47 protein-coding genes, 1 tRNA gene and 10 pseudogenes (2 of these 58 cut by a window edge) are annotated in these 57671 nt (G+C 63.4%); 32 read left to right on the forward strand and 26 right to left on the reverse strand.

Annotated features, from left to right (window positions below):
- The 3 genes in view from pstB to phoB are tightly spaced (at most 22 nt apart) and all read left to right on the forward strand, a layout consistent with a single transcriptional unit that may run on beyond the window.
- A protein-coding gene (gene pstB / locus BF95_RS02635) for a phosphate ABC transporter ATP-binding protein PstB (protein ID WP_051519819.1) crosses the window boundary here: on the forward strand, positions 1–515 show its 3' portion. The gene continues 232 nt to the left of window position 1, outside the view; the window shows 515 of its 747 coding nt (coding positions 233–747); the start codon falls outside the window, past its left edge; it ends in the stop codon at positions 513–515.
- Positions 516–537: 22 nt separating this feature from the next.
- Complete coding sequence (phoU, locus tag BF95_RS02640) at positions 538–1236, forward strand: phosphate signaling complex protein PhoU (protein WP_043149173.1); 699 nt, start codon at positions 538–540, stop codon at positions 1234–1236.
- Positions 1237–1238: 2 nt separating this feature from the next.
- Positions 1239–1940 carry a phosphate regulon transcriptional regulator PhoB gene (phoB, locus tag BF95_RS02645; protein WP_037477010.1) on the forward strand — a complete coding sequence of 234 codons (702 nt, stop codon included), beginning with the start codon at positions 1239–1241 and terminating at the stop codon, positions 1938–1940.
- Positions 1941–2002: 62 nt separating this feature from the next.
- Here phoB and def read toward each other — a convergent pair whose 3' ends face one another.
- From def to recR, 4 genes and pseudogenes are all read right to left on the reverse strand, one after another.
- Positions 2003–2533, reverse strand: a complete 531-nt coding sequence (gene def, locus BF95_RS02650) for a peptide deformylase (protein ID WP_043149174.1) — start codon at positions 2531–2533, stop codon at positions 2003–2005.
- A 57-nt stretch (positions 2534–2590) separates the two neighbouring features.
- Entirely contained in the window at positions 2591–3049 is a 459-nt protein-coding gene (locus tag BF95_RS02655; RefSeq protein ID WP_043149175.1) for a VOC family protein, read from the reverse strand.
- A 161-nt stretch (positions 3050–3210) separates the two neighbouring features.
- Positions 3211–3522, reverse strand: a complete 312-nt coding sequence (locus tag BF95_RS02660; protein ID WP_443018321.1) for a hypothetical protein — start codon at positions 3520–3522, stop codon at positions 3211–3213.
- A gap of 74 nt (positions 3523–3596) precedes the next feature.
- A pseudogene (recR, locus tag BF95_RS02665) lies at positions 3597–4192 on the reverse strand (recombination mediator RecR).
- 53 nt (positions 4193–4245) lie between these two features.
- Here recR and fmt point away from each other — a divergent pair.
- Both fmt and truA read left to right on the forward strand, forming a co-directional pair.
- Positions 4246–5154 (forward strand): methionyl-tRNA formyltransferase, encoded by a 909-nt coding sequence (fmt, locus tag BF95_RS02670; protein ID WP_043149178.1) that lies wholly within the window; start codon positions 4246–4248, stop codon positions 5152–5154.
- Positions 5155–5167: 13 nt separating this feature from the next.
- A complete protein-coding gene (gene truA / locus BF95_RS02675; RefSeq protein WP_043149271.1) occupies positions 5168–5929 on the forward strand; it encodes a tRNA pseudouridine(38-40) synthase TruA in 762 nt (253 codons plus the stop codon).
- Here truA and BF95_RS02680 read toward each other — a convergent pair.
- Both BF95_RS02680 and BF95_RS02685 read right to left on the reverse strand, forming a co-directional pair.
- A complete protein-coding gene (locus tag BF95_RS02680; RefSeq protein ID WP_081764014.1) occupies positions 5859–6848 on the reverse strand; it encodes a GGDEF domain-containing protein in 990 nt (329 codons plus the stop codon). The two genes, truA and BF95_RS02680, sit on opposite strands and share 71 nt — an antisense overlap.
- 62 nt (positions 6849–6910) lie before the next feature.
- Positions 6911–7630 carry a queuosine precursor transporter gene (locus BF95_RS02685; RefSeq protein WP_043149274.1) on the reverse strand — a complete coding sequence of 240 codons (720 nt, stop codon included), beginning with the start codon at positions 7628–7630 and terminating at the stop codon, positions 6911–6913.
- A gap of 68 nt (positions 7631–7698) precedes the next feature.
- On the opposite strand from BF95_RS02685, the gene BF95_RS02690 reads away from it, so the two are divergent.
- A tRNA-Arg gene (locus tag BF95_RS02690) sits at positions 7699–7775 on the forward strand.
- Between the two features lie 53 nt (positions 7776–7828).
- On the opposite strand, the gene fsa is transcribed toward BF95_RS02690, so the two are convergent.
- Positions 7829–8482: a fructose-6-phosphate aldolase gene (fsa, locus tag BF95_RS02695; RefSeq protein ID WP_037480038.1), complete on the reverse strand. Its 654-nt coding sequence runs from the start codon at positions 8480–8482 to the stop codon at positions 7829–7831.
- 141 nt (positions 8483–8623) lie between these two features.
- On the opposite strand from fsa, the gene BF95_RS02700 reads away from it, so the two are divergent.
- Genes BF95_RS02700 through BF95_RS26055 form a run of 3 tightly spaced genes read left to right on the forward strand, consistent with a single transcriptional unit; the run spans position 8624 to position 11691 of the window.
- Complete coding sequence (locus BF95_RS02700) at positions 8624–9274, forward strand: DUF2490 domain-containing protein (protein WP_043149182.1); 651 nt, start codon at positions 8624–8626, stop codon at positions 9272–9274.
- 45 nt (positions 9275–9319) lie between these two features.
- Entirely contained in the window at positions 9320–11488 is a 2169-nt protein-coding gene (locus tag BF95_RS02705) for a primosomal protein N' (protein ID WP_043149183.1), read from the forward strand.
- The gene (locus BF95_RS26055; RefSeq protein ID WP_081764015.1) at positions 11488–11691 is read left to right on the forward strand and encodes a DUF1289 domain-containing protein; all 204 of its coding nucleotides are present in this window, start codon (positions 11488–11490) and stop codon (positions 11689–11691) included. Before BF95_RS02705 ends, BF95_RS26055 begins: the two co-directional genes overlap by 1 nt.
- Here the strand turns inward: BF95_RS26055 and BF95_RS02710 are convergent.
- Together BF95_RS02710 and ada are read right to left on the reverse strand one after the other, a co-directional pair.
- Positions 11612–13111, reverse strand: coding sequence for a DUF1570 domain-containing protein (locus tag BF95_RS02710; protein ID WP_235209527.1), 1500 nt, complete (start codon positions 13109–13111; stop codon positions 11612–11614). The two genes, BF95_RS26055 and BF95_RS02710, sit on opposite strands and share 80 nt — an antisense overlap.
- An 84-nt stretch (positions 13112–13195) precedes the next feature.
- Entirely contained in the window at positions 13196–14248 is a 1053-nt protein-coding gene (gene ada, locus BF95_RS02715; RefSeq protein ID WP_043149276.1) for a bifunctional DNA-binding transcriptional regulator/O6-methylguanine-DNA methyltransferase Ada, read from the reverse strand.
- Between the two features lie 110 nt (positions 14249–14358).
- Here ada and BF95_RS02720 point away from each other — a divergent pair.
- The 11 genes and pseudogenes from BF95_RS02720 (at position 14359) to BF95_RS02765 (ending at position 24850) form a co-directional block, all read left to right on the forward strand.
- Positions 14359–15907: pseudogene (locus tag BF95_RS02720) on the forward strand (S1C family serine protease).
- A 200-nt stretch (positions 15908–16107) separates the two neighbouring features.
- Positions 16108–16662 (forward strand): F0F1 ATP synthase subunit delta, encoded by a 555-nt coding sequence (locus tag BF95_RS02725; RefSeq protein ID WP_043149185.1) that lies wholly within the window; start codon positions 16108–16110, stop codon positions 16660–16662.
- A 2-nt stretch (positions 16663–16664) separates the two neighbouring features.
- Positions 16665–18193: pseudogene (gene atpA / locus BF95_RS02730) on the forward strand (F0F1 ATP synthase subunit alpha).
- Complete coding sequence (locus BF95_RS02735) at positions 18193–18486, forward strand: putative quinol monooxygenase (protein ID WP_043149187.1); 294 nt, start codon at positions 18193–18195, stop codon at positions 18484–18486. The pseudogene atpA and the gene BF95_RS02735 overlap by 1 nt, the downstream one beginning before the upstream one ends.
- Before the next feature lies 1 nt (position 18487).
- On the forward strand, positions 18488–18820 hold the full coding sequence (locus BF95_RS30915) for a F0F1 ATP synthase subunit gamma (RefSeq protein ID WP_443018322.1): 333 nt from the start codon (positions 18488–18490) through the stop codon (positions 18818–18820).
- 53 nt (positions 18821–18873) lie between these two features.
- Positions 18874–19371, forward strand: coding sequence for a F0F1 ATP synthase subunit gamma (locus BF95_RS30920; RefSeq protein WP_443018323.1), 498 nt, complete (start codon positions 18874–18876; stop codon positions 19369–19371).
- Positions 19372–19395: 24 nt separating this feature from the next.
- Positions 19396–20840 (forward strand): annotated as a pseudogene (gene atpD / locus BF95_RS02745) (F0F1 ATP synthase subunit beta).
- 177 nt (positions 20841–21017) lie between these two features.
- Entirely contained in the window at positions 21018–21272 is a 255-nt protein-coding gene (locus BF95_RS02750) for an ATP synthase F1 subunit epsilon (RefSeq protein WP_037477469.1), read from the forward strand.
- Positions 21273–21483: 211 nt separating this feature from the next.
- Positions 21484–23006 (forward strand): annotated as a pseudogene (locus tag BF95_RS02755) (CpaF family protein).
- A 94-nt stretch (positions 23007–23100) separates the two neighbouring features.
- A complete protein-coding gene (locus tag BF95_RS02760; RefSeq protein ID WP_043149189.1) occupies positions 23101–23913 on the forward strand; it encodes a class I SAM-dependent methyltransferase in 813 nt (270 codons plus the stop codon).
- 88 nt (positions 23914–24001) lie between these two features.
- A complete protein-coding gene (locus tag BF95_RS02765) occupies positions 24002–24850 on the forward strand; it encodes a DMT family transporter (protein WP_268747138.1) in 849 nt (282 codons plus the stop codon).
- Positions 24851–24857: 7 nt separating this feature from the next.
- On the opposite strand, the gene BF95_RS02770 is transcribed toward BF95_RS02765, so the two are convergent.
- A complete protein-coding gene (locus BF95_RS02770) occupies positions 24858–25289 on the reverse strand; it encodes an OsmC family protein (protein WP_043149193.1) in 432 nt (143 codons plus the stop codon).
- An 87-nt stretch (positions 25290–25376) separates the two neighbouring features.
- Between BF95_RS02770 and BF95_RS02775 the strand changes: the two genes are divergently transcribed.
- The 8 genes and pseudogenes from BF95_RS02775 (at position 25377) to BF95_RS02810 (ending at position 32168) form a co-directional block, all read left to right on the forward strand.
- Entirely contained in the window at positions 25377–25742 is a 366-nt protein-coding gene (locus BF95_RS02775) for a PRC-barrel domain-containing protein (RefSeq protein ID WP_043149195.1), read from the forward strand.
- A 156-nt stretch (positions 25743–25898) separates the two neighbouring features.
- Complete coding sequence (gene panB / locus BF95_RS02780) at positions 25899–26771, forward strand: 3-methyl-2-oxobutanoate hydroxymethyltransferase (RefSeq protein WP_043149196.1); 873 nt, start codon at positions 25899–25901, stop codon at positions 26769–26771.
- A gap of 78 nt (positions 26772–26849) precedes the next feature.
- The gene (locus BF95_RS02785; RefSeq protein ID WP_043149198.1) at positions 26850–27548 is read left to right on the forward strand and encodes a tetratricopeptide repeat protein; all 699 of its coding nucleotides are present in this window, start codon (positions 26850–26852) and stop codon (positions 27546–27548) included.
- A gap of 6 nt (positions 27549–27554) precedes the next feature.
- A pseudogene (locus BF95_RS02790) lies at positions 27555–28909 on the forward strand (outer membrane protein assembly factor BamB family protein).
- Between the two features lie 121 nt (positions 28910–29030).
- The gene (gene der / locus BF95_RS02795; RefSeq protein ID WP_037480361.1) at positions 29031–30398 is read left to right on the forward strand and encodes a ribosome biogenesis GTPase Der; all 1368 of its coding nucleotides are present in this window, start codon (positions 29031–29033) and stop codon (positions 30396–30398) included.
- Positions 30385–30600, forward strand: coding sequence for a sulfurtransferase TusA family protein (locus tag BF95_RS02800; RefSeq protein ID WP_043149200.1), 216 nt, complete (start codon positions 30385–30387; stop codon positions 30598–30600). The genes der and BF95_RS02800 overlap by 14 nt, the downstream gene beginning before the upstream one ends.
- 73 nt (positions 30601–30673) lie before the next feature.
- Positions 30674–31114 carry an Hpt domain-containing protein gene (locus tag BF95_RS02805; RefSeq protein ID WP_043149201.1) on the forward strand — a complete coding sequence of 147 codons (441 nt, stop codon included), beginning with the start codon at positions 30674–30676 and terminating at the stop codon, positions 31112–31114.
- A gap of 61 nt (positions 31115–31175) precedes the next feature.
- Positions 31176–32168: an LLM class flavin-dependent oxidoreductase gene (locus tag BF95_RS02810; protein ID WP_043149202.1), complete on the forward strand. Its 993-nt coding sequence runs from the start codon at positions 31176–31178 to the stop codon at positions 32166–32168.
- On the opposite strand, the gene BF95_RS02815 is transcribed toward BF95_RS02810, so the two are convergent.
- On the reverse strand, positions 32163–33236 hold the full coding sequence (locus BF95_RS02815; RefSeq protein WP_043149204.1) for an acyltransferase family protein: 1074 nt from the start codon (positions 33234–33236) through the stop codon (positions 32163–32165). The two genes, BF95_RS02810 and BF95_RS02815, sit on opposite strands and share 6 nt — an antisense overlap.
- A gap of 223 nt (positions 33237–33459) precedes the next feature.
- Here BF95_RS02815 and BF95_RS02820 point away from each other — a divergent pair, with 223 nt between their 5' ends.
- Positions 33460–35115, forward strand: a complete 1656-nt coding sequence (locus BF95_RS02820) for an ATP-binding protein (protein WP_043149205.1) — start codon at positions 33460–33462, stop codon at positions 35113–35115.
- Here BF95_RS02820 and BF95_RS02825 read toward each other — a convergent pair whose 3' ends face one another.
- The 9 genes and pseudogenes from BF95_RS02825 to BF95_RS02865 form a co-directional block, all read right to left on the reverse strand.
- The gene (locus BF95_RS02825) at positions 35116–36567 is read right to left on the reverse strand and encodes an MATE family efflux transporter (protein WP_043149207.1); all 1452 of its coding nucleotides are present in this window, start codon (positions 36565–36567) and stop codon (positions 35116–35118) included.
- 145 nt (positions 36568–36712) lie between these two features.
- Positions 36713–37996 (reverse strand): annotated as a pseudogene (locus BF95_RS02830) (class I tRNA ligase family protein); the annotation flags it as partial.
- 144 nt (positions 37997–38140) lie between these two features.
- Positions 38141–38892 (reverse strand): annotated as a pseudogene (locus BF95_RS02835) (SufD family Fe-S cluster assembly protein).
- Positions 38893–38940: 48 nt separating this feature from the next.
- Positions 38941–39735: a Fe-S cluster assembly ATPase SufC gene (gene sufC / locus BF95_RS02840; protein ID WP_235209528.1), complete on the reverse strand. Its 795-nt coding sequence runs from the start codon at positions 39733–39735 to the stop codon at positions 38941–38943.
- Between the two features lie 3 nt (positions 39736–39738).
- A complete protein-coding gene (locus BF95_RS02845; RefSeq protein WP_037476824.1) occupies positions 39739–40194 on the reverse strand; it encodes a hypothetical protein in 456 nt (151 codons plus the stop codon).
- A gap of 25 nt (positions 40195–40219) precedes the next feature.
- Positions 40220–40597, reverse strand: a complete 378-nt coding sequence (locus BF95_RS02850) for an endonuclease domain-containing protein (protein WP_235209529.1) — start codon at positions 40595–40597, stop codon at positions 40220–40222.
- A gap of 97 nt (positions 40598–40694) precedes the next feature.
- Positions 40695–42179 (reverse strand): Fe-S cluster assembly protein SufB, encoded by a 1485-nt coding sequence (gene sufB, locus BF95_RS02855; RefSeq protein ID WP_043149210.1) that lies wholly within the window; start codon positions 42177–42179, stop codon positions 40695–40697.
- A complete protein-coding gene (locus BF95_RS02860; RefSeq protein ID WP_043149212.1) occupies positions 42176–42586 on the reverse strand; it encodes an RrF2 family transcriptional regulator in 411 nt (136 codons plus the stop codon). The genes sufB and BF95_RS02860 overlap by 4 nt, the downstream gene beginning before the upstream one ends.
- Positions 42587–42668: 82 nt before the next feature.
- Complete coding sequence (locus tag BF95_RS02865; protein WP_043149217.1) at positions 42669–43613, reverse strand: helix-turn-helix domain-containing protein; 945 nt, start codon at positions 43611–43613, stop codon at positions 42669–42671.
- A gap of 350 nt (positions 43614–43963) precedes the next feature.
- Here BF95_RS02865 and BF95_RS02870 point away from each other — a divergent pair.
- Positions 43964–45015, forward strand: a pseudogene (locus BF95_RS02870) (quinone-dependent dihydroorotate dehydrogenase).
- A 58-nt stretch (positions 45016–45073) separates the two neighbouring features.
- Positions 45074–46772 (forward strand): annotated as a pseudogene (ggt, locus tag BF95_RS02875) (gamma-glutamyltransferase).
- Positions 46773–46994: 222 nt separating this feature from the next.
- On the opposite strand, the gene BF95_RS02880 reads toward ggt, so the two are convergent.
- From BF95_RS02880 to acs, 3 genes are all read right to left on the reverse strand, one after another.
- A complete protein-coding gene (locus tag BF95_RS02880) occupies positions 46995–49640 on the reverse strand; it encodes a M1 family metallopeptidase (RefSeq protein ID WP_043149219.1) in 2646 nt (881 codons plus the stop codon).
- A 153-nt stretch (positions 49641–49793) separates the two neighbouring features.
- The gene (locus BF95_RS02885) at positions 49794–50306 is read right to left on the reverse strand and encodes a cytochrome b (protein ID WP_043149220.1); all 513 of its coding nucleotides are present in this window, start codon (positions 50304–50306) and stop codon (positions 49794–49796) included.
- 22 nt (positions 50307–50328) lie between these two features.
- Complete coding sequence (gene acs, locus BF95_RS02890) at positions 50329–52272, reverse strand: acetate--CoA ligase (RefSeq protein WP_043149221.1); 1944 nt, start codon at positions 52270–52272, stop codon at positions 50329–50331.
- A gap of 184 nt (positions 52273–52456) precedes the next feature.
- Between acs and BF95_RS02895 the strand changes: the two genes are divergently transcribed.
- The gene (locus tag BF95_RS02895; protein WP_043149222.1) at positions 52457–53128 is read left to right on the forward strand and encodes a glutathione S-transferase family protein; all 672 of its coding nucleotides are present in this window, start codon (positions 52457–52459) and stop codon (positions 53126–53128) included.
- Here BF95_RS02895 and BF95_RS02900 read toward each other — a convergent pair.
- The 3 genes from BF95_RS02900 to BF95_RS02910 form a co-directional block, all read right to left on the reverse strand.
- On the reverse strand, positions 53125–55953 hold the full coding sequence (locus BF95_RS02900) for a class I SAM-dependent DNA methyltransferase (RefSeq protein ID WP_043149223.1): 2829 nt from the start codon (positions 55951–55953) through the stop codon (positions 53125–53127). The two genes, BF95_RS02895 and BF95_RS02900, sit on opposite strands and share 4 nt — an antisense overlap.
- A 158-nt stretch (positions 55954–56111) precedes the next feature.
- Complete coding sequence (locus BF95_RS02905) at positions 56112–57107, reverse strand: GGDEF domain-containing protein (RefSeq protein WP_043149225.1); 996 nt, start codon at positions 57105–57107, stop codon at positions 56112–56114.
- Positions 57108–57314: 207 nt separating this feature from the next.
- Positions 57315–57671, reverse strand: partial view of an alpha/beta hydrolase family protein gene (locus tag BF95_RS02910; protein WP_043149227.1) — the end only. It continues 1593 nt past the right edge of the window; 357 of the gene's 1950 nt are visible here — the last part of the coding sequence; the start codon falls outside the window, past its right edge; its stop codon occupies positions 57315–57317.

The following is a 57671-nucleotide window of genomic DNA, read 5'->3' on the forward strand; positions in this document are numbered from 1 at the left end:
AGTTGCGCGCGCGGGTGGGGATGGTGTTCCAGAAGCCCAACCCGTTCCCCAAGTCGATTTACGAGAATATCGCCTATGGGCCGCGCATCCACGGCCTGGCCGCGTCGAAGGCGGATATGGACGTGGTGGTCGAAAAATCGCTGCGTCGTGCGGGCCTGTGGGAAGAGGTCAAGGATCGGCTGCACGACAGCGGCACCGCACTGTCGGGCGGCCAGCAGCAGCGGCTGTGCATTGGCCGCGCGATCGCGGTCGAGCCCGAAGTCATCCTGATGGACGAGCCCTGTTCAGCGCTCGACCCGATCGCGACCGCCAAGATCGAGGAACTGATCCACGAACTGCGCGGCCGCTATGCGATCGTCATCGTTACCCACAATATGCAGCAGGCCGCGCGCGTATCGCAGCGGACGGCCTTCTTCCATCTGGGTGAGCTGGTGGAATATGGGGTGACGTCGGACATCTTCACCAATCCGCGCCAGGAGCGGACCAAAGATTATATCACCGGTCGTTACGGCTGATCGGCGCGGAGAGAGACAAGACATGGCAGAACATACGATCAAGGCGTTTGACGACGACATCGACAGGCTGCGCGGCCTGATCTCCGAAATGGGTGGTCGCGCCGAGGCCGCAATCGAAAATGCGATGTTGGCGCTGCAGCGGCAGGATCTGGCGCTGGCGGCCGAGGTGGTTCAGGGCGACAAGCGCATCGACGCGATCGAGGCGGAGGTCGAGAAGCTGGTGATCGAGGTCATCGCGCTGCGCGCGCCGATGGCCAACGACCTGCGCGACGTGATCGCCGCGCTCAAGATCGTCAGCGTGATCGAGCGGATCGGCGACTATGCCAAGAATATCGCCAAGCGTGTGCCGTTGATCGACACCAACAAGCGGTTGTTGGAGCCGATGTCGCTGCTCCCCTCCATGGGGCAGGTCGCGGCCGAGATGGTGCATGATGTGCTCAACGCTTATGCCGCGCGTGATCCCGACCTGGCCCAGGCCGTGGTCGATCGCGACGCGGTGGTCGATGATTTCTACAACAGCGTGTTTCGCACGCTGGTGACCTTCATGGTCGAAAACCCCAAGACGATCAGCGAATGTGCGCAATTGCTGTTCGTCGCCAAGCATATCGAGCGGATCGGCGATCACGCCACCAACGTCGCCGAGATGGTCTATTATGCCGCGACCGGCCAGACCATGCCGGAGCGGGAACGCGGCGGCACTGACGCCCAGGCGGAGATCTGACCATGGCACGGGCCAAAATGCTGCTGGTGGAAGATGACGCGGCGCTGGCCGAATTGCTCATCTGGCATTTCAAGCGCGAGGATTTCGACGTCGCCCATACGGTCGATGGCGAGGAAGCCTTGCTGATGGCGCAGGAGAATGTGCCAGACATCGTGTTGCTCGACTGGATGGTCGAAAGCCTGTCGGGGATCGAGGTCTGCCGTCGACTGCGGCGGATGACCGGCACCGCCAATGTGCCGATCATCATGCTGACCGCGCGCGGTGAGGAAGAGGATCGCGTCCGTGGCCTGGAAACCGGGGCGGACGATTATGTGACCAAGCCCTTTTCGCCCCGCGAACTGGTGGCGCGGGTCGGCGCGGTGCTGCGCCGGGTGCGTCCGGCGCTGGCGGGTGAGACGCTGACCTTCGCCGATGTCGAGATGGACACGGTGGGGCATAAGGTGCGGCGCGGCGGACAGGTGATCCCGCTGGGGCCGACCGAATTCCGGCTGCTCAAGCATTTCCTGGAGCATCCGGGCTGGGTCTTCTCGCGTGAGCGGCTGCTCGACAGCGTGTGGGGGCAGGATAGCGATATCGAGCTGCGCACGGTCGATGTGCATATCCGCCGCTTGCGCAAGGCGATCAATGCCGATGGCGTCTATACCGACATCATCCGCACGGTGCGGTCGGCGGGCTATGCGCTGGATACCGACGGCGTAGCATGAAACATCAGGACGCCCTGGCCAGCGTGGCCGGGGCGTCCCATTGTCTGGGATCAGGGTCTGGATCAGGCCGCGCGGCGGGCCTTGGTCAGCTTCTTGAGCAGCATGTCGCGCTTCATGCGCGAAAGATGGTCGATGAAGAGCACGCCCTCCAGATGGTCCATCTCATGCTGAAGGCAGGTGGCGAGCAGCCCTTCGAGCTGTTCCTCATGGATGCGGCCATCACGATCCATCCAGCTGGCGCGGATCGTGGCGGGACGCTCCACCTCGGCATATTGCTCGGGGACCGACAGGCAGCCCTCATTATAAACTGACAGATCCTGTGATTCGCGCAGGATTTCCGGGTTGATGAAGACCATCGGCCGTTTGACCGGCAGCGCATCCTCCGCATCCGATTCGGGTTCCTGCAGGTCCATGACCAGCACCCGCTTGGGCACACCGACCTGGATCGCGGCGAGCCCGATGCCGGGCGCATCGTACATCGTTTCGAACATATCGTCGATCAGCCGTTGCAGATCGTCATCGATCGCCTCGACTGGGGTGGAAATGGTACGCAGGCGCGGATCGGGCGCCTCAAGGATTGGAAGTATGGCCATGGTGACAAAATAGCGGAATGGCGCGGAATTTCAAGCCGGGCGGCGAGACGACGACGGCTATTCGCCCAGCCATTCATCGATCGCGGGCTTGAGCGCATTGGAGATCAGTTCGACCAGCAGCGCGCCGTCGGGCGAAGCGAGATAGGCGATGAGGCCATAGCCCTCCTCTGGCGCGGCATTGGCGGCGCGCACGGTCCAGCCCAGATCGACCAGCCGTGCGGTTTCGGCGGGCAGGTCATCGACCCAGACGCCGATATGACGGGCCGTTTCGGCGCTGGCGGGGTCATAGAAAGGCCCCTGTCCCTGCACCAGTTCGATGTGGATCGGGCCGCCCAGCGAGTAGGTGGCGCGCACGCGGAGGTCGCGCAGGCCGTCTTCCGGCGTCCAAAAAGGCAGCGGGTCGAAATCGCGGACGGGTGCGAAGGTAAGCCCGAGCGCCGCGCCATAGTCCGCGACCGCGCGGTCGATATCGGCAACGGCAATGCCCTTATGATGGGTGCGGGTCAGGTCGATCATCGGGGCATCCTTCCTATGGTTCTCTGGGTCGGTCTAGCGGAAACGGTGGGCTGGGACAGCTAGCGGCTTTCGCAGGGGGGCCGAACAGGAAGGCAGACCCTCACCCAACCCTCTCCCGTGAAAAACGGGAGAGGGCTAAGAGGGCAGAGCGCCTCACTCCTTTAATTACCTTCCGCGTCGACGGTGAACACCATGGGTTTGCCGCGGGAGGTGGGTTCCCAGCCGGCTTCCAGCGCGGCGCGGATGCCGCGGGCGATGATGGCGTCGTTGATCTGGAGACGGCCACGTTGCAGGCCTTTCAGCAGGCGCTTGGGCGGCGGAAATTCGAGGAGCGCGCCGCGTTGCGTGTCTTTCTGCTGCAAGGCGATGGCCATGCCTTTCCACCCGTCAATGTCGCTCCATTGGGGTTCGCGGCGGAGTTCCCATTCATAGGTTTCGCCATCGACGTCGATGATACCGGCAAGGTTGTGCATATTTTGCATGGCCTGCGCATAGCAGGACTGGCGGGATAGGCCAGCTATTGCGGTGAGACTTGCGCGGTTGCCCCCTACCCCACCGGCCTTCTGGCGCGGAGTGCCTGGCGAGCGTGCCTTCGTCGAGATAGTCGAGTTCGCCGCCGACGGGCACGCCATGGGCCAGTTGGGTCAGCCGAATGGGGAAGCGTTCGAGCCGTTCGGCGAGATAATGGGCGGTCGTCTGGCCTTCGAGCGTGGCGTTCATGGCGAGAACGACCTCGTCCACCCCGCCCTGTTCCAGCCGGGTGACCAGCGCGTCGATGGTCAAGTCCTCCGGCCGGATGCCTTCGAGCGCGGACAGCCGCCCGCCCAGCACATGGAAGCGGCCGGGGAAAAGCCGCGACTTATCGAGCGCCCATAGATCCGCAACATCCTCCACCACGCAGAGCGCGCGTGGATCGCGGCGCGCATCCTTGCAGATGCCGCAGGGATCGACCGTGTCGACATTGCCGCAGACATGGCAGGTGACGAGCCGCTCGTTCACCGCCTCCAGCGCGCGCAATAGCGGGGCCATCGCCACCTCGCGCTTCTTGATGAGGTGCAGCACCGCGCGGCGCGCCGAGCGCGGCCCAAGGCCGGGCAGGCGGGAGAGCGCCTGGGTCAACGCTTCGATTTCGGGAGAGGCCATGCTGTGAGATAAGGGGTTGCAACCCGTCCCGACAAGAGCTTTGAGCAATTGCTATGCGTATCATTTATATGGGCACTCCCGAATTCGCGGTTCCCGCACTCGACGCGCTGATGGCGGCGGGGCATCAGATCATGGCGGTCTATAGCCAGCCGCCCCGCCCCGCCGGACGCGGCAAGGCATTGCGGCCCTCCCCCGTCCACCAACGGGCCGAAGCGCTCGGGATAGAGGTGCGGACGCCCGTGTCGCTGAAAGACCCGGAGGTGCAGGCCGCCTTTGTGGCGCTCGACGCCGATGTCGCGGTGGTGGCGGCCTATGGCTTGATCCTGCCGCGCGCGATTCTCGCTGCGCCAAGCCACGGCTGCATGAATATCCATGCGTCGCTGTTGCCGCGCTGGCGCGGGGCAGCACCGATTCAGCGGGCGGTATTGGCGGGCGACAATGTCACCGGCGTCACCATCATGGATATGGAAGCGGGTCTCGACACCGGGCCGATGCGGGCCAAATATGTGACGCCCGTGGAGGGCAAGACGGCAGGCGCACTGACCGACGAACTGGCAGTGGGGGGCGCGGCGCTGATGGTGGAGGTGCTGGACGACATCACGCTGCACCCGGCCATGGCGCAACCGGACGAAGGCGTGACCTATGCCGCCAAGATCGACAAGGCCGAAGCGCGGATCGATTTCACGCGCTCGGCGATTCAGGTCGAGCGACAAGTTCGCGCCTTCAATCCCTTCCCCGGCGCCTTTTTCGAATATGGCGGGGAGCGGTTCCGCATATTGGCGGCGCATGTCGAGCATGAGGATGGTGCAGCGGGCGCGATGCTGGACGATGCGCTGCTGATCGGCTGCGGCCATGGCGCGATCCGCCCGACGCTGATCCAGCGCGCGGGCAAGGCGGCGATGACGCCGGACGACTTGCTGCGCGGGTTCGACATGCCGACGGGGAGCCGGGTGGATGGATGACCCGGAGACGGGCCTGACCCGCTTCGCGTTCACGGTCGAATTTGACGGGCGGCCCTTCATGGGGTGGCAGCGGCAGAGCCATGGGCCAAGCGTGCAGCAGGCAATCGAAGATGCCATTCATGCGATGACCGGGGAGCAGGTGGCGGTGCATGCCGCCGGACGAACCGACGCGGGCGTTCACGGGCTGGCGATGCGGGCGCATGCCGATGTGGCCAAGACGATCACCCCGTTCCGGCTGATGGAGGGGATCAACGCGCTGATGCGGCCGCATCCGGTGGCGATATTGGCGTGCGAGGTCGTGCCCAATGATTGGCATGCGCGCTTTGCCTGCCTTGGTCGATCCTATGTCTATCGCATCGTCAATCGCCGCGCGCCGCTGACGGTCGAACGGGGGCTGGCCTGGCAAGTAGCGCAGCCGCTGGACGCCGACGCAATGCAGGCGGCGGCGCAGTTGCTGGTGGGGCTGCATGATTTCACGACGTTTCGGTCGGCCCATTGCCAGTCGGCCAGCCCGGTCAAGACGCTCGACCGGCTTCATGTGGAGCGGGACGGCGAGCGCGTCGCCATTCATGCGAGCGCGCGCTCCTTCCTGCATCATCAGGTGCGGTCGATGGTCGGGTGCCTAGCGCTGGTGGGCCTGGGACGCTGGTCTGCGGATGATCTGCGCGCGGCGCTCGATGCGAAGGACCGCGCCGCGCTGGGGCTCAACGCGCCGCCCGACGGGCTTTATTTCGTGGCGGCACACTATCCGGGCCGGGAAGATCGCCGACCCTAAGCTGATTGCGGCCGCCGCGCTTGGCTGCAAGCATGGCCGTGTCGGCACAGTCGATCAGCGCTTCAAGGTCATGCGCCCCGCTCGCGGTCACCAGCCCGAACGAGCCGCTGATCCCGCCGCAGCGCGCAGTCAGAGCATGGCGCAATGCATCGCCCAGCGCTGCCGCTGTCGGCGCATCGCGCATGGGCAGCAGGAGCAGAAATTCGTCGCCACCCACCCGCGCGACGGCATCGATGGCACCTGTATGATCCATCAGCAGCCGCGCCACGTCGGCAAGGCAAGCGTCGCCCGCCGCATGGCCGCGGCTGTCGTTCAATTGCTTGAACCCGTCGAGATCGAGGAAGATGAGGCTGACCGGCTGACCGGTGTGCGCGGCATCAGCCAGAATGGCGTCAGCGCGGTTCGCCAGCCCCCGCCGGTTGAGCAGGCCGGTCAGCGGATCATGCACGGCTTCGAAACTGGCACGGCGCAGGTCGGACAGATCCTCGATCACTGCGACGAACAGTTCGGGCTGCCCCGCTGCGTCGCGCACCATCGACACGGTCAGGTTGACCCAGACGATACCGCCATCCGCGCGGATGTAGCGTTTTTCCAGGGTGTAACGCGGTATCTCGCCGGCATGGAGACGCGCCAGCAACGCTTCGTCGGTATCGAGATCGTCGGGATGGGTGATCCGCTGGAAACCGACCTGCAATAGCGTATCGGCATCATGCCCGCTGATTTCGCAGAATCGGGGGTTCACCAGCAGAAAGTGGCCATCCAGGCCCGCATGGGCGATGCCCACCGGCGCATGGTGAAAGGTCGCCTCGAACCGGCGCTGCGCCAGCGCCAGTTCGGCGACGAGATGGTCGTAAGAAATGGAGGCGACGCCTCCTTCGATGTTCGATTGGTCGAAATGCCGATGCGACTGCCTGCTCATGCCCCCTCATGCGACCGGGAGGGTAAACAGGGTCTTATCTCATGGTCGCGGGGTGAAAGAAATCAGAGCCGGGTGCGGAACGGGGTGAAGTTGGTGCCTGCGTCGTAAACGTCCAGCCCTTCGCGCCGCTTGAGCGCGTTGACGACGATGTAGGTGACGGGGGTGAGCAACGCTTCCCAGCCGACCTTCATCGCCCAGTTGGTGACCATGACGGTCAGCACCTGCGCATCGGTCCAGTTTCCGTAGAAGGCGAGCGGGTAGAAGAGCAGGCTGTCCACCCCCTGCCCCACGATGGTCGAGCCGATCGTGCGCATCCACAGATGCTTGCCCTGGGTCAGCAGCTTCATGCGGGCGAGGACGAAGCTGTTGGCGAGTTCCCCTGCCCAGAAGGCCGTGAGCGAAGCGAAGACGATGCGCCAGGTGCTGCCGAACACGGCTTCATAGGCTTCCTGCCCCGCCCAGCCTTCGGCCGGGGGCAGCACGACCACGACCCAGCTCATCAAGGCCATGAACAGCATCGCGGCAAAGCCCGCCCAGACGCAGCGGCGCGCGCGGGCATAGCCATAGACTTCGGTCAGCACGTCGCCGATCACATAGCCGAGCGGGAAGAAGAGGATACCAGCGCCAAAGGTGACGCCGCCCAGCGTCGATAATTTGGCTGCGCCGATCAGGTTGGAAAGCAGCAGGATCGCGACGAAGGCCGCCATCACGAAATCATAATAGCGTAGCGGCCGCGCACCCAGCGCGCCTGCATCGACCCTTTGAACCGCCCCGTCGCTCATCACGCCCTGCATATCGCACAGTCGGGTGATTGCAAGCTGTCCCCAGCGTCGCTATCGAGCCTGCCCAAGGCCCCGTAGCTCAACTGGATAGAGCACCCGCCTTCTAAGCGGGATGTTGCGTGTTCGAGTCACGCCGGGGTCACCATCCACCCAACAGCGGCGCTGGCGGGACAGCCTGAGCCATCCCGCCTTTGCAGATTACAGGATGGACTGGCCAGTCTTGGCCCAGTCCGCAGCGAAGCCTTCGAGCCCCTTGTCGGTCAGCACATGCTTGGACAGCATGCGGATGACGGCGGGCGGCGCGGTCATGACGTCGGCGCCGATCCGGGCGCTTTCCAGCACATGGATGGGGTGGCGGACGCTGGCGACCAGAATTTCGGTGTCGAAACCATAATTGTCGTAGATCAGGCGAATGTCCTGGATCAGCGCCATGCCGTCGAAGCCATTATCGTCATGGCGGCCGACGAAGGGCGAGATGAAGGATGCGCCGGCCTTCGCCGCGAGCAAAGCCTGATTGGCGGAGAAGCAGAGCGTGACGTTGACGAGCGTACCCTCGTCGGTCAGCGCCTTGCAGGTCTTGAGGCCATCGATGGTCAGCGGCACCTTGATGCAGACATTGTCGGCGATCTTGCGCAGAACTTCGGCCTCTTTCATCATCGTCTCATGGTCGAGCGCGACGACTTCGGCGGAGACGGGGCCGTCGACCAGGCCGCAAATTTCCTCGACCACTTCGAGGAAGGCGCGGCCCGACTTGTGGATCAACGACGGGTTGGTGGTCACGCCGTCGAGCAGGCCAGTGGCGGCGAGATCGCGAATGTCGGCGGTGTCGGCGGTGTCGACGAAGAATTTCATGGGTCTAGCGCTCCGGGGATGAATGAGTCGGTCCCCTTTAGCCGCTGGCCGCCGGTTTCGCCATCGTCGGCGGCGCAGGGCGGCAATTGCAACAAAGCGGCAACATGCATAAGGCGCGGACACCCCGCCAAAGGATATGCCATGATGCTGTGCCGACTGATCATTGCCGTGTCGGTGCTGGCCATGCCCCTGCCCGTTCATGCGGCGACAGAAGAAAGCCAGGCGTGGTTGACCGAGATGGTGACGATCAAGGCGGGGCCGGCGGACATCATCACGATCGATTCGAGCCAGCGCGCGCGGTCGGACGGCCGAAGCGGCGGCGAGCAGTTTCTCAGCCGCATCGCCATCGACCACCGTATCGCCCCGGCCGTGCAACTGGGCGGGGGCTTTGCCTATCTCAAGAGCGAGGCGGACGAAGAGCTACGATTGTTCCAGCAAGTGACGCTGACCAAGGGCATCTGGCAGAGCCGCACCCGGATGGAACAGCGTTTCTTCGACACGGTCGACGCGCCAGTGTGGCGGCTGCGCCAGCGGCTGCAGGCGAGCGTTCCGATCGATGCGGCCAAGCAATGGACGATGGTTGCTGCGACCGAAATCTTCTTCCACCTCAATCGCGGACGGCCCAACGACAAGACCGGCCTGGCGACGATGCGCCACCAAATCGGCCTGCGCCATCCGATCGCCAAGGGGGTCGATGCGCAGCTTCTATACATGCGGCAGCAGAGTTTTCGGGATGGACGGCCCGATGTCGTATCGCATGTGCCGTGGCTGACGCTGAGCTGGCGCATCTGACGCGCGGCATTTGCGTGGCGGGCGGGAGGGGCTAAGGACGGTCTTATGTCCCGCGCCCGTGTCCTCCTGCTCAATGCCGCCCTGGGGCCGCTCGACTATCGCGTGCCGCATGGGATGAGCGTGAAACCCGGCAGCATCGTCGTCGCGCCGCTGGGGCCGCGCCAGCTGGTGGGCGTGGTGTGGGAGGAGGAGAGCTTTCCCGATGTGGAGAGCGTGGGCGACAACCGACTGCGCAACTTGCTTGAACTGGTCGATGCGCCGCCCCTGCCCGCGCCACTGCGCCGCCTGATCGAATGGACGGCGGATTATTATCTCAGCCCTCCCGCCGCCGTGCTGCGGATGGCGCTGGCGTCGATGGCGGCGCTGGAGGGGACGCGTACCGTCATCGAATATAAGGCGACCGGGACGGTGCCCGAACGAATGACCGAGCAGCGCGCACAAGCGCTGGAGCGGATCGGCGAGCGGCAAGGGCTGGTGCGCGAACTGGCGATGATCGGCGGGGTCAGCGATGCGGTGATCCGTGGTCTCATCAAACAGGATGTGTTCGAGCCGGTCGAGGTGAGCGTCGATACGCCCTTCCCCCTGCCCGATCCCGATCATGCGCCGCCGGCCTTGTCGGACGCTCAAAAGACGGCGGCGACCACCATGGCCGATGCGGTGCGGGCGCAGGATTTTGCCCCCTTCCTGCTCGATGGGGTCACCGGGTCGGGCAAGACCGAGGTGTATTTCGAGGCGATCGCGGCGGCCATGCGCGCGGGGCGGCAGGTATTGGTGCTGCTGCCCGAAATTGCGCTGACCGAGCCGTTTCTGGAGCGGTTCGAAAAGCGGTTCGGCACGGTGCCGGTGAATTGGCATAGCGGGCTGCGCCAGACCGAGCGGCGGCGGGCGTGGCGGGCCATTGCGGCGGGCGAAGCGCAGGTGGTGGTGGGGGCGCGGTCGGCGCTGTTCCTGCCCTATCCCAACCTTGGCCTCATCGTCGTCGATGAAGCGCATGAGGCCAGCTTCAAGCAGGAGGATGGCGTCCATTATCATGCGCGTGACGTGGCGGTGATGCGCGGCCTCATTGAGAAATTCCCCGTCATCCTGGCGTCCGCCACCCCCGCGATCGAGACGCGGCATCAGGTGGAACTGGGCCGCTATGTCGAGATCAAATTGCCGTCGCGCTATGGCGGGGCGGAGATGCCGCATATCGAAGGCGTCAACCTGCTGACCGATCCGCCCGAACGCGGGCGCTGGATCGCGCCGCCGCTGGTCAAGGCGATCGACGAGACGATGGCAAAGGGCGAGCAGAGCTTGCTGTTCCTCAACCGGCGCGGCTATGCGCCGCTAACGCTGTGCCGCCATTGCGGCTATCGCTTCCAATGCCCCAATTGCACCGCCTGGATGGTCGAGCATCGGCTGTCGCATCGGCTGGCCTGCCATCATTGCGGCCATGTCGTGCCCGCGCCGCGCTTCTGCCCGGACTGCAAAGAGGAGGACAGCCTGGTCGCCTGCGGGCCGGGGGTCGAGCGAATCGCGGACGAGGTGAAGGCGCTGTGGCCGCTGGCGCGGATTGCCATCGCCACGTCGGACACGCTGTTTTCACCGGCCAAGGCGGCGGATTTCGTCAAGTCGGTGGAGGCGGGCGACATCGACATCATCGTCGGCACGCAGTTGGTCACCAAAGGCTATCATTTTCCGAACCTGACGCTGGTGGGGGTGATCGACGCCGATCTGGGGCTGGAGGGGGGCGACCTGCGCGCGGCCGAACGGACCTTCCAGCAGATCGTCCAGGTCGCCGGGCGCGCGGGGCGTGGGGCCAAGCCGGGGCGGGTGTTCATCCAGACGCGGATGCCCGGCAGCGAGGTCATTCAGGCGCTGATCGATGGCGACACCGAGCGATTCTATGCGGTGGAAACCGAGCATCGGCGGCGGGCCAACGCCCCGCCCTTCGGCCGCTTTGCCGCGATCATCATTTCGAGCGAGGATGCGGACGAGGCCGCGCAGGTGGCCCGGCTGATCGGCAAATCCGCGCCAGTGATCGACGGGATGCGAGTCTATGGCCCGGCCCCGCCTCCGCTGTCGGTCTTGCGCGGGCGGCATCGGCACCGGTTGCTGATCCACGCCACGCGGCAAGTGGATATCCAATCCGCGATCCGCGAATGGCTGAGTAACATTGTGTGGAAATCAGGGACGCGGGTGGCGGTGGACGTCGACCCCTATAGTTTCATGTGATGGAGACACCCTGCCGTAATTTGTGCGCGCTCGATGCCGCGCGCACGACCTGCACCGGTTGCGGGCGGACGATCGACGAGATCGTCCATTGGCGCAGCCTGACCGACGCGCAGCGCGCCGCCGTTATGATGCGGGTGCAGGACTTTGCGCCTTCGCCGCGCCCTTCGGCATTTTCGCCGCCTGCGCGTCGAACTGAGCCTTGAGCCGGATCGCACTGTCGCGCATTCCCGAACCATGGGGCGAGTAAGCGATCGGGTCGAGCAGGGTCGAGGCAGCGGCAAAGTCACCGCGAATCGCCATGGCATTGGCGAAATTGAAGCGGTAATTGGGGTTTTGCGGTAACAGGCTGAAGGCTTTGTAGAGACCATCATAGCCCAGGTCAGGCATTTTGCCGCCCCGCATCGCATGATAGCGATAGAAGAGCGCCAGCGGGACCGGGTCTTCTGTATCGGCGCGGTTGGCGCGGACGATCGATGTCAGCGCGGCCTTCCAGTCCTCCGGCTTGTCGCTATCGTTCGCGCGTTCCAACAGCACTTCCGCTCGGACGGCATAGCCGCGCGAGGATTGCGGATCGACGGCGATGGCACGGTCGGCAGCGGCGAGCGCGGCGTCCTTATCCTCGGCCTTCCATTCCGCTTCGGCCAATAAAGCCAGCGCATAGGCGTTGTCGGGATATTGGGCGGCGATGGTGCGGATGGCGGCGACGATGTCGGGCAGGTCTTCGGTCTTGGGGCGATGGGTGAGCCGCAGTTCCTCCTCCATCAACGCGGCCTGAGCCGGATCGACGGGATCGAGCGTGATCGCCCCGATCGCCAATTCCTTGGGCGTCAGCACGCTGATAAAATGCTTCTTCCGCATATAGGCCTTCACGTCCTTTTCCAGACCCTCCAGCCCACCTTCGAAATAGTCGGCCACGTCCATGTCCGGCGCGCCTTCTGCGACGCCCGTAAGATAGCGCCTTATTTCGTCTGCGCGGTTCGATTTATGCTGGAAATAATAATGGGTGAGCAGCCAGGCCGTGCCATAATAGCGGTCGCCATCGCGCTGGCTCAAACCCTTGGTGTCGCGCGCCAGCAGATCTTTGAGCGGATAGGGTTGGCCCAGCACCAATCCCGGCACCCGCGCCATTGGAATATGGCCGAACTGAATTGACCCGTCCTTCGGAAATTTCACGACCGAGAAAAATTCGGCGAACCCCTCCACGAACCAGGCCGGGTAAGCCGCCGGGAAATGATGGAGCATGAAATGATGGGCATATTCATGGAAAAGAATTTCCTCCGCCCCGATACCGAACTGACCGTTCTTGGCTTCACGGGAGAGGAAGGCATAGGCATTGCGGTTGGACGTGGTGTAAAAGCCCTTCAGATTGCGATTGTCCGCGAGATCCTGCACCTTGCGATCGTTGGACAATAGATAGACTTTGACCGTGCTGCCCTGCTGGGCGTCCGTCACATTATAGAGGCGGCGCAACAGAAAATCGAACTTCTCCAGCCGCTCGGCAAAGTCATGCAGCGTCCTGTCCTTGCCCTCGCTATAAACAGTGAAATGGTCGGTCCTGGCCTGCCACCAGTTCGCCTGTGCGACGCCGGGCAGCGCGAGCATCAGCGCAGCCAGGGCTTTCATCCAGAATCGCATCAAACCCCCCATATCCAAACCCGTCGCCAGAGTGGCCGAGCGATATGACGTTGGAAAGACCCAATCAATCCGCTACTCGCCCTTTTCGCGGGCAAGCAGCGCCTGCTTGCGATCCAGCCCCCAGGCATAGCCGCCCGGCGTCCCGTCGCTGCGCAGGACGCGGTGGCAGGGGATGAGGACTGCCAGAACATTGTCGCCACAGGCGCTGCCCGCCGCGCGGACGGCTTGGGGGCGACCGATCGAGGCCGCGACCTCGCTATAGCTGCGCGTTTCGCCCGGCGGGATGGCGCGCAGGGCCGCCCAGACGGCCTGCTGAAAAGCGGTGCCGCACACGTCGATCGGCAAATCGGGGGTTTCGCCGGCATGATCGACCAGCGCCACGACGGCCTGCGCCAATTGGTCGAGCGCCGCGTCGGCAGGCTGAAGATCGGCGTTGGGGAAGCGCGCGCGCAGTTCCGGCTCGCCCTCGCCGAAGCTGATACGGCACAGGCCACGCGCGGTCGCCGCGACCAAAAGCGGCCCCAGGCTGCTGTCGATCGTGCGCCAGCGGACAAGCGCCCCGCGCCCGCCATCCTTCCAGGCGCTGGGCGTCATGCCCAGATGGCGGTCGGCGTCGGCATAGGCGCGGCTGGGCGCATTATAGCCCGCCGCATAGATGGCGCTCGTCACGCTGCCGGGCACGTCCAGCGCAGCCTTCAATCGGTCGGCGCGCAGGGCGCGAGCATAGGCGGCGGGGGTGAGGCCCGTCTCGCGCTTGAACAGGCGGTGGAAATGATGCGGGGCATAGCCGACATGGGCGGCGATCGCATCCAGCCGGGGGGCGTCCTCCGCCGCCTCGATCAATGCCCGCGCCGCCGCGACGGCGATTCGGTCGCGGCCCACCTCGTCCGGGCGGCAGCGCAGGCAGGCGCGAAAGCCCGCTGCGCGCGCGGCTGCCGGATCGGGCAGGAAGCGCATATTTTCGCGTTTGGGATGGCGGGCGGCGCAGCTTGGCTTGCAATAGATGCCGGTGGTGGCGACGCAGCCGACGAAGCGGTCGTCCATGGTGCGGTCGCGCGCAACGAAGGCGGCCCAGCAGGTCGCGTCGTCAGGCATCGGGTCGGCAAGGGCGGTCATCAGGGTCATGCCTATGGAATAGTCGCTGGCGTTTGGCCATGCTTCCCTTGTCTTGCTTTCAAAACATTGCGGCATTTCCCGATTGCGCCACGCCCGCCATCCAATATGTATGCCCGCTCATGATCGCCCTCCTCCGCCGCTTCGCCCTGCTGATCGCGCTGTTTGCGCCAGCAACGTCCCATGCCGAACAGCAGGATATCGCTGCGGCGGCGCGCGGGGTGGTGCGGGTGGTGCTGGTCGCAACCGATGGCAGCGAGGCCTATTTCGTCGGCCATGGCAGCGGCCTGGCGGTCGCGCCCGACAAGATATTGACCAACGCCCATGTCGTCGAACTGGCGCGCGAAGAGAAGAATCTCGTCATCGGCGTGATCCCGTCGGAGGGCACCAAGACCTATGGCGGGCGCATCATCGCCTTTTCGCCGGGCAACGATCTGGCGCTCATCCAGCTCGAAGAAGGCAGCCTGCCGGTCAGCACTTTCTATGCCGGGGCGATATCGGACGGGCAGCATGTCACCGCGATCGGCTATCCCGGCACGGTGGATCGTGCGCAGGGGCTGGGCCTCAAACAGATGGTCGAACCGCTGGCCACGGTGAAGACCAGCGGCAATGTGTCGTCGGAGCGCGCGAGCCAGAGCTTCGAGACGGTGCTGCACACCGCGCCGCTGGCAGCGGGCAATAGCGGCGGGCCGCTGGTGGACGATTGCGGCCGGGTGCTGGGGGTCAATAGTTTCGGGTCGATTTCGGACGGCAACGACGCCGAATTCGGCTTTGCCGTGTCGTGGCGCGAGATCGCCTCCTTCCTGCGGCAAGCGGGTGTCGCATCACTGCGCACCGTCGTCCCCGTGCCGGTCGATGGCGGAAGCGGATGCCGCCGAGGCCTCCATCACCCAGCGCGAATCGCAGGCGAGCGAGCAGAAGAACCGAGCCAGCGCCGATGCGCGCGATCAGGCGATGATGCGCGCGCGCGATGCCGCCGAGCGCGATGTCATCACCGCGCGCGAAAATGCCATGGCGGGCGCGGCCGTGTTGCTGGCGCTGGCGGTATTGGGGTTGGGCGCAGGCGGGCTATTCTACAGCCAGGGTAAGGAAAAGCCCGCCATATGGGGCATTGGCGGCGGCGGGGCGTTGCTGTTCGCCGCGCTGGCCCTGTTCGTGTTCAAGCCGAGTTTCGACACGATCGAAGAACGAACCGCCCTACCCCAAGACAAGAGCATCACCGGCAATGGCGCCTATGCCTGGGCCGGGGACAATATCTGCCGGGTCGACCTGCAACGCAGCCGCCTGACCGTGTCGCAACCCAATGATATCGGGTTTAATTGGGCCGAGGGCGGCTGCGTCGATGGCAACACGCAATATGTCGCGAGTGGGACCAAATGGCAGCGCGCCAGCGTCCCGGCACAAGGCAATTTCGTCACCATGAGCGCGTTCGATCCGGCCAGCGGCACGCTGCGCGTCCAGCGCTGGCTGCCCGACATGGACAGCATGACCAAGGCGCGCGCGCTGCTGGGCGACACGCCTTTCCCTGGATGTAGCGCCGAGCCGGAGGCGCTGGCGCGCATCGCCACGCTGCAATCGGACCTGACTGCGCTGTTGCCCACGCAGCCCAATGAGCGGATCGTCTATCATTGCCAGAAGGGACGGCTTGCGCCTGCGGACGCCGCCGAATAGCCGATTTGCGCGCGCAATAAAAACTCAGGCAAATGGCGCGCCCTTCCGACTAATGATGGAATCGCGCACCATGACTTGCATAGTCATAATCGCGCTGCTAACCGGCCCGACAACAAGGGGGACGGGCGTAACTGCTCCCCTCTCTTTTTGCATGACCGGCAAATCACCTGCCAGGGAAGTCAACGGAGGACGGCAAGCGCGTGGAGACTAATGGCGGCATACAGGCCAGCCTCAGCGGCCGCTACGCGGTGGCCCTGTTCGATCTGGCCCGCGACGCGAACGCGCTCGACACGGTGGCGCAAAGCCTGTCCGGGTTGAAGGCGGCTATCGCCCAATCCCCTGATTTCAAGGGCCTTATCAACAGCCCCGTGCTGAGCCGGGACGCATCGGGCAAGACGATCGCGGCCGTGGCATCCGCCATGGGCATCGATCCGCTGACGACGAAATTTCTGGGCGTGCTCGCACAGAATCGTCGCCTGGGCCAATTGGGCGCGGTCATCCGCACCTATGAAACGCTATTGTCGAATCACAAGGGCGAGGCCCGCGCCGAAGTGACGAGCGCGCATCCGCTCGACGCGCAGCAGATTGCCGCGCTGGCACAGAATTTGCGCGCCCGCGTCGGCCGCACCGTCGCCGTCGATGCCAAGACGGACCCCGCGATCCTGGGCGGGCTGGTCGTCAAGATCGGCAGCCAGATGATCGACAGCTCCATTCGTACCCGTTTGAATAGTCTCGCTATGGCGATGAAAGGCTGAACATGGATATCAACGCCGCAGAAATTTCGAAGGTCATCAAGGACCAGATCGCCAACTTCGGCACCGAAGCGCAGGTCAGCGAAGTCGGTTCCGTTCTGACCGTGGGTGACGGCATCGCCCGCGTCCATGGCCTCGACAACGTCCAGGCGGGCGAAATGGTCGAATTCGCCAACGGGATTCAGGGCATGGCGCTGAACCTGGAAGCCGACAATGTCGCGTCGTGATCTTCGGGTCCGACAGCGCGATCAAGGAAGGCGACACCGTCAAGCGCACCGGCACCATCGTCGACGTGCCCGTCGGCAAGGGCCTGCTGGGTCGCGTCGTGGACGGCCTGGGCAACCCCATCGACGGCAAGGGTCCGATCGTGTCCGACCAGCGCATGCGCGTCGAGCGCAAGGCACCCGGCATCATCCCGCGCACCTCGGTCCATGAGCCCGTACAGACCGGCCTCAAGGCGATCGATACGCTCGTCCCCGTCGGCCGTGGCCAGCGCGAACTAATCATCGGCGATCGCCAGACCGGCAAGACCGCCGTCGCGATCGATACCTTCATCAACCAGAAGACCGCGAATGCGGGCGATGATGAGAGCAAGAAGCTCTATTGCATCTATGTCGCGATCGGCCAGAAGCGCTCGACCGTGGCGCAGATCGTCAAGCAGCTCGAAGAAAATGGCGCGATGGAATATTCGATCGTCGTCGCCGCGACCGCTTCCGAGCCCGCCCCGCTGCAGTATCTCGCGCCTTACACCGGCGTGACCATGGGCGAATATTTCCGCGACAATGGCATGCACGCCGTCATCGTCTATGACGATCTGTCCAAGCAGGCCGTGGCCTATCGCCAGATGTCGCTGCTGCTGCGTCGTCCTCCGGGCCGCGAAGCCTATCCCGGCGACGTTTTCTATCTGCACAGCCGCCTGCTTGAGCGCGCGGCCAAGATGAACAGCGACAATGGCTCGGGTTCGCTGACCGCACTGCCGATCATCGAAACCCAGGCGGGCGACGTGTCGGCCTATATCCCGACCAACGTGATTTCGATCACCGATGGCCAGATCTTCCTCGAAACCAACCTCTTCTACCAGGGCATCCGTCCGGCCATCAACGTCGGCCTGTCGGTGTCGCGCGTCGGTTCCGCCGCGCAGACCAAGGCGATGAAGAAGGTGTCCGGCTCGATCAAGCTGGAGCTGGCGCAATATCGCGAAATGGCGGCCTTCGCCCAGTTCGGTTCGGACCTCGACGCGTCGACGCAGAAGCTCCTGAACCGTGGTGCGCGCCTGACCGAGTTGCTCAAGCAGGCGCAATTCTCGCCTCTGCCCTTCGAAGAGCAGACCGCGTCGATCTTCGCTGGCACCAACGGCTATCTCGACGGCATCGCCGTCAGCGACGTGAACCGCTACGAAGAGATGATGCTGGGTTATCTGCGCCATGACCATGCAGATGTGCTGGGCATGATCCGCGATACCAAGGATCTGGGCGACGAAGCCAAGAGCAAGCTCAAGGCCGCACTCGACAGCTTCGGAAAGACGTTCGCTTAATGGCTTTGGCCTATCTCGCCAAGGTCAGCCTCAAGCCCGACTGCTTCGATGAAGCCTGTCGGGCGGTAGGCTCGATCGTTGCCGAGACTCGGTTGGAAACGGGGTGCGAGCGTTTCGATCCCCATCCGGCTGCTGACGGGTCACCGACGATCTTCATCTACGAGCGCTGGGCGGACAAGGCAGCGTTCGAGATGCATCACGCGCAACCCTATACGCGCGCGGTGTTCAAGAGCTACGAGGACTGGCTCGCTGCGCCAGTCGATATGACCGAACTCGCTGATGGACTGACGTGAAATGGCAAGTCTGAAAGAACTGAAGATCCGGATCGGGTCGGTCAAATCGACCCAGAAGATCACCAAGGCGAAGCAGATGGTCGCCGCCGCGAAGCTGCGCAAGGCGCAGGCCGCAGCGGAGGCCGCGCGTCCCTATAGCAGCCGTCTGGAAGCCGTGGTCGCCAGCCTGGCGTCGAAGATTGCGGGCGGATCGGGCGAAGGTGCCTCCCCGCTGCTGGCCGGCACCGGCAAGGACGAAGTGCATCTGCTGGTCGTCGCCAACTCCGACCGTGGCCTCGCCGGCGCGTTCAATGCGAACATCGTCAAGGCTGCCCGCGTCAAGGCGGATGCCTGATCGAGCAGGGCAAGACGGTGAAATTCTACCTGATCGGCCGCAAGGGTCGTCCGGTGATCAACCGCCTCTACCCCGGTGCCATTGTCGCCCAGTTCGACACTACTGGTGCCAAGCAGCCCGGTTATGATCAGGCGCAGGCGATCGCGAACGAGCTGACCACCATGTATCTGGACGGCAAGTTCGACATGGCGCACCTCTTCTATTCGCGCTTCAAATCGGCCCTGTCGCAAATCCCGACCGAGCAGCAGATCATCCCCGTCAAGATCCCGGCCGATGCCGACCGCAACGCCATCGGCGCGACGGTGGAATATGAGCCGAGCGAGGAAGCGATCCTGGACGACCTGCTGCCGCGCAACATCGCGATCCAGCTGTTCAAGGCGCTGCTGGAAAACAACGCATCCGAACAGGGCGCGTCGATGAATGCGATGGACAATGCCACGCGCAACGCCGGCGACCTGATCAACAAACTGACCATCCAGTATAACCGCAGCCGCCAGGCCGCGATCACCACTGAGCTGGTCGAAATCATCTCGGGCGCGGAAGCCCTCTAAGTACACGCACGCAAGGAAGCAGTCATGGCAACCACCAACAATGTAGGCCGCATTTCGCAGGTCATCGGCGCCGTCGTCGACGTGACCTTCCCCGATGCGCTCCCGTTCATCCTCTCGGCGCTGGAAACCAGCAATAACGGCCAGCGGCTGGTGCTCGAAGTCGCCCAGCATCTGGGCGAGAACACCGTCCGCACGATCGCGATGGACTCCACTGAGGGTCTGACCCGCGGCCAGGAAGTCACCGACACCGGCGCGCAGATCAGCGTTCCCGTCGCCCGGCCACGCTCGGCCGCATCCTCAACGTCGTTGGCGAACCGATCGATGAACGCGGCCCGGTCCAGACCGAAATGCGCTCGCCCATCCATGCCAAGGCCCCCGATTTCGTCGATCAGTCGACCGAAAGCTCGATCCTGGTCACCGGCATCAAGGTCATCGACCTTCTCGCCCCTTATGCCAAGGGCGGCAAGATCGGCCTGTTCGGCGGCGCGGGCGTGGGCAAGACGGTTCTTATTCAGGAACTGATCAACAACATCGCCAAGGGCCATGGCGGCACGTCGGTGTTCGCAGGCGTGGGTGAGCGGACCCGTGAGGGCAACGATCTCTACCATGAGTTCCTCGACGCAGGCGTCATCGCCAAGGATGCCGATGGCAATGCGATCAGCGAAGGCTCCAAGGTTGCGCTGGTCTATGGCCAGATGAACGAGCCTCCAGGCGCGCGTGCCCGCGTTGCCCTGTCGGGTCTGACGATCGCCGAATATTTCCGCGACGTCGAAAATCAGGACGTGCTGTTCTTCGTCGACAATATCTTCCGCTTTACGCAGGCAGGCGCGGAAGTGTCCGCTCTGCTCGGCCGTATTCCTTCGGCCGTGGGCTATCAGCCGACGCTGGCCACCGACATGGGCCAGTTGCAGGAGCGCATCACCTCGACCAACAAGGGCTCGATCACCTCGATCCAGGCCGTCTATGTTCCCGCAGACGATCTTACCGATCCGGCGCCTGCCACCTCGTTCGCGCATCTTGATGCGACCACGAACCTCAACCGCGCGATTTCGGAATTGGGCATCTACCCGGCGGTCGATCCGCTCGATTCGACCAGCCGCATGCTGACCGCCCGCACCGTGGGCCAGGAACATTATGACACCGCCCGCGCGGTCCAGTCGATCCTGCAGAAATATAAGTCGCTGCAGGACATCATCGCCATTCTGGGCATGGACGAGCTGTCGGAAGAGGATAAGCTGACCGTCGCTCGCGCGCGCAAGATCCAGAAGTTCCTGTCGCAGCCCTTCCATGTCGCAGAAGTCTTCACCGGCATCAGCGGCAAGTTCGTGCAGATCGAAGACACGGTGAAGTCGTTCAAGGCCGTGGTCGATGGCGAATATGACCATCTGCCCGAAAACGCCTTCTACATGGTCGGCGGCATCGACGAAGCCGTCGAGAAAGCCAAGAAGCTGGCTGCCGAAGCGGCGTAAGCAGAACCTATCTAGCCTTCTCCCGCCTTCGCGGGAGAAGGTTGGGTGAGGGTCTTTCTCTCTTTCTGACAATAAGCGGAAAGACAGAAAGACCCTCACCGACTTTGACTAGGCAGCAAGCTGCCAAGTCTTCGTAGCCTCTCCCGCGAAGGCGGGAGAGGGCAAGAGGATGGAAACATGGCACTGCATTTTGAACTTGTGACCCCCGAAAAGCTCGTTCGTGCGGCGGACGTGTGGCAGGTCGTGGTGCCGGGCACCGATGGAGACTTCGGTGTGCTGGAGGGCCATGCGCCCTTCATGTCGACCGTGCGCGACGGCAGCATCCAGATCTATGCGTCGGCAGGCGCCACGCCGGAAATCATCCCGGTCCAGGGCGGCTTTGCCGAGGTCAATGAAAAGGGTCTGACCGTGCTGGCCGAAAAGGCGGGCTGATCCTTGAGCGATAGAGCGGCGGGCATTGGCCCAGCCGCATGAGGAGGGGCGCTATTGGCGCCCCTTTTTGTTTTCGCCGCAGGATCGCCGCCATCGACGCGCGACCTCAGTCTGCCCAATGCGCCATTAGCCATTTGTCAAAGTTTCCAATCTATTCACCTTATCCGACACCATCAGGCCGGCGACGGTCACGAATTGCTGGCGGAGATATATGAGCGCCTTTGGACGGAAAAATGGACCTGCCGCGATCAAGCCCGGCTTTGGCGTCGCCCGACCAATGCAGGGCGGTAGCGTAAAGGAGGAATCGCGTGGCGGCGAACAGTTCCCGCCGCTCGACATAGCCTCGCTGCCGGGCGAGACGTTCGATCCGCTATCCGTGCCGACCAGCCAGATGCAGCGCAACGCGGACGCGATGATGCGCCTGTCCGACCGCGCCAATGCCGAGCATCTGCCCGACGCCGGGCCGCAAGGGTTTGAGGCCAGCGTCCACAAGATCAAGGAACAGGTGCTGCCGCGCCTGCTGGAACGTGTCGATCCCGAAGCGGCGGCGACGCTGACCAAGGATGAGTTGGCGGAAGAATTCCGTCCCATCATCATGGAAGTGCTGGCCGAACTGAAGCTTACCCTCAACCGGCGCGAGCAGTTCGCGTTGGAAAAGGTGCTGGTCGATGAATTGCTGGGCCTGGGCCCGCTCGAAGAATTGCTGAACGACCCGGACATAACCGACATTATGGTGAATGGCCCGGACCAGACCTATATCGAAAAAAGGGCAAGTTGGTCATCGCCCCGATCAAGTTCCGCGATGAGGAGCATTTGTTCCAGATTGCGCAGCGGATCGTCAACAAGGTCGGCCGACGCGTCGATCAGACCACGCCGCTGGCCGACGCCCGCCTTCCCGATGGCAGTCGCGTCAACGTGATCGTGCCCCCGCTGAGCCTCAAGGGCACGGCGATCTCGATCCGTAAATTTTCCGCCAAGCCGATCACGCTCGACATGCTGGCCAATTGGGGCGCGATGAGCCCCAAAATGGCAACCGCGCTCAAGATTGCGGGCGCGTGCCGGTTCAACATCGTCATTTCGGGCGGCACCGGTTCGGGCAAGACAACGATGCTCAATGCCCTGTCGAAAATGATCGATCCGGGCGAGCGCGTGTTGACAATCGAGGATGCGGCGGAATTGCGCTTGCAACAGCCGCACTGGCTGCCGCTCGAAACCCGCCCGGCGAACCTGGAAGGCAATGGTGCCATCACCATCGGCGATCTCGTCAAGAACGCCCTGCGTATGCGGCCGGATCGCATCATTCTGGGCGAAATTCGTGGTGCGGAATGTTTCGATCTGCTGGCGGCGATGAATACCGGCCATGACGGCTCCATGTGTACGCTGCACGCCAACAGCCCGCGCGAGTGCCTGGGCCGTATGGAAAATATGATCCTGATGGGGGACATCAAAATCCCCAAGGAAGCGATTTCCAAGCAAATCGCCGATTCGGTCGACCTGATCATCCAGGTGAAGCGCCTGCGCGACGGGTCGCGCCGCATCACCAACGTCACCGAAGTGATCGGCATGGAGGGCGACGTCATCGTCACCCAGGAATTGTTCAAGTTCGAATATCATGACGAGGATGACAGCGGGAAGATCGTCGGCGAATATCGCTCGATGGGCCTGCGTCCCTATACGCTCGACAAGGCGCGGATGTTCGGCTTCGACCAGCCCTTTCTGGAAGCCTGCCTGTAAGTTATGATGTTTGGAGGGGTTTTCCCTTCCATTCCCCTTGCGCTTGGCACGGACGGACGGCACATCAGCCTCTCCCTATAAGAGAGGATCCCCGATGAACCGTCTCGCCCGTACCGCACTTGTTGCAACCGCCCTTTGCCTCCCCCTCCTGCCGCTGGCCGCCCAGCATGCCGATCATGCCGCGCATCAGGCCGCTGACCCGATTGCGGCGGCCGTCGCCGCGCCCAGCCGCACCCCGGCCAATGTCGCGCGCGACCAATATCGCCATCCGGCCGAGACGCTGGCCTTTTTCGGCGTTACCCCGGCCCAGACCGTGGTGGAATATAGCCCCAGTGGTGGCTGGTATTCCGAAATCCTCGCGCCGCTGCTGCGCGACAAGGGGCGTTTCTATGCGCTCCAGCCCAGCGGTCGCTATCTGGACGGCTACAAGACGTTCCTGGCCGCCAAGCCGACCGTCTATGACAAGGTGACGCTGGTCGCCCATCCTGATGAAACAGGCACGATCCCGGCGGGCAGCGTGGACACGGTGCTGACCTTCCGCAACGTGCATAATATGGTGATGGCGGGCAATGAAGCGGCGACCTTCAAGGCCTTCTTCGCGATGCTCAAGCCCGGCGGCACGCTGGGCGTGGTCGATCACCGCCTGCCCGAAGCGCGCGACAGCGCGCTGGAAAAGAGCAGCGGCTATCTCAAAGTCTCGACCATCAAGCGGATTGCGCAGGAGGCAGGCTTTGAATTCGTCGAGGCTTCGGAAGTGAATGCCAACCCCAAGGACACGGCCGACTGGGCGAAGGGCGTCTGGACGCTGCCGCCCAGCCTTAGCCAGAAAGAGGTCGATCGCGACAAATATCTCGCCATCGGCGAAAGCGACCGGATGACGCTCAAATTCCGCAAGCCTGCGGCATAAGCCTTTCCTGACCAAGCCCGGTTGCGTCATCGCGCGACCGGGCTAAGGCGGGGGCGTGACCCTTGCCGCCCGCCCCCATCGCCCGCTCCTGGCCATCGGCCTGCGCCTGACCGCCGTGATCTGCCTGTCGGCGATGTTCATCACAGTGCGGATCGTCGATCAGCGCGGCGTCCATATCGTCGAATCGCTCTTCTACCGGCAGGCGCTTGCCCTGCCCTTCGTGATCGCTTGGCTGTCCCTGTCCGGTGGACTGGGCGCGGTGCGGACGCAGCGGATCGGCGTTCATGCCAGCCGGATGCTGCTCGGCCTGACCGGCATGCTGCTCAACTTCCTGTCCTACATCCTCCTGCTGCCTGCCGAGGCGGCCACGATCGGCTTCACCATGCCGATTTTCGGCACGATCCTATCGGCGCTGATTCTGCGCGAGGCGACCGGGGTGCATCGCTGGAGCGCGGTGCTGATCGGCTTTGTCGGCGTGCTGGTGATGATCCGGCCCGAAGCCGGGCATTTCCCGATGCAGGGCGTCGCGGTCGCGATTGCCGGAGCCTTGGTCACCGCCAGCGTCAGCCTGGTGCTGCGCGCGCTCGGCCGCACGGAGAATGCAGGCGTGGTCGTGTTCTGGTTCACGGCGCTGTCGATGATCCCGCTGGGCATCGCCATGCCCTTCTTTGCGCAGGGCCATGATCCGCTGACATGGGGATTGCTGCTGCTGATCGGCTGCGTTGGTGGGATCGCACAGCTTTGCCTGACCGCATCGCTGCGCTGGGGGCCGGTGTCGGTGGTGCTGCCGATGGATTATAGCGCAATCATCTGGACCACGCTGCTGGGCGTCGCGATAGGCGAGGATTGGCCCATGATCACCACCTGGATCGGCGCAAGCCTCATCATCGCCAGCGGGCTGTATATTGCCTGGCGCGAACATCGTCGCGCCAGGTAATTGGTCGTCAGCTCAGCAGTTCAGCATCCAGGCTGATCTCGGCCTTCAACAGCTTGGAGATCGGGCAGTTGGCCTTGGCCTTGCCCGCCAGTTCCTGGAAAGTCGCATCGTCAGTACCGGGGATGGTCGCCTTGAGCGTCAGATGGCTGGCGGTCACGGCAAAACCGTCATCCTGCTTTTCCAGCGTCACGACGGCGTTGGTTTCCATCTTGTCCGCCGTCAGCCCGGCTTCACCCAGTATCAGCGACAGCGCCATGGTGAAGCAGGAAGCGTGGGCGGCCGCGATCAGTTCTTCGGGGTTGCTGCCCTTGACGCCTTCAAAGCGCGTGGCGAATCCATAGGGATGAGCGTCCAGCGCGCCGCTTTGGGTGGAAATGCTACCTTTGCCATCTTTAAGGCCGCCGCTCCAGGCCGCCGAACCACTGCGATTGATTGTCATGTCTCGCTCCTTTTGTGTCAGACAGGGAACCCTAGCCCAGCCGCATGGTTGCATGAGTATAGCGACATTTTAATGAGGAGAGCGACGATGGCCGAACTGGCTATGCACAATCGCGGCGACCTGATCGCATCGGACCGGGTCGAAGGCACGGCGGTCTATAACAAGCAGGGCGAAAAGCTCGGCAAGATTTCCAATTTCATGGTCGACAAGAAGAGTGGGCAAGTGCGCTATGCCGTCCTATCGTTCGGCGGCTTTCTGGGCATTGGCGAAGATCATTATCCCCTGCCCTGGTCGATGCTCGACTATGATGTCGCCCAGGGCGGTTATGTCGTGGAACTGGATAAATCGGTTCTTGACGACGCGCCCCGCTACGCCGCCGAACAGCGGCCCGATTATGACGATGGCTATGGCCGCAACGTCTATCAATATTATGGGCTGATCTACCCCTGGTAGAAGCGGCCATTCCATCCATGTCGAGAAGCGCCTGACGGTCAGTCGGACGATCAAGTTCACTTTCCGACAAGCTCACCCCGGAGGAGCGGCACGCCGATGCCGCTCCTCCACCGCTGGCTGTTTGCGCCGCGCGCGACGCTGGGGTAGAGCGCTTCCATGTCCACGACCTTCACGATCGACACGGCGACCAGCCGCGCTACGCCTACCCCGGCCCCCATGAAGCGGCTGACCGTGCCCGCCATCCAGCGACGCAAGTTCGACGGCAAGACCACCGAGCCGCTGGTGATGCTGACCGCCTATACCGCGCGCCAGGCGCAGTTGCTCGATCCACATTGCGACATGCTGCTGGTGGGTGATTCGCTGGGGCAGGTGATCTATGGCCTGCCCTCGACGCTGGCGGTCACGCTCGACATGATGTGCGCCCATGGCGCAGCGGTGGTGCGTGGCAGCTATCATAGTGTCGTCATCATCGACATGCCTTTCGGCAGCTATGAAGCCTCCCCGCAGCAGGCCTTTGCCAGCGCGAGCCGCATCATGGCGGAAACCGGCGCGGCGGCGGTCAAGCTGGAAGGCGGTCAGGCCATGGCGGAGACGATCAGTTTCCTTAGCCAGCGCGGCATTCCGGTGATGGCGCATATCGGCCTGACGCCGCAGGCGGTGAATGCGCTGGGCGGCTATGGCGCGCGCGGCAAGAGTCAGCAGGAACATGCCAAAATCATGGCCGATGCGCGCGCCGTCGCCGACGCCGGTGCCTTCGCCATGGTGCTGGAGGGGGTGATGGAGGAACTGGCCGTTGCCATCACCGACAGCGTCGATGTGCCGGTGATCGGCATCGGCGCATCTGCCCATTGCGACGGACAAGTGCTGGTGACCGAGGATATGCTGGGCATGTTCGAGCGTGTCCCCCGCTTCGTCAAACGGTTCGACAATATCGCCCAAAGCATCGACGGTGCCGCCCAGCGTTATGCCGCCGATGTCCGCAGTCGCGCCTTCCCGACCGAAGAACAGGTCTATCGCCCTAAAAAGTGATTTGCCTGTGGCATAAGCGCCGCTATTGGTCGCGCCTTCTGCCCTCACCTGTTTCTGATCCATGTCCCGGAGAATGCAGTGGCCCTGACGCCGCAAAATAGTGAAGCCTTCATGCGCGAAGTCGACGAAGCCGTCCGGCAGGACCAGCTCACGTCCTTCTGGCAGCGCTATGGTCGTGTGCTTCTGGTCGTGCTGGTCCTCGGCCTCGCGGCGTTTGGCGGCTGGCTTTATTGGCAGCAGCACCAGCAGAGCCAATCGCAGGCCGTGTCCGAAGAGATGGACGCTGTGTTGACGACGGCCGCTGGTGGCGGAACGCCCGATGCCAAGCAGCTCGACGCGCTGACCAAGGCGGATCAACCGGGCTACGGCGCATCGGCACAGTTGCTCAAGGCTGGCGTGGCCGCGCGCGAGGGTGATAGCAAGAGCGCGATCGCCGTCTATGCCGCCATGGCCGCCGACACCGGGCTGGAGCAGCCCTATCGCGATCTGGCGCTGATCCGCCAGACGGCATTGGAATTTGAGACGCTCAAGCCCCAGCAGGTTGTAGATCGCCTCAAGCCGCTCGCGGTCGAAGGGGCACCCTGGTTCGGCAGCGCGGGCGAACTGGTCGCCATTGCTTATGCCAAGATGGGCAAGACGGACCTCGCCGGACCCATGTTCGCCGCGCTTGCCAAGGATAATAATGTGCCGCAGTCGATCCGTTCACGCGCGCGTCAGATGGCGGGCGTCATGGGGATCGATGCGGTCGAGACACCGACCGAGCCGGCGGAAGGGTAAAAGCGAATGGGACAGCATAATATGAAGAGATTCGCGCCCATGGTCGTGCCCTGACGCTGACCGCCATGATCGTGATGGTCGCCGGTTGCGGCATCATCGGCGGTAAGAAGGGCGGACCCAAGACCCCCGTGGTCGGCAATCGCGTATCCATCCTGACCAGCGAACAGGGTGTCGAGGTCGAACCGAGCCTCGCCGACGTGCAGGTCACCCTGCCCGCCCCTGCCGTCAACGACAGCTGGTCGCAACCGGGCGGCGATCCGTCCAAGGCGATGGGCCATGTCGCGCTCGGCGCATCGCCGACGCAACTGTGGACCGTGTCGATCGACGGCAGTTCGCCGCAGGCCCGCCTTGCCGCTTCGCCCGTCGTGGCGGGCGGCAAGCTGTTCGTTACCGATGCCGGTGCGCATGTCATTGCGTTCGATGCGACCAGCGGATCGAAATTGTGGCAGACCGACCTGCCCGCCGAAGGCAAGAGTGACGGTCGCTCGCTATTTGGCGGTGGCGTCAGCGTATTGGGGGACCGGGTGTTTGCCAGTACCGGCCTGGGCGACATCTTCGCGCTCAATGCCATCGATGGCGCGATCATTTGGAAAAAGCATTTGGCTGGGCCGCTACGCGGCGCGCCGACGCTGGAAAATGGCCATGTCTATGTGATGGGCCAGGACAATCAGATTTTCGCGCTGAACCAGAGCGATGGCGAAACGCAGTGGACCGACAGCGGTACGTTGCAGGTCACCGGCATTTTTGGCGTCGCGGCTCCAGCGGCTGCGCAAGGGACAGTGGTCGCGGGCTATAGCTCCGGCGAAATCAACGCCTATCGGTATGAAAATGGTCGGACACTGTGGGGCGACGCGCTCTCGCGCACGAGCATTTCGACGGCGGTAGCAACGCTGACCGACATCGACGCCGACCCGGTCATCGACCGTGGCCGCGTCTTCGCGATCGGCCAGGGTGGCCGCATGGCCTCCTATGAACTGACCAGCGGCCAGCGCCTGTGGGAAATCAATATCGCAGGCATCTCTACCCCTTGGGTGGTGGGCGAATGGGTGTTCGCCGTCACCAGCGACGCGCGTCTGCTCTGCGTCGCGCGCGCGACCGGCAAGATCCGTTGGGTCAGCCAATTGCGCCGCTGGGGAAATGAAAAGAAGAAGAATAAGGCGATCCGCTGGACCGGCCCGGTTTTGGCAGGCGGTCGCCTGATCGTCGTCTCGACGCGGGGCCAGATGGTCTATGTCGATCCAACGACCGGTGCCGTGCAGTCCGAAGTGGACATGAAACGCTCCATGTCGCTTTCGCCGGTTGTCGCCAATAATATGCTTTATGTACTGGCGGATGACGGGAAACTGACAGCGTTCCGCTAAAACGAATATTCGTGCTAAGCATGCTTCTGCGAAGGCCGGAGCCCAGTTCCTCCGCTTTTGGACTGGGTTTCTGCCTTCGCAGGAGCATTGCGTTTTTTAGATAAGAAGGAAACGGGCCTCCATGCTGCCCATCGTAGCCATTGTCGGGCGGCCCAATGTGGGCAAGTCCACGCTGTTCAACCGCCTGATCGGCAAAAAGCTCGCGCTGGTCGATGACCAGCCCGGCGTCACCCGCGACCGGCGCGAGGGCGAAGCGCATCTGCTCGGCCTCGACTTTACCATCGTCGATACCGCCGGCTATGAAGATGAGGACGCCAACAGCCTGCCGGGTCGGATGCGGATGCAGACCGAAGCGGCGGTGGAAAATTGCGACGTCGCGCTGTTCATGATCGACGCACGCGCGGGCATCACCCCGCTAGACGAGGAAATCGCCCGCTGGCTGCGCGCCAATGACGCGCCGGTCATCCTGGTCGCCAACAAGGCGGAGGGCAAAGCCGCCGACGATGGCGTAATGGAATCCTTCAGCCTGGGGCTTGGCGAACCTGTCCCCTTCTCCGCCGAACATGGCCAGGGCATGGCCGACCTGTTCCAGGCGCTGCTGCCCCATGTCGAGCGCGAAGGCGACGAGCCGTTCGAGCGGGAATTCTACGAGGATGACGAGAGCGCGCCGCTCAAGCTGGCCATCGTCGGCCGCCCCAATGCGGGCAAGTCCACGCTAATTAACCGGCTGCTGGGCGAAAACCGCCTGCTGACCGGGCCGGAAGCGGGCATTACCCGCGACAGCATCGCCGTCGACTGGATGTGGACCAGCCGCGAAGGTGTGGAGCGGCCCGTCCGCCTGATCGACACGGCGGGTATGCGCAAGCACGCCAAGGTGCAAGACAAGCTGGAAAAGCTGGCGGTGACCGACGGTCTGAACGCTGTGAACTTTGCCGAAGTCGTGGTGCTGCTGCTCGATTCGACGCGCGGGCTGGAAGCGCAGGATTTGCGGATCGCCGACAAGGTTCTGGAGGAAGGGCGCGCGCTCGTCGTCGCGCTCAACAAATGGGATACGGTCGAACATGGTTCGGCTCTGTATCAGGGCATCAAGAAAGCGCTGGACGATGGACTGGCGCAAGTGCGCGGCGTCCCGATCATGACCGTGTCGGCGGCCACCGGCAAGGGGCTGGACGATCTGATCCATGTCGCGTTCGAAACGCGTACCGCCTGGTCGCAGCGCGTGTCCACGGGCGTACTCAACCGCTGGTTCGAAACTGCGCTGGAGGCCAATCCGCCACCAGCGCCCGGCGGCAAGCGGATCAAGCTGCGCTATATCACCCAGAACAAGACCCGTCCGCCGACCTTCGTCCTGTTCGGCACGCGGCTGGACGACCTGCCCGAAAGCTATCGCCGCTATTTGGTGAACGGCATTCGACGCGAACTCGGCTTTGGCGCGGTGCCGGTGCGGTTGACGTTGCGGAGTGCCAAGAATCCCTATGCCACCAAATGAGCCGCTATCGGTCAACGCGCGCGGCATGAAATGCCCTTGGCCCGCGCTGCGCGCGGCGCGGGCGATGCGCGGGGCCGATGCAGTGCTGGTGGAGGCCGATGATCCGGTCGCCCCCGCCGAGCTAGAGGCTCTTGCCAGCGCGCAAGGTTGGGCGTTCGAGGCGCTCGGCGAGCATCGCTTTTCGCTGCACCGCTCCGGTTGATCGCGCACCGGCTTTAACCGGCTGTTTACGGCGGCCGCCTTATTGCCGGACGATAGCTTAAGGAGCGTTGTGCGTGCCCTATCAAGAGACCGATCTGGTCAACTGGACGGAATTTACCCGGACCCGGAATGAACTAGGTGCCGCATTTTTGCGAATATTGGGCTATTTCCGCGAGGATGGCGCAAAGTCGATCCACGCGATCGAAGAGGCATTCCGTGCCCGCAGCGCTGTCGCCCTGGTGTCCCCTGCCCACACGCTCAAAGGGGAATCGGCGCAATTTGGGGCATACCGGCTGAGCGCTATGGCCGAAGAAATCGAAATGGTGGCCCGCCGCTGCGTGGAAACCCGCGAGCAGCCGGACGAACTCATCGAAACAGTCGTCGCGCTTCGTCCCTGCTTTACCGAGACACTGGCGTTGCTTGATCGCGATGCCAACCCGCTGGTGGCACGCCGTCCCGCGACCTTCGGTCGCCGCACAGACGCGCCGGTACAGGGTTTCGGCCGCGCGATCTGAATTTACGTATTGAAACAAAACCCATCATGCCCCCATATGGGGAGCATGACACGTTTTTYCCCTGCTCGATCTCGTCCCCGTCCGCGAAGGCGACAGCATCGCCACCGCGCTTGCCAATACGGCTGACCTGGCCGCCCATGCCGAAAAGCTGGGCTATCACCGTTTCTGGGTGGCCGAACATCATGGCATGGCAGGCATCGCATCGGCCGCGACTTCAGTCGTGCTGGCCCATATAGGTCAGGCGACATCGACAATCCGCATCGGCGCGGGTGGCATCATGCTGCCCAATCATGCTCCCCTGATCATCGCCGAACAATTTGGCACGCTCGACGCGCTGTTTCCTGGTAGGGTTGACCTGGGGCTAGGCCGCGCACCGGGGTCCGACCAGCGGGTGGCGCAGGCGATGCGCCGCATGCTTGTTGGTGGGACAGATAATTTTCCGCGCGACGTGATGGAGATACAGGCCTATTTCGCCGCCGACGATCGGCTAGGCATTCAGGCGACGCCGGGCGCTGGCGCGAACGTGCCGCTCTGGATTCTTGGCTCCAGCCTGTATGGCGCGCAACTCGCTGCGGCGCTTGGCCTCCCCTATGCCTTCGCCTCGCATTTCGCGCCTGCTGCCCTGGACGAGGCGATCGAGATCTACCGCCGCGACTTCCGCCCCTCGGCTCAGATGAAGGAGCCCTATGTCATGGCGGGCTATAATGTCTTCGCCGCCGACAATATGGCCGATGCGCAGTTGCTCGCCAGTTCGATGCAACAGGCGTTTGTGCGACTGCGCACCGGACAGCCGGGCAAGCTTCAGCCCCCCGTGGCGGATTATTATGACATGTTGCCGCCCCAGGCGCAGGCGATGCTGACCGATGTGCTGAGCGCATCGAGCATCGGCACACAAGCCGATGTCGAGCGTGACCTTGCCGCCTTCCTGCGCCGCACGCGGGCCGACGAGTTGATCCTGACCGGACAGATTTTCGATCCCGCAGCCCGCAAGCACAGCTTTGCCATCGCCATGGCAGGGGCACAGACGATCACCACACCCGAACCCGCGCTATAGGCGGCCGCCGCTGAGCAAGGCAGCGGCGCGCGGCGCGACGCGGCGAAGTATCCTGCCCAGCGCAACCACGGCGGCCAGCACCAGCAGCGGTTGCAGGATCAGGTAGAGCGGATAGAGCGGCGATCCCAACGGGCCGGTCAGCTTCCCCAACAAGGGTCCGCCGAGCCAGATCAGGATCAGGTGCGCGCAAAAGAGCAGGAAGACGAACGGTTCGATCCGTAGCAAAGTCAAGCGCGCCCTGCTGCCCGCCAGGCCCCACGCGATCCGCCAGAAAGCGATGACAGCGGTCAGTCGCACGGCCAGGTCCAACGTCCGTTGCGCCAGAACCGCTTCCCCATCGCCAACCATGATCGCACGATAGAGTTGCGCCGCCATCAGCAGCGCGAACGGCAGCAGCGCCATGGGTAAGGGCAGACGAACGATCCGATCCGCCCACGCGCTGCGCCGCGCCACGATGCCAAGGATGAAGAAGAACAGGATGGACGCGCGCATCAGCACGGGCGGTCCCAGCCCTGTGACGTGGCACGCCGCCGCGATCACCGCGATGATCCCCAACGCCCAGCCCGGCGACCGTACCAGTAACGGCGCGGCGACCATGCACAGGAACAGGTCGCGCAGGAACGCCATCTGCACATTGATGTCGGGATTGCGGGTCAGGACCAGCATTTCATTCACCGTCCACCAGAGCGACTGGGGCACAGGCGCGGACAGGCCAAGCGTCAGCGCAGCGCCCGACACCAGAAGGATCGCGATGCCATTCCACAGGATCATGGGCAGCAGGATGGTCCGCGCCTTGCGCCGAACGTGCCCGCTCCAGTTGCGCACACCGCTCGACCCCGCCACCAGCCAGCCTGATATCAGGCCCAGCAGGGGCACAGCACTGCGCCCGAACAATTCCATCAACAGCCAGCGCAGATTTTCCTGTGCCGTTCCGCGCAAGGCCTGAAGCGCTTCGCCGTTCAAGCCGGTCCAGGCATGGACATAGACCACCCCCAGGATGCAGATGACACGGGCTATGGCAATCGCGTCAGAGCGCCGCGCTCCATCTTGCACTATCGTTTCGGGCACGAAAATATCCTGTAGTGGCGCAGGCTCAATCCCCAAAGCCTGTCCTGTTCCTCTGCACCGATCCCATCCGTTTCGGACCAACCGCTACTTTATGGTAAGCGCCATGCCCCAAATTGTCCGATCAAGCCATGATCGACCCATGCATAAGCTAATCTTTACCTTCGCTGCCTAGACATCATGTGTTTGCCGGAAGTGTTTCCGGGCCAAGGGATGACAAAGGCTCATGACCCATATGCCGGGTGCACATCATTTCACGCCGACAGCGACGGCTGGCTCTTTAGCCACCGTCCAATCAATGGGCATGGTATTTCAGATTGCCGGGTCCAGTTCCAAGATCCTCATCGATCCGCAACGCCTGGCCCTATTGGGGCAGGACATGGACCCCTGCACCGCGATGGCCGGCCAGGTCGGTAGTCAGGTCAAGATGCGCGTCGGCACGGTCTGGCTGGTTGCCAGCGTGCGCGCGATGATGCTGGACCAAGCCAGCCAAAGCATCGTTGCCGACATCGACTTTCTGGGTGAGGGCGACGAGGAAAGGCTGACCGGTCGTATCTTTAATTTCCGGCGCGGCGTCACCCGCTATCCAACGCCTGGCACCGAGATTTTTCCGGTCTCGAGCAAGGATATGCAGCAAATCTACGCCGCCGATGACCGGCCCCATGTCCAGATCGGCACTGTCTATCCCACCACCGACACACGGGCCGCGCTCTATGTCGATCAGATGCTGGGCAAGCATTTCGCGCTGCTTGGCTCCACCGGCACCGGCAAATCGACCAGCGCCGCACTGATCCTGCACCGCATCTGCGACCTGTCTCCGCAGGGGCATATCGTGATGATCGACCCGCATGGCGAATATGGCGCAGCCTTCGCCACCAATGGCGCCGTGTTCGATGTCAGCAACCTGGCGCTGCCCTATTGGCTGATGAATTTCGAGGAGCATTGCGAGGTATTCGTCACGTCCTCCGGCTCCGAGCGCACGATGGATTGCGACATTCTCGCCAAATGCCTGCTCGCGGCGCGCTCCAAGAACCGGCTGGCCGAACAGATTGGTCGCCTAACCGTCGATTCGCCGATCCCCTATCTGCTCTCGGACCTGACCAATATTCTCCAAAATGAGATGGGCAAGCTCGACAAGGGCACGGGGTCGCTGCCCTATATGCGGATCAAGACCAAGATCGACGAGATCAAGGCGGACCCGCGCTACAGTTTCATGTTCTCCGGCATGCTGGTCGCCGACACGATGCAGGATTTCATCGCGAAGATCTTTCGCCTGCCATCGGACGGCAAGCCGATATCGATCATCGACGTGTCGGCCATGCCATCCGACATCACATCGACCGTGGTGTCGGTGCTGTCGCGACTGGTGTTCGACTATGCCATCTGGGCGCGCGACGAGCCACAGCGGCCGATCCTGCTCGTCTGCGAGGAGGCCCATCGTTACATTCCCAGTTCGACCAGCGGCAATGGCCAGGCGGTGCGCAAGATATTGGAGCGGATCGCCAAGGAAGGCCGTAAATATGGCATATCACTGGGCCTCATCACGCAACGTCCGTCGGACCTGGCCGAAGGCGTGCTGTCGCAATGCGGCACCATCATCGCGATGCGCCTGAACAACGACCGCGATCAGGCCTTCGTCAAGGCTGCCATGCCCGAAGGCGCGCGCGGCTTCCTCGATTCGATCCCTGCGCTGCGCAACCGCGAAGCCATCATATGCGGTGAGGGTGTCGCTGTGCCGATCCGCGTCGCGCTCGACAATCTGGAAGACCATCGCCGCCCTGCGTCAGGCGACCCCAGCTTTACGGAACTGTGGCGGCAGTCGGGCGACGAACAAGCCATCCTCGACCGCACCATCACTCGCTGGCGCAATCAGGGGCGGTAATCATCCGGTCGGCGCGATCCGCCCGGCGGGTTCGGCCTCGCTATTGACCGTCTCCCGGCATTCCTCTTCATGCACCGGCACCAGCAGCTTCGCCTTGCGCCAGCCGCCATGGGCATAGACCAGAGAGGCGAGCAGCAGCGAGACGAATGACCCCACCGGAAAGCTGAACCACAGCGCATCGGCCCCGATCCCGGGGTAAGCCAGATAATAGAAGCCAAGCCGCACCACGAACAGGGTGAAGATCAGGATGATCAGCGGCTTGATCACCACGCCGTTGGCACGCATCACCCCGAACAGGATCATGGTGCAGCCAAAGGCGAGGAAGCTCCAACTCACCCGCAACTGCATGTGCCACGCCTCCGCGATCACGGCATCATTGCCGCCGAGGAACAGCCCCAGCAATGGCTGGTGAAAGGTCAGCATCACCGCGACCATCGTGCCGGTAATCAGCAACTGATAGCCGATGCCATAGCCGGTGATGCGGCTGATCCGGTCCCACCGTCCTGCGCCGATATTCTGCGCCGCCATGGCGCTGACCGCGCCGCCCATCGCCATCGCTGGCATCTGAAGATAGGTCCATAGCTGCTGCGACGCGCCATAGGCGGCCGTCACCAACAGCCCCTCGCGGTTGACGAGGCCGATCATGACCAACCCGGACGCCGACATGACGATCATCTGCAGACCCATCGGCAACCCCTTGCCCAGCAGGACGCGCAGCTGCTCGGTCGCCGGACGCAGATAGGCGAGTTCCACCCCGCGCAGCCGCAGCGGCAGATCCTTGACATAGGTATAGGCGATGATCCCGATCAGGCTGACGAAACCCGCCACTGCGGTCGCTGTCGCCGATCCTGCGATCCCCATGGCGGGGAACGGCCCCAGTCCCAGGATCAGCACAGGATTGAGGATCAGGTCCACCGCTACGCTGACGATCATGAAGATGAGCGGCGTGCGTGCGTCCCCCACGCCGCGCAAGCCCATCATGATCATCACTGACAAGAGGGTCGCAGGCATGGCGATGAAGATGACGCGCAGATAGACGAGCGCCAGGTCATAGGCTTCGACCGGGGTCGCGAGCAGCCGCAGCAGCGCAGGCGCGCCCAGCCAGCCGACGATCGCGACGACGAGGGCCAGGGCCATACAGAAGCCCACCGCCGAGCCGAAAGCGCGGCGCGCGGCGTCCATGTCGCGCCGTCCCACCGCCTGGCCGATCATCACTGTGGACGCCATGCCGAACCCGAAGACGATCGAGAACATCAGGAACATGATGATATTGGCATTGGCCGTCGCCGCCAGCGCCTGCGGCCCCAGAAAGCGACCAACCCAGATCGCGTTGATCGAGCCATTGAGCGACTGAAGAATGTTCGACGCCAGCGTTGGCATGGCGAACAGCATCAGCGTGGACGCGATCGGCCCTTGCGTCAGGTCTTTTGTGCCTTGCCCCGGTCCACTCATCCTCGCCCTTTCCTTGCGCAGGCTAGATCATAGGGTGGAACACCCCGCCCCGTTCGCCCTGAGCCTGTCGAAGGGCCTTTCTTCTTCAAAGAAAGGGGCTTCGACAAGCTCAGCCCGAACGGATTTCAATAGGCGTGCCCTAATCTCACCCCAGCCGGTCGAGCGCCGCCTGCAACCGTTCCGCTTCGGCGGTCTTTTCGGCATGGTCCTCGCGCGCCTTGGCGACCGCTTCGGGCTTGGCCTTCTCGACAAAACTGGGGTTGGACAGGCGTCCGCCCAGCGCATCGCGCTCCTTCTGCGCTGCGGCCAAGGCCTTGGCGAGCCGCGCTTTTTCCGCCGCGATGTCGATCACGCCTTCCAACGGCAGGATGAAGGTCGCCTCATCGACCACGATCTGCGCTGCGCCGCCCGTCGGCGCTTCGCCAAAGGTCAGGCTCTCGATCCGCCCCAGCCGTGCCAGCGCCGCGCCCTGCCGGTCGAGGCGACGATGCGTCTCCTCCGACCCGTCGCTCACCACCATCGGCAGCTTCGCACCCGGCGGCACGTTGAGTTCGGTTCGCGCGGTGCGGATGGCGCTGACCAGTCGGATCAGCCAATCAATCTCCGCCTGTGCGCTAGTGTCACCGGGCGTAACCAACAAAGGCCATTGTGCAATGATAAGATCAGCGTCTCGTTCACCCATTGCGTGCCAAAGCTCTTCGGTGATGAAGGGCATGAAGGGATGCAACATCACAAGGATTTGATCAAACGCCCAGCCTGCGACAGTGCGCGTCTCCTCAACCCGTTCGCCCTGAGCCTGTCGAAGGGCCACATTGCCTTCCGAAGACAAGGAAGAGGCTTCGACAGGCTCAGCCCGAACGGAGGAGAGGTCCGCTTTGATGAGTTCGAGATACCAGTCGCAAAATTCGTCCCAGACAAAGTGATAAATCGCATTGGCCGCCGCGTCGAAGCGCAGATCAGCCAGTGCGGAGTCAATGGCCGCGACCGTGTCCATGACCTTGCCGACAATCCACTGATTGACCGGCAGAGTGGCCGAAAAAACTTCCTTGGGTGCAACAGATGTCGAAGCACCCACGCCGTTCGCCTGAAGGAAGCGCGCGGCGTTCCACAGCTTGGTCGCGAAGTTGCGATAGCCCTCGACCCGCTTCTCATCCATCTTCACGTCGCGGCCCTGGCTCTCCATCGCCGCCATGAAGAAGCGCAGTGCGTCGGCCCCGAACTTCTCGATCAGGCCCAGCGGATCAACGACATTGCCCTTGGACTTGGACATTTTCTGCCCGTCCGCCGCCCGAACGAGGCCGTGGAGATAGAGTTTTCGCCATGGCACGTCCCCCATGAACTCCATCCCCTGCATCGCCATCCGCGCGTCCCAGAAGAACAGGATGTCGAAGCCGGAAATGAGGAGATCGTTGGGGTAATGGCGCTCCACTAAGCCCCTCCCCTTCAGGTTCAAACGAGGCACGTGACTCGTTTGAAGGGTTGGGGTGGGGACGTACCCCAAAGGCTGAGCTGCGTTGACAGCCCCCACCCCCGGCCCCTCCCCTGAAGGGGAGGGGAGTATTTAAGTTGCTCGTCATACCAGCGACTCCAGCTTGGCGATCGCGGCCGCTTCAAACTGTTCGCGCAGGGCTTCGTCGGGCATGTCGTCGAACACGCCCGCGACGAAGGAGCGCAGCAGCAGCGTCTTGGCAGTCGCCGGGTCCATGCCGCGTGAGGCCATGTAGAAGAGCGCGGCCTTGTCCAGTTCGCCCACAGTCGCGCCATGGGCGCATTTGACGTCGTCGGCGTAGATTTCCAGTTCAGGCTTGGCGTTGGCGGTCGCGGTGCGATCGAGCAGCATCGCTTGATAGACTGGAAAGCGTCGGTGCGCTGCGCGTCGCGGGCGACGTTGATGCTGCCGAGGTAGCTGCCGGTGGCGCGGCTGCCCAGGACCGACCGGACGGTCTGGCCGCTGGTCGCGTCGGGCTGCGCATGGGTGACCGAGGTGATGATCTCCAGCGTCTGATCGCCGCCGCCGATGATCGCGCCATGCAGCCCGAAATGCGCGCGCGCGCCCAGCGTGACGGCAAAGGTCACGCGGCCGAGCTTGCCGCCGATGTTGAGCAGGTGGAAATCGCAGCGCGCGTCGTCGGCGACGGTGATGACATAGTCATGCACGGCCGCGCTGCCCTCTGCGGCATTTTGCAGCAGGTGGTGGTTAGCGGTGTCGCCTGTGGTCACATCGATGCGGGTCGGTGCGGGCAAGGGCCATAGCGAGGCGAGCGCCTCCAGGTCGCTATAGCGCCAGTCTTCCTGGCGGCGGGTGGGCAGAGCCAGGGTGGTCACAGGCACGACTCCTCCGCGTCTCTGCGTCTCCGCGTGCACAAAGTCATCTCACGCGGAGGCGCAGAGACGCGGAGAAAAAGGGAGATGCCTGCGGCGCTCATGCGGCAACCACTTCGGCATAGCTTCGCGTTCCAGTTCCAGCGCCAGTTCGGGGCCGCCCGATTTGACGATCCGCCCGTCGGCCAGCACATGAACGAAGTCGGGCTTCACATAGTCGAGCAGCCGCTGATAATGGGTGATGAGCAGCACGGCCTTGTCGGGCTTGCGCATGATCGCGTTGATGCCTGCGCCGACGATCTTGAGCGCGTCGATGTCGAGGCCGGAGTCGGTCTCGTCAAGGATCGCGAGCTTGGGATCGAGTATGCCCATCTGCACCATTTCGGCGCGCTTCTTTTCGCCGCCCGAGAAGCCGACATTCACCGGGCGCTTGAGCATGTCCATGTCGAGGCCGAGCAACGCGGCCTTTTCCTTAGCGAGGCGGATGAATTCGCCGCCGTTCAGTTCCTTCTCGCCGCGTGCCCGCTTCTGGCTGTTGAGGCTTTCGCGCAGGAATTGCAGGTTGGAGACGCCGGGGATCTCGACCGGATATTGAAAGCCCAGGAATAGACCTGCCGCGGCGCGCTCATGCGGCTCCAATGTGAACAAGTTCACACCGTCGTAGAGCGCCTCGCCGCCGGTCACCTCATAGCCCGGCCGTCCCCCCAGCGTATAGGCCAGCGTCGACTTGCCCGCTCCGTTCGGCCCCATAATTGCGTGGATTTCTCCCGCATTGATGGTGAGCGACAGACCTTTGAGGATCGTCTTGCCGTCGATGGTGTTGGTCAGCTTGTCGATATTCAGCATGATTTATCCTTCATGCGCGCGCTGGAGGGTGCGGGCGGTCCAGAAGGCCATGTCGCGCACGTCGCCCGGCGCGGGGAAAAGCGTGTCGATATAGCGCTTGACCGGCATATAGGGCCACCAGTCGGCCTCGCCCTCTGGCGGTCCCTTTTCCAGCAGGGCGACGACGAATTCGCTAACCGGCCCCATGCGGGCGAGGTTGGGCGCCTTCGCCTTGTGGAACGCCTTGTCCTTGCGCAGCTTCTCGGTCATCGCCGCGTCCGCCTTTTGCAGGGCATCGCGGCTGGCCGCCTCGAACGCGTCGAGATCGCCGAAATCGGCGCGGGCGCGGGGCTCCAACTCGCCCTCTTCCAGCTCATAATCCTCGGTCAGGATACGGATCGCGGCGGTCCATGACTGGCCATTGCCGACATCCTCCGCGAAATCCGCGAGGGCATCCTGAATATCGTCTTCGTCGCTCAAAACTCTATTCCCTTGGAGTGTTGTTCTAAAAGCCCCTCCCTTCAGGGGAGGGGTTGGGGTGGGGGCTAGCCCAACGATCAGGCATCAGTTCAAGCGTGCGAAGTATAGTTTCGCACACGCCGTCAAGATTGCGGATCACGTCTGCATTCCCGACGTGCAGCACCTTTAGTTCCAGCCTGTTCAATGCGGCATCGCGTTTGAGATCCGCCAGAATGTCGTGCGTGTCGCCGTCCACTTCGATCACCAACCCCTTTTGCGGGCAGAAGAAATCGGCAATGAACGGACCTATTACGGACTGACGACGAAATTTGTGACCGCCAAGTTGGGACTGGGACAGACGGGTCCATAAGCGCTTCTCTGGTTCTGTCGGGTCTTTGCGCATGTCGCGAGCGAAGCCATCCATTTGGGCCAGGCGCTCAGCCGAGAGCCCCCACCCCCGGCCCCTCCCCTGAAGGGAGGGGAGTTTAGGCGGTACGCCTGATCACGAGGCGTGAGCGAACTCATCCCACGCTGCCTTCCAGGCTGATACCCAGCAATTTCTGCGCCTCGACCGCGAATTCCATCGGCAATTGCTGCAGCACTTCCCGCGCAAAACCATTCACGATCAGGCTGACGGCGCTTTCGGCGTCCAGCCCGCGTTGCATGGCGTAGAAGAGCTGGTCGTCGCTGATCTTGCTGGTCGTCGCTTCATGCTCGATCTGCGCGCTGGGGTTGCGGACCTCGATATAGGGGACGGTATGTGCGCCGCACTGGTCACCCAGCAGCAGGCTGTCGCATTGGGTGAAGTTGCGCACGCCCTCCGCGCCCGGTGCAACCCGCACTAGCCCGCGATAAGTGTTGTTCGATCGGCCCGCGCTGATCCCCTTCGACACGATGGTCGAGCGGGTGTTTTTCCCGTTGTGGATCATCTTGGTGCCGGTATCGGCCTGCTGCCTGTTATTGGTCAGCGCGACCGAGTAGAATTCGCCGACGCTGTTGTCGCCGTTCAGGACGCAGGACGGGTATTTCCAGGTGATCGCCGACCCGGTTTCCACCTGGGTCCAGCTCACCTTGCTGTTCTTGCCCTGACACAAGGCGCGCTTGGTCACGAAATTATAGATGCCGCCCTTGCCGTCCGCGTCGCCGGGATACCAGTTCTGGACAGTCGAATATTTGATCTCCGCATCGTCCAGCGCGACCAGTTCCACGACCGCGGCGTGCAGCTGATTTTCGTCGCGCATCGGCGCGGTGCAGCCTTCGAGATAGGAGACATAGCTGCCTTCGTCGGCCACGATCAGCGTGCGTTCGAACTGGCCGGTATTTTCCGCGTTGATGCGGAAATAGGTGGACAGCTCCATCGGGCAGCGGACGCCCTTCGGGATATAAACGAACGTCCCGTCAGAAAAGACCGCGCAATTGAGCGTCGCGAAATAATTGTCGTGCATGGGTACGATCTTGCCCATCCACTTTTTCACCAGATCGGGATATTCGCGCACCGCTTCGCTGATCGAGCGGAAGATGACGCCTGCCTCCTCCAACTCCTTGCGGAAAGTGGTGGCGACGGACACCGAATCGAACACGGCATCGACCGCGACGCGGCGGCTGCCCTTCACCCCGGCCAGCACTTCCTGCTCGGCGATCGGGATGCCCAATTTCTTGTAGGTGGCGAGGATTTCGGGATCGACTTCATCGAGCGAATCCAGCTCCACCTTCTTTTTCGGCTCGGCGTAATAATAGGCGTCCTGATAGTCGATCGGGGGGACGTTGAGCTTCGCCCAGTCGGGCGGCGTCATCGTCTTCCACATCGCGAACGCCTTCAGCCGCCAGTCGAGCAGCCATTGCGGTTCGTTTTTCTTGGCGGAGATGAAGCGGACGGTGTCTTCGTTCAGCCCCTTGGGCGCGAAATCCTGTTCGATGGCGGACGACCAGCCATGTTCGTAGGTCGAGGCGCGATCGGCCGCGTCCTGCGCTTCCTGGTTACGGACAGTGGTGATTTGCTCGGTCATGCCATTTCTCGTGTAAGGCTGGCGATGGTCACGCCAGCCAGGGCAGCGCGGATCGCTTCATTGGCGACGTTCATATGCGGGCGAATGCGGCAATCCTGCTCCAGCGTGCAGTCATGCGTGCCCGTGTCGGCGCAGGCGGTCATGGCGATCGGCCCTTCGACCGCTTCCACCACATCGGCGAGCGTGATGGTGGCGGGCGGGCGCGACAGGCGGACCCCGCCGCCCGTGCCGCGGCTCGATTCGAGCAGGCCCGCCGATGACAGGCGACCCACCAGCTTTTGCGCGGTGGGCAGCGGGATGCCGGTTTCGGCGGCCAGGGTGGTCGCGTTCATCTTGGCCGCCCCGCAATGGCGCGCAGCGGCGGACATCAGCACGACCGCATAATCAGCGAAGCTTGATAATCTCATGCCAGTTGCGAACCATTCTTAAATCGGATCAATATCGTCCGATTGGCATTTGGTCCTCTCAGGCTCGGGAATCAAGGGCTAATTAGGATAGGCGGTTGAGCATCGCCACGTCGCTGCCCAGCGAACGGCGCAGCAGGGTGAGCTGTGCGACGGCGGAGGGCTCGTTCTGCAACTGGTGCGGGGTCAGGCCGATGAAGTGCTTGATTTCGCGGATACAATGGGACTGGTCGTAGAAGCCCGCCTCCTCGCATAATTGCTGCCAGCTTTCGCCATCCAGGGCGATCCGAGCGGAACAGCGCAGCGCGCGATATTTGCGCGCCAGCAGCTTGGGCGGCGCACCATAAAATTTGTTGGTGAGCCGCGCGAGTTGGCGCGGCGACAGGTTGGTGGCTTCGGCCAGCGCCTCGATTCGCGGGGATCCTTCGCCCATCAGCCAGTTATCGACCGCGTCGAGCAAGGCCCAGGTCGTGCCGCGCAAGGGTTTGACGAGGCGGCCCAGCGCGGCCCAACATCGTGCCGCAAGATCCTCTGCCGCAGATTCGTCGAGCAGGCGCAACTGCGTCAGCAGCTCTGCATGATCTGCGTCGTCGACGGCGGCCAGGTCGCACAAGCGATCCGCCAATGTGCTGGCGTCCCCGCCATGAAGCGATTGCCACCCGGCGGGGAGCAGCGAGATGCCCACGACTCGGCTGGGCCGGTCAAGTTCGAAGCGGGTTGCGCCCATCGTCGGCCCAAGCAGGCAGACGTCCGGTGTCGCCATCACGACATCGTCCTGAAAATGATAGTTGCCGCCGCCTGTCAACATGAAGCGCAGCTGTGGCACGTCAGCACGGGTGGCGTCGGCATAATGATCCGCATCGACGGTGAACAAATAAAGCGATCCGAAATAGGCGCGTAGTTGTTCCGGTGGAGCAAAATAACGCAGTCGCACCGGCCCCTGCGCGGCGGCTACCGTATAGGACAGCGGCCCCCCTTGGTCCGGCAGGGCGACAGCGCCCCCGGTCATGCCGAATTTATGCAACCCCATTTTTTCCACCCCAAGGGGTTTACTATGCGCCAACTGCACCAGCGCGCAAGTAACATGGTGAAAGATCTGTTACTTTTCTCACCGATACTGCGATGCACAAAAAAATGATCCGGCGATTTGCATCGCCGGATCAGGAAAAGGTCTCATCGGCTGGAAGCCGTCGAGCCTTCGGGTCGCAAGGCTTCTTTACGCGCGAATCGTAGCAATATTATTGGATGAATCAGACATTCCGCTGCCCTAAACCGTCGCATTCATGACGTTTCCTGTCATGATATGTCACAAGTTGATCGTTGTGGCACTTTGGCCACAACGACTCGACGCGTCCGTATCGCACTGGCATAGGCGCACACATGTCCTATCGTCTGATCCGCCCGCTGCTCTTTGCGCTCGATGCCGAGCGTGCCCATCACCTCTCTCTTGCTGCATTGCGGATGATGCCGACGGCGGCGGCGCTGGCGCCCGATCCGATGTTGACGACGATGGTCGCGGGCATCCGTTTCCCCAATCCGGTCGGATTGGCGGCGGGATACGACAAGGACGGGCGGATCGCGCACAAGATGCATGGCTTCGGCTTTGGTTTCGCGGAGTTGGGCACGCTGACGCCACTGGCGCAGCCGGGCAATCCGCAACCGCGCCTGTTCCGGCTGGTCGAGGACAAGGCGGTCATCAACCGATTCGGGTTCAATAATGGCGGGCAGGGGGCGGCGGCGGATCGGATCGCGCGCTATCGTCGGCCCGTCGGTGAAGGTCCGGTTATCGGCATCAATATCGGGGCGAACAAGGATGCGGCAGCCGCCGGGCGCGGCATCGCCGATTATGTCATGGGCGTCACCTGCATGGCACCGCTGGCCGATTATCTGACGGTCAATATTTCTTCCCCCAATACGCCGGGCCTGCGGGCGTTGCAGGATCGCAGCGCGCTCGATGCTTTGCTGGGCGCGGTGATGGCCGCGCGCGCGCCGGGTGGGCCGCCCATTTTCCTGAAGGTGGCGCCCGACCTGGAACCGGCCGATGTCGAGGATATCGCGGCGGCCTGTATCGACCATCGGGTCGACGCGTTGATCGTGTCCAACACAACCATCTCTCGCCCGGCACTGCGATCGGTCCATGCGGGCGAAGCCGGTGGCTGTCGGGCGCGCCGCTGACCGACCTGTCGCTGGCGCGGCTGCGCGATTTTCGCCGCCTGCTGGGCGATCGGCTGCCGCTGATCGGGGTGGGGGGTATTGCGACCGGGGCGCAGGCCTATGCCCGCATCCGGGCAGGGGCGTCGCTGATCCAACTCTATAGCGCGCTGGTGTATGAAGGGCCATATCTGGCGCGGCGGATCAACCGGGAGCTGAAGGCGCTGATGGCGCGCGATGGCGTGGCGACGATTGCCGACCTGGTGGGTATCGACGGCTGATCCGTCCATCGGGGTGGAAAGGGTTGCGATCGGCAACTCCCGCTTTAGGGTGAACCCCATGACATCTCGTTTCACTGGCCTTCTGGCCCCATTCGCCCTTCTTACCCTGGCACCGCTGCCTGCCGTCGCGCGCGAGCCGGTATCGACAAATGCCACCGTTTCGGCCGCCGACCCGCGCGCAGCGCAGGCGGGGCAGGAGATATTACGCAAGGGGGGCAGCGCCACCGACGCCGCCATCGCCATGATGTTGACGCTGAACGTGGTCGAGCCGCATAATAGCGGCATCGGCGGTGGCGGTTTCCTGATGCATCATGACGGAGAGACCGGGCTGCTAGAATCGATCGACGGGCGCGAGACGGCACCGGCCGCCGCCCGGCCCGACCGGTTCATGGGGGCCGATGGCCTGCCGCTCTCCTTCCGCAATGCCTGGCCGGGTGGCTATTCGGTCGGGGTACCGGGCAATGTCCGTCTGGCCTGGGACGCGCACCGCAAATGGGGCAAGCTGCCCTGGGCCGACCTGTTCCAGCCCGCCATTCACGCGGCGGAAGAGGCTATGAAGTGCGCCAGCGGCTCGACACTGCGATGAAGGCGGTCGCGGGGGTGTGGGCCGACTTCCCCGAAATCCAGCGCTATTTCTGGATCGATGGCAAGCCCGCGCCGATGGGCACGATGCTCAAAAACCCGCCGCTCGCCGCATTATTCAAGCGGATCGCGGCGGAAGGGCCGGACGCTTTCTATACGGGCGAAAATGCCCGCATCCTGGCGCAAACCGTGACCAACGCGCCCAAGAATCCGGTGCCGATGACGGAAGCCGACATTGCGGGCTATCAGACCAAGCTGCGCAAGCCGGTTTGCGGCAAATATCGCGTCTATACCGTGTGCGGCATGGGTCCGGCCTCGTCGGGCGGGGTCACGGTGCTGGAGATATTGGGCATGGTCGAGCGTTTTCCGCTCGGCACTTGGGGCAAGGATGATCCCCGGTCCTGGCATGTCATTGGCGAAGCAATGCAACTCGCCTATGCCGATCGTGGCACATGGCTGGGCGACCCGGATTTCGTGTCGGTGCCGCTCACGGGGATGATCGATCCCGCCTATCTCAAGCAGCGGTCGGCGCGCATCCGTTTGAACAAGGCGCTCAACGATTATCAGCCCGGCACCCCGCCCGGCGCGCAGCCGCGCACGGCGTCGCGGCCGCAGCCCGAAAGCGGCACCAGCCATTTCGTCGCGGTGGACCGGGATGGCGACATCGCCGCCTGGACATCGACGGTCGAGAGCTTCTTTGGCAGCCAGTTGATCGCGAACGGCGTGATCCTGAACAATGAGCTGACCGATTTCAGCTTCACGCCGGAAAAGGACGGCGCGCCGGTGGCCAACCGGGTGGAGCCGGGCAAGCGGCCGCTATCGTCCATGTCGCCGACCATCGTCTATGACGAAAAGGGCACACCTGTTTTCACCGTCGGCGCGGCGGGCGGCAAGACCATCATCATGCAGGTGGCCAAGGCGCTGATCGCGCATTTCGACTGGGGCCTGTCGGCGCAAGAGTCGATCGCGCATGGACTGATCTACTTCAATGGCGAGGGGCTGGTGCTGGAGCAGGGCACGGCGCTGGAGGCGATGAAGGCGCCGCTCGAAAAACTCGGCCATCGCGTGTCGCTGTCGCGCATGGGGCTCAAGGCCAATGCGGCCGAGCGCTTGCCCGATGGCCGCTGGCAGGGCGCAGCGATCCGCGCAGTCCGGGCGTGTCGTTGCAGGAGTGAGGGCCTTCCTCCCCTGGCAGTGGAGGTGGCTGGCCGCAGGCCAGACGGAGGGTTCGATCAGGTTCAACTGCCCCCGGCAGTTGAAGGTCATGCCGGGGGCATGACGGACCTGATCGACCCTCTCGATAGGGTGAGACCCCTCCACCGGCTTCGCCGGTCCCCCTCCCCGTACCGGGGAGGATTTAAGGGGTTTGGGGCGGCCCTTGAGCCGCCCTTTTCGTCTTACTTCTCGGCGAACCAGGCCGTCAGCGCGGGCTTCAGACGGGTGCGGGTTTCGATGCGGGTGTTGATCGCGGCAATGGCGCGATCGACCACCTTGCGCGATTCCGGCGTCAGATATTGGGTGGCATAGGCGTCCAGCTTGGTCGCCATCGTAGGGTCGGCCGATCCGCCGCCCAACCGCGCGAGCGCCTGGCTGCGTGCCGAAACGTCGATTAGCCCCTCATATTGCGCACGGTGCGCCAGCACATAATCCACCGCCAGCATCGGATGCTCCGCACCGACCTGCGCAATGATCGCCGCGCTGGTGGTCTTGCTAGGTTCGTCGGTCAGCGCCAGGTCGAGCGCCTGCTGCGCGAGCTTTTCGTCCTTGGCCCCGCCGAGCAGTGCATAAAGTGTGCTCTTTTCCAGATCGGTCTTTGCGGCCTTGGCCAGCGCGCGCAGTCTGTCCCACGTCGCCTGATCGGCATTTTTGGCGATGATCGCCATCCAGACGTTACGCAGCGGGCCGTCAAGCGCGGCGGGGTCGCTCGCCAGTGCGGCGAAGCGGCGATTGGCTTCGGCCACCACGGCCTTGTCGCCCATCTCGCCCAGCGTGCCGACCAGCGCCGATCGTAGGACGGGCACCTGCGGATTTTCACCCGGCTTGGCATCATAGCCGATGCCGGTCAGCACGGGTGACAGCTTGGCCGACGTATAGGCTGCAACCTTCGCCTGTCCGGCCTTGTCGCCTTCCAGCATGACATAGGCGCTGTCCAGATAGCCGGGCACTTGCGCCAGAACAGCGGGAGTGGCGGTGGCGGGCACGGCATCGATCAGGTCGAGCGCCAGCCCCATCGGCTGATAGCCGCCAAGGCCCAGCTGGAAATTGTCGGCCAGCAAGCCGGTCTGGTCGATCGCGGGCAGTTTGGTGAAACCGGCGGCCAGCGCCTCGACATTGGCTGCGGGATAGAGCGAGCGATAATAGCCCGTCTGCCCGGCATTGACGACATAGGCACCACAGCCCGGCAGCGTCATCTGCCCCTTGCCTTGCAGGATCAGCCGCTGCGGCGCGCCGCCGATGGTCTGCGCCATGACGGGCACGTTCCAGCTCAAGGGGGCCTTGTCCTTCTTGTCGCGGCTGAATTCGCCCTGGCTCAGCGTCAGCAGCGTGTTGCCACCCTGGCATTGCGCGCTGTCGACCTTGACCAGCGGGATGCCGGGCTTGGACGTGAAGTCATGCGCGATCGATACCAGCCCCTTGGCCCCTGCGCCCTCGACGGCCTTCCACAGATCGTCGGTGACGGTGTTGCCATAGGCATGGGCCTTCATATAGCTGCGGATGCCGGTCTTCCACACTTCTTCGCCGGCATAGCCTTCCAGCATGGTGATGACGGCTTCGCCCTTCTGATAGGTGATGGCGTCGAACGCCTGGTTCACCTGATCGACGGTGGTGATCTTCTGGACGACGGGGTGGGTGGTGGCGAGCGAGTCGAGGCTCATCGCTGCCTCGCGGCCATCGACGCGGGTCAGCAGCATCTGCCAGTCGGGCTGCAGCTTGTCAGTGACCTTGGTCGCCATCCAGCTGGCGAAGCCTTCGTTCAGCCACAGATCGTCCCACCAGGCCATGGTGACGAGGTCGCCAAACCATTGATGCGCCATTTCATGCGCGACAGTTTCATAGATGCGGCGCTTGGTCGCTTCGGAGGTAAAGCGCGGATCGACCAGCAGGGCGCGCTCGAAGGTGAAGATCGCGCCCCAATTTTCCATCGCGCTGAAAAACTGGCTCTGGCCGGGGCCAGCGACATTGTCGAGCTTGGGCAGGGGATAGGGGACGCCGAAATACTCGTTGAAATAGGGCAGGATCGACACCGATGCGTCGAGCGCCAGTTGCGCCTTGCCTGTATTGCCCTTGCCGGTGATGACGCCGACTTCGGTTGCGCCGGACATCTTGGTCGCGCGCTCCAGTTCGCCAAGGCCGAAGAAGAGCAGGTAGGAGGACATTTTGGGACTGGTGCCGAAGGTCACCTGGGTCTTGCCACCGCCCAGATTCTTGGTCGATGTGACGGGCATGTTGCCGACCGCCAGTTCGCCGGTGGGGATGATGGCGGACAGGTCGAAGGTCGCCTTATAGCTTGGCTCGTCCCAGCTCGGCACGAAGCGGCGCGCGTCGGGCGCTTCGAACTGAGTGAAGAGCGCGCGCTTCGCTGCGCCGTCATTGTCGGTATAGTCGAGCGCGAACAGGCCGTTCGCCTGCGTGTTGATGACGCCGGCATAGGCGATGGCGAGCTTGTAGTTGCCGGGTGCGAGCGGCTTGCCGAAGTCGAGCGTTACCGTCTGCGCGTCGGCATCGACCTTGGCCGTGCCCTTGATCGCCTTGCCCTTGGAGGGGGTTAGCATGACGTCGCCAAAGCTTAGGTCGGCGGCGTTCAGGACCAGTGTCGGCATGGCCGTGCTGACCGCGACGTCGATCGTCACTTTGCCGGCGAATTTGAGATTAGCGGCGTCGGGAGTGACCGTGATCGCATAATGGCTGGGCACTGCGCCGCGCGGCAATTGGGTGGTGATCCCGGCGGCGGGGCCGGTAGGGGCCGTCTGCGCCAGAGCGGGCGTGGCGAGGGCGACGGGGGCGGCGGCCAGCAGTAGCGGCAGGATTTTGGCGAGGGACATAGGTTTTCAGACTCCGACACGTCTTGACGGCGCGGCCACATGGCTCTGCGCCCTGATGCAACGCGGGATCGACCGTTTCGCTGCGTCGGTCAAGCGATGAGACGCTATTACAATGTCGTTGGTCGAACCCGAAAGCCTGTTAGTCGCCGGAGCTTAAAGCATCCGCCGCATCACATTGTCCTTGAGCATTAAATGATGCCGCAGCGCCGCGCCGATATGGAGCAGGATCAATGCCGCCCAGATGAAGCCCATCACCTCATGCCCTTCGCCCGCCAGATCGACGATCAGGTCGCCCTTGGTCACCGGGAGTTTAGGGACGTCGAACAGGAAGAACCAATTTAACGGCCGTGTGCCCGCCGACGTCATGATCCACCCGGACAGCGGCAGCACGATCATGAAGATATAGAAGAGCGCATGGGTGGCGTGCGCCACGCCGCTTTCCCAGCGAGGCATGGGCATGGTCAGGCGCGGCGCGGGATGAGCTAGCCGCCAGACGATCCGCACCAATGTCAGCGCGAGGACGGTCAGCCCGATCGACTTGTGGATCGGGATCACGGCCCAATCCTTGGGCAGCGCATCGTGGCCGATGCCAAGCACCAGGGCGAGGATGATGAGCAAGGCCATGGCCCAATGCAGGGCGCGGGCGACTCCATTATAGCGGTCCATGGCAGTTCCTTCTGTTCGTTTCCTAGCCGTGACGATTGGCGACCAGATTGTCCACCACCGAAGGGTCGGCCAGGGTGCTGGTATCGCCTAGCGCTTGCGCCGAGACTTCGCCTTCCGCAATTTTACGTAGGATGCGGCGCATGATCTTACCGGAGCGTGTCTTGGGCAGGCCGGGGGCGAACTGGATCGCGTCTGGGGTGGCGATCGGGCCGATTTCGGTGCGGACCCATTTGACCAGCAACTGGCGCAATTCGTCGTCCGGCTCGATTCCGGCATTCAGCGTGACATAGGCATAGATGCCCTGGCCCTTGATGTCGTGGGGGAAGCCGACCACCGCCGCTTCGGCGACGCTTTCGTGCAGCACCAGCGCGCTTTCGACCTCGGCCGTGCCCATGCGATGGCCCGATACGTTGATAACGTCATCGACGCGCCCGGTGATCCAATAATAGCCGTCCGCGTCGCGCCGCGCGCCATCGCCCGTGGTATATTTGCCGGGGAAGGTGGTGAAATAAGTCTGGAAGAAGCGGTCATGGTCGCCATAGACGGTGCGCATCTGCCCCGGCCAGCTACGCGCGATCACCAGATTGCCCTCGGTCGCGCCCTCCAGCACCTGCCCTTCGGCATCCACGATCTGCGGCACCACGCCTGGCATGGGCAAGGTCGCAGAGCCGGGCTTGAGGTCGGTGGCCCCCGGCATCGGCGCGATCATCGCGCCGCCGGTTTCGGTCTGCCACCAGGTGTCGATGATCGGACAGCGGCCTTCGCCCACGATACCATGATACCAGCGCCATGCCTCCGGGTTGATCGGTTCGCCTACCGTGCCAAGCAGGCGCAGCGAGGCACGGCTGGTCGCCTTTACAGGGTCGTTGCCTTCCTTCATCAGCGCGCGCAACGCGGTGGGGGCGGTGAAGAGGGTCTGGACCTGATGCCGGTCCACCACTTCCCACATCCGCGCCGGGGTCGGCCAGTTGGGCACGCCTTCATACATCAGCGTCGTCGCCCCGTTCGCCAGCGGGCCATAGACGATATAGCTGTGCCCGGTGACCCAGCCGATATCGGCGGCACACCAGTAGATGTCGCCCGGCCGATAGTCGAAGCAGAGTTCATGGGTGAGCGCGGTCCAGAGCAGATAGCCCCCCGATGTATGCAGCACGCCCTTGGGCTTGCCGGTCGATCCCGACGTGTAGAGGATGAACAGCGGGTCTTCGGCATTCATGGGTTCGGGTGGACAGTCGGCCTCGACGCGCGCCGCCGCCTCATGCAGCCACAGGTCGCGGCCTTCCGCCATCGTCACCGCGCCGCCGGTCGCCTCCACGACCACCACATGCTTGACGCCGGGGCAATGTTTGAGCGCGGCATCGACATTGGCCTTCAGGGGTACTGTCTTGCCCGCGCGGCGGCCTTCGTCGGCGGTGATGACCAGCGTCGAATCGCAATCGATGATGCGGCCAGCCAGCGCTTCGGGCGAAAAGCCGCCGAACACCACGCTATGCACCGCGCCGATCCGCGCGCACGCGAGCAGGGCGAAGGCGGCCTCCGGGATCATCGGCATATAGATGGTGATGCGGTCGCCCTTGCGTGCGCCAGCCCTTTTCAGAACATTGGCAAAGCGGCACACTTCGGCATGGAGTTGACGATAGGTGGTGCGGCGCGGTGCCTCGTCGGGGGAGTCCGGTTCCCACAGGATCGCGACCTGATCGCCGCGCGTCGCCAGATGCCGGTCGATGCAATTGGCGCTGACGTTGAGCACCCCGTCGGCGAACCATTGGATGCCGAAATCGGCTTCGGCAAAGCTGCTTTCGTCGCTTTTGGTCGGCGGCGTGATCCAGTCGAGCCGCTGCGCCCGGTCCAGCCAATAGTCGTGCGACGCATCGATCGAACGCGCATAGTCCGCATCGCGCGCGGCCCGGTCCATCAGCGCGCTGCTGGCCCAGTCCCCCGGCACCGGGAAGAAATCGTCAGGCATGGGGCATCCTTTCCATCGCGTAATCATTATCGCAGTCTCTTCTATCGTCCCGCCTGGCGGATCGGAAGGTCGGACCATGCCGTTTCTTGCCATGCTTTTGGACGATATGACCGAAATTCGTGAGGCGGCTTCCACCATTTTGCCGCTTCCCCCCCGACCCGCGCGCGCCTAACAAGGTTCGCCTATGTGGCTGCTTTATCAATTTCCGCTCTGCCCCTTCTCTCGCAAGGTCCGGCTGCTGCTGGGCGAAAAGGGGATCGGCTATGATCTGGTGCGCGAATCGCCCTGGGCGATGCGCGACGAATTTCTCGATCTCAATCCGGCCGGGACCACGCCGGTCATGGCCGATCATGACAAGGGTCTGACCCTGATCGACAGCCAGGCGATCTGTGAATATTTCGAAGAGACGGTAGAGAAGGTGCCGCTGATTTCCGGCACCGCCGCCGGGCGCGCCGAAGTGCGGCGGCTGACCGCCTTTTTCGACCAGAATTTCTATGGCGACGTGGTCGGCCCGCTGCTGCACGAACGGATGAAGAAGCGGCTGATCGAGCGCGCGCCGCCTGATGCCCGCGTACTGCGCGAAGCCATGAAGCGCGCGAATGTGCATATGGATTATATGGACTATCTGCTCGACCATCGCAGCTGGATGGCGGGCGGTACGCTAAGCCTCGCGGACATCGCGGCGGCGGCGCATCTGTCGGTGGCGGACTATCTGGGCGGGATCGACTGGCAAGGGCATGAGCCGGTGCGGCGCTGGTATGCCGGGTTCAAGTCGCGCCCCTCCTTTCGTCCTTTGCTGTCGGAGCGGATGGAAGTAATCGCCCCGCCGCCCCATTATGAAAAGCCGGATTTTTAAGGCGATGGTGGCTGCCGGTTCGCGCGGCGGTTCTTGGCACTATGGAGTGGGTCGATCAGCCGCTGATAGAGGGTGAAGAGATATTCCACCCGTTCGCGGTCGGACCCGAACGCGGCTTTGCGATAGAGCCGGTCGATGGCGAGATCGAGATCATGATGCGCCTTGCGCAGGGGCGCGGGCATGGTGTCGGGGTCATAGAGATCGGCCAGGGTCGATGTCGCATTGCGGGGCAGGGCGCGGGCGTCGAGGACAGCTTGGGCGAGGGTTTCGATCCTGGTGCGCTGGGCCGCAGATGCTTCGGGCCAAGGGAAATTATTGTAAACAAGGCCGATCGAGTAGCGATATCGACTTTCGAGCCTGCCACCGATCTGGCGCATCCACGCCATGTGCATATGGCTGGTGAGGATGGCGAAATGCCAGAGCGTCGCGCCGGGAAGGATGCGCACCAGATTGCTGGGGACTGTCGGCGGTTCCAGCCAGCCGATCGGGATATAGTCGCGGCGTTCCGAACTGACTTCGGGGATGGCGAGGAAGGGCAGGGTCGGGATGACCGTTACGTGAAAGGCCGATGGCGTGTCGGCCAGCGCCAGCGACGACTGGCCGGGCGTCTTCTTGCTCTCTTCCGCTTTGCCCAGCGCCGCGATCTCGCCGCGCCGATAGGCCGTCACCTGGCGCAGCCTTTGCCGGACGATGGGAAGCTGCCGAATATCCGCCGGGGCGGCATCCTGTAGTGCCAATATCCACCGTTCGCCGCCGTTCAGATATTCCTGCGCGCCGACATAGGGGCGCAAAAGGAGTTCGGCATCCGGTTCCTGCGCGAGCAGCTTTGCCCGCGCATCGGCATCGAAGATCAGATAGCCGCCATCAATCGGCTTGGACCCGATGATGATGCGCGGTGCGCCGTTGATCGGTCGGCTCTCCTCCTGCACCACCAGATGGCGGTCGGCGTCGCGGGCATCGAACAGATAGGCGGTCAGTGCGCCATGGCGGGTTTCGGTCGGCTCGCCCTTGGCGTCGGCATAGCTGAACAGCCGCTTTTGCGCGGGTTCGTCGCGGCGCTGGGCGAGGCCAATGATGACGCAATGGACTGCTGCGCGGCCGGGCCAGACGAAGGTGCGGTGGGCGAAGGCGATTTCGAGGCCTACGCGAAAGATCAGCGGCCAGAGTTGGGCCACCTGTTCTCCCTGCACGATCGAGTTGGTCGAGACGAAGGCGATGCGCGCATCGCCGCCTGTGACATAGCGCGCGGCCTTGAGGAACCAGGCGGCGACATAGTCCAGCGTACCGCCGCTGCCGGGCAGGGCGGCGAGGCGGCGGACCTGGGTGCGCTGCGCCTCGCTCTGATATTTCGCGCCGATGAAGGGTGGATTGCCAAAGACGAAGGTGCAGTCCTGCGCCGGGACGACATGGTTCCAGTCCAGTTCCAGTGCGTCGCCGTGACGGATGCCGGGGGCTTTCACCAGCGGGATGCGGGCATAATGCTGGCCGAAATCCTCGGCCAGACGGGTGTTGGCGATATGGTCGGTCATCCACAGCGCCACCTGCGCGATCATGGCGGGAAATTCGTCGATTTCGATGCCGAAGAAATGATCGACATCCAGTTTCGAGAGAGCGGCGACATCCATGACCAGTTCGACCCGGCCATCGATGGTGAGCAATTCGCGCAATATGTCGCGTTCCAGTTCGCGCAGCTCGCGATAGGCGACGACCAGGAAATTGCCCGCACCGCAGGCGGGGTCGAGGAACGCCATCGTCCCCAGCCGGTCATGCAGCGCGCGCAAGGCGCGTTCGCGGCCGGACTTGAGCGCCGTGGCGCGGTCGAACTCGGCACGCAGATCGTCCAGGAACAGGGGTTCGATGACCTTGAGTATCGCCTGTTCGGGGGTGTAGTGCGCGCCTTGCTTGCGCCGCGTCACCGTGTCGATCACGCTTTCGAACAGCGACCCGAATATGGCGGGCGAGACGTCGCCCCAGTTGAACAGGCTGGCGTCGAGCAGCATCGTGCGCATGGCAGCGTCGAAGCTGGGCATGGCGATGCGTTCGCGGAACAGTTCGCCATTGATATAGGGAAAGTCGGCGAGATCTGCGTCGAGGCTCTGCTGTCGCCGGTCGGGCGGGGTGTCGAGCGTCTGGAACAGTTCGCCCAGCCAGCGGCCAAGGTCGCGGCCATCGGCGCGGGTGCGCTGTTCGAGGAAGGTCAGGAACTGGTCCTTGCGCTCGAAAATGCCGGTATCGTCGGCAAAGAGGATGAAGAGCAGGCGGACGAGCAGCCGTTCCAGATCATGGCCGACATAGCCGTCGGCAGCGAGCGCATTGTGCAGGCGGCCCATCAGTTCCGACGCCTGGCGGTTGACCGGCGACTGGTTGCGGAAGAGGCGCGGCTGGACGCCGATGATGAAGCTGAAAGCTTCGACATGGCGTTTGAGATCCGTGAGCGGGAAGCGCCATTCGCGGCGGGTTTCGAGGTCCACCAGTTCGAAACGCTGAAAATCGCACACCATCATGTGGCGGGGGCGCTGCACGTCGGGCAGCCAGTCATAATAATCGAGCGCCTGGGCCATGGCGCGGGTGAGGTCGCGACCGGCGCTTTTCTGTTCCACGATCAGCGTGCCGGGCCAGAACAGGTCGATGAAACCCCCGGATCGGCCCGGATCGAGCGATTTTACCCGCTGTTTATAGACCGCCACCTGCCTGCGCGGCACGCCGAAGATGCGGAAGAAATCATCGTAGAAACTGTGGGTCTGGCCCTTCTCATAGCCCTTGCCCTGCCATTCGGTGGCGAAATGGGCCGCGTTCGTGCGAATTTCCGGCCAGCTGAGCCGCATTGGCACCCTCCCCCTGTGATGATGGGGAGGGTGGATGGGGCGGCGATCCGCACCAAGCAAACCTTACGCCGTTATGGCGATAGTCCGATATGGAGCAAAATAGTCGGCAAGATCGGGGCAGATTTCAGTCCATTATGAACCCGTTACCCCGTCGCGAATCAGGTGGCGCTTACGACCTCGATCGGTGCCAATATGGCCTGGTTGCGACCGGCATGTTTGGCCTTGTAGAGCGCCGCGTCTGCGGCGGAGAGCCAGGCCTCGCTCGACATGCGACCTGCGCCGACATTCGCGACGCCGAAGCTGGCGGTGACGTGGACCGGCGGGTCATTGGTAATTTCGAACCGCTCGATCGCCGCGCGTATGCGGTTTGCGACGATCAGCGCATCGGCCTCTTGGGTTTCGGGCAGCAACAAAGCGAATTCCTCGCCGCCAATCCGTCCGAACGCATCGCTGGGGCGGGACAGGCCTTTGCAGAGCGCCGACACTGCTTCGATCACGCGGTCGCCTGCCGGATGGCCATGGGCGTCATTGATCTGCTTGAAATGGTCGATGTCGAGCAGGATCAACGCGGCGGGGCGATCGTGACGGGTGAAGAGCGCGATCCGCTTGTCGAGTTGGGCGATGAAGGCGCGACGGGTCAGCGCACCGCTCAAGTGGTCGCGTTCGGCCAGCAGGCGCAATTCCATCTGTTCGACGACGATTGGGGCCAGGCCTTTGAGCACTTCCATCTGTTCAGCGGAAAAGTCGCGTGGGCGCGTGTCGATGGCGCAGAGCGACCCGAGATTATAGCCGTCGGGCGTGCGCAGGGGCACGCCGGCATAGCTGCGGATGCGCGGGCCGCCGGTGACCAGGGGATTGTCGCTGAAGCGGGGATCGGCCTGCGCATCGGGGATGATCAGCGGCTCGTCCTGCCGGATGGCATGATCGCAAAAGGCCATGGAGCGTGCGGTTTCGGCTATGTCCAGCCCGGTGATCGACTTGAACCATTGGCGATCGGTATCGACCAGCGACACCGCCGATATCGGGACATCGAACAATGTGCGCACAAGATCGGTAACCTTGTCGAAGGCGCCTTCCGCAGGCGTGTCCAAAATCCCATAGCGGCGCAGGGCCGCGATTCGGGCCGGTTCGTCGATCGTTATGGCACACGGCATTTTACGGCATCCGGTTATCAAACAAGGTCATGCCGGTTCGGGCACGAAAGGGAAATCCGGTGCGGCCTGGCCCATTCTCTGTGGCCGACCGATTAGGACAGATTGCGCCTCCCGCCTGAACAAAGGGTTAAGGGAGGCACGGCGCGGCCGCGTGGCGGACTTTGCTGTCGCCCCATATGCTTGCCCATACCCGCCAAGGCATTCAGGTCAGGCGGGATTATGGTCCTTCAGGAATGCGTCGAGCTTTTCCAGAAACTCCAGCCGATCGGCTTCGCGTGAGAAGTGATGATCGGCCAGCGGCTGTTCGACATAGAGATAGTCGCGGCCGTGGACCTTCCCGGCGGCTTTCAGCTTTTCAGCCATTTCGCGCGACTGGCGGACCTGAACGCGGCGGTCCTTCTTGCCGTGCATCAGCAAGATAGGCGTGGCGAACTGGTCGGCGAAGTGGATCGGCGACACGGCGGCGAAATCGGGTGCCTGTTCCTTCATCCAGTCCTTGCGCGTGCCATGGTACAGGAAGCGTTGGTCATAGCGCATCATGGCGGCGAGGTCGGACACGCCGGC

The sequence above is a fragment of the Sphingobium sp. Ant17 genome (assembly GCF_000588875.1).
Lineage (GTDB): Bacteria > Pseudomonadota > Alphaproteobacteria > Sphingomonadales > Sphingomonadaceae > Sphingobium.

Excerpts from the sequence above, each read along its gene's own strand:
- phoU (WP_043149173.1), top strand. The coding sequence starts at position 538 with ATGGCAGAACATACGATCAAGGCGTTTGACGACGACATCGACAGGCTG.
- phoB (WP_037477010.1), top strand. The coding sequence starts at position 1,239 with ATGGCACGGGCCAAAATGCTGCTGGTGGAAGATGACGCGGCGCTGGCC.
- def (WP_043149174.1), bottom strand. The coding sequence starts at position 2,533 with ATGGCCATACTTCCAATCCTTGAGGCGCCCGATCCGCGCCTGCGTACC.
- BF95_RS02655 (WP_043149175.1), bottom strand. The coding sequence starts at position 3,049 with ATGATCGACCTGACCCGCACCCATCATAAGGGCATTGCCGTTGCCGAT.
- BF95_RS02660 (WP_443018321.1), bottom strand. The coding sequence starts at position 3,522 with ATGCACAACCTTGCCGGTATCATCGACGTCGATGGCGAAACCTATGAA.
- fmt (WP_043149178.1), top strand. The coding sequence starts at position 4,246 with ATGCGTATCATTTATATGGGCACTCCCGAATTCGCGGTTCCCGCACTC.
- BF95_RS02680 (WP_081764014.1), bottom strand. The coding sequence starts at position 6,848 with ATGAGCAGGCAGTCGCATCGGCATTTCGACCAATCGAACATCGAAGGA.
- BF95_RS02685 (WP_043149274.1), bottom strand. The coding sequence starts at position 7,630 with ATGAGCGACGGGGCGGTTCAAAGGGTCGATGCAGGCGCGCTGGGTGCG.
- fsa (WP_037480038.1), bottom strand. The coding sequence starts at position 8,482 with ATGAAATTCTTCGTCGACACCGCCGACACCGCCGACATTCGCGATCTC.
- BF95_RS02700 (WP_043149182.1), top strand. The coding sequence starts at position 8,624 with ATGATGCTGTGCCGACTGATCATTGCCGTGTCGGTGCTGGCCATGCCC.
- BF95_RS02705 (WP_043149183.1), top strand. The coding sequence starts at position 9,320 with ATGTCCCGCGCCCGTGTCCTCCTGCTCAATGCCGCCCTGGGGCCGCTC.
- BF95_RS26055 (WP_081764015.1), top strand. The coding sequence starts at position 11,488 with ATGGAGACACCCTGCCGTAATTTGTGCGCGCTCGATGCCGCGCGCACG.
- BF95_RS02710 (WP_235209527.1), bottom strand. The coding sequence starts at position 13,111 with ATGAAAGCCCTGGCTGCGCTGATGCTCGCGCTGCCCGGCGTCGCACAG.
- ada (WP_043149276.1), bottom strand. The coding sequence starts at position 14,248 with ATGACCCTGATGACCGCCCTTGCCGACCCGATGCCTGACGACGCGACC.
- BF95_RS02735 (WP_043149187.1), top strand. The coding sequence starts at position 18,193 with ATGGCTTTGGCCTATCTCGCCAAGGTCAGCCTCAAGCCCGACTGCTTC.
- BF95_RS30915 (WP_443018322.1), top strand. The coding sequence starts at position 18,488 with ATGGCAAGTCTGAAAGAACTGAAGATCCGGATCGGGTCGGTCAAATCG.
- BF95_RS02750 (WP_037477469.1), top strand. The coding sequence starts at position 21,018 with ATGGCACTGCATTTTGAACTTGTGACCCCCGAAAAGCTCGTTCGTGCG.
- BF95_RS02760 (WP_043149189.1), top strand. The coding sequence starts at position 23,101 with ATGAACCGTCTCGCCCGTACCGCACTTGTTGCAACCGCCCTTTGCCTC.
- BF95_RS02770 (WP_043149193.1), bottom strand. The coding sequence starts at position 25,289 with ATGACAATCAATCGCAGTGGTTCGGCGGCCTGGAGCGGCGGCCTTAAA.
- BF95_RS02775 (WP_043149195.1), top strand. The coding sequence starts at position 25,377 with ATGGCCGAACTGGCTATGCACAATCGCGGCGACCTGATCGCATCGGAC.
- panB (WP_043149196.1), top strand. The coding sequence starts at position 25,899 with ATGTCCACGACCTTCACGATCGACACGGCGACCAGCCGCGCTACGCCT.
- der (WP_037480361.1), top strand. The coding sequence starts at position 29,031 with ATGCTGCCCATCGTAGCCATTGTCGGGCGGCCCAATGTGGGCAAGTCC.
- BF95_RS02800 (WP_043149200.1), top strand. The coding sequence starts at position 30,385 with ATGCCACCAAATGAGCCGCTATCGGTCAACGCGCGCGGCATGAAATGC.
- BF95_RS02820 (WP_043149205.1), top strand. The coding sequence starts at position 33,460 with ATGACCCATATGCCGGGTGCACATCATTTCACGCCGACAGCGACGGCT.
- BF95_RS02825 (WP_043149207.1), bottom strand. The coding sequence starts at position 36,567 with ATGAGTGGACCGGGGCAAGGCACAAAAGACCTGACGCAAGGGCCGATC.
- sufC (WP_235209528.1), bottom strand. The coding sequence starts at position 39,735 with ATGCTGAATATCGACAAGCTGACCAACACCATCGACGGCAAGACGATC.
- BF95_RS02850 (WP_235209529.1), bottom strand. The coding sequence starts at position 40,597 with ATGGATGGCTTCGCTCGCGACATGCGCAAAGACCCGACAGAACCAGAG.
- sufB (WP_043149210.1), bottom strand. The coding sequence starts at position 42,179 with ATGACCGAGCAAATCACCACTGTCCGTAACCAGGAAGCGCAGGACGCG.
- BF95_RS02860 (WP_043149212.1), bottom strand. The coding sequence starts at position 42,586 with ATGAGATTATCAAGCTTCGCTGATTATGCGGTCGTGCTGATGTCCGCC.
- BF95_RS02865 (WP_043149217.1), bottom strand. The coding sequence starts at position 43,613 with ATGGGGTTGCATAAATTCGGCATGACCGGGGGCGCTGTCGCCCTGCCG.
- BF95_RS02880 (WP_043149219.1), bottom strand. The coding sequence starts at position 49,640 with ATGTCCCTCGCCAAAATCCTGCCGCTACTGCTGGCCGCCGCCCCCGTC.
- BF95_RS02885 (WP_043149220.1), bottom strand. The coding sequence starts at position 50,306 with ATGGACCGCTATAATGGAGTCGCCCGCGCCCTGCATTGGGCCATGGCC.
- acs (WP_043149221.1), bottom strand. The coding sequence starts at position 52,272 with ATGCCTGACGATTTCTTCCCGGTGCCGGGGGACTGGGCCAGCAGCGCG.
- BF95_RS02895 (WP_043149222.1), top strand. The coding sequence starts at position 52,457 with ATGTGGCTGCTTTATCAATTTCCGCTCTGCCCCTTCTCTCGCAAGGTC.
- BF95_RS02900 (WP_043149223.1), bottom strand. The coding sequence starts at position 55,953 with ATGCGGCTCAGCTGGCCGGAAATTCGCACGAACGCGGCCCATTTCGCC.
- BF95_RS02905 (WP_043149225.1), bottom strand. The coding sequence starts at position 57,107 with ATGCCGTGTGCCATAACGATCGACGAACCGGCCCGAATCGCGGCCCTG.